Below are 47,127 nucleotides of genomic sequence, written 5' to 3' on the forward strand. Positions count from 1 at the left end.
AAGCGCATCCTTACCGAGCTGCCGGCGGCGACCACCGTGGAGCAGATCGAGGCGCTACTCCCGGCCCAGCCCCGCTAGCCCCTGATAAGCCGTTCAGCGATCTGCTGAGATGGGAACCACGTCGATGCTCGATCGCTTACGGCGCGCTGCGCATCGCGGTGAGGCGGGACTCACTATCCCCAGCTGCGCTTCGTGAGGAAAGAGATCCACGTACTGAGCACCAGCTGGCGCGCAGCTCCCGGTGGCTTCGGATGCGGTCGAAGAGGTTCCACCAGAGCCCATTCTCGTCCGCCTGCCCCGGCGTTGGAAGCGCGCCCCCAGGGACCGTATATTCCTCAGTTTTGCCCCCACACGCCGACCGACACCCTTGCCGCATAACGCTGAAGCGGTCTGTCCTTAGCGACACCGCCGGAAACCACCCACCCCTGAGCACCCTGCGCCATGCAACGAGATCCTGGAATTGATCATGTGCGGATACTGCTGACCGTCTTGGTGATACTTCACCATATCGCGATCGTCTACGGTGGCGCCGGAGACTGGTACTGGATTCAAGCGGATGAGGCCAAGCTGCATCTCATTGCGTTTAATACCGTCAACCAGTCCTTCTTCATGGGTTTCTTCTTTCTGATCTCTGGCTACTTCTCTCAGGCGTCGATCGAAGGCAAGGGCCCTAAGCGATTTCTTCGAGATCGCCTAATCCGGCTGGGCATTCCCTTGGCTGTCTACTTTCTGTTTATTTCCCCCTTTACGATTGCCCTGGCGAGCACAGAAGGCTACGAGACCATCTTTGCGGATCAGGCTAAACTGATGCGGGCATTGGTGTTCGAACCCGGCCCTATGTGGTTCGTAATGGCCCTTCTGCTGTTCTCGCTGCCCCTATGCGCCCTGCACGCCTGGCGGCCGAAGCTAATCGTTGGCATAAGCAAGACACCCAGTGCGCCGGCTCTGGCCGCCATTCTCCTGCTTGTCGGACTGCTCACATTCCTCTTGCGACAGATTACGCCTGTGGGTGAAACCTACTTTTGGTTCCAGCTCGGCTACTTCCCGATGTACGTCGTACTGTTTGCCCTTGGTGTCCACGCACACTCCAAGAGGCTGCTTAGTCGTGTAAGCGCAAAATCCCTCACGTGCTGGCTGCCCATATCCATTGCGTTGGTGCTTGCACTCCCGGTGTTGCTCGCGCTTGGCCCGGATCGAGAGGCCTTCCTTGGCGGGATGAACCCGTATGCGCTGATGTACGCCCTCTGGGAGCCGTTTACCGCAACGGGCATCATCCTTAGCCTGCTTTATCTGCTTGTGGTTAGGCTCAACCAACCGAACACCGTCATGGCTTTCCTGTCGCCTCTTGTGTACAGCATCTACATCATCCATCCACCCGTTGTCGTAGCGGTGAGTCGGCTCCTGTCGACCTCTGATCTTGGGTACCCGGTAACCATGTTGGGCAACGCTACACTTAGCGTGTGCCTCTGTGTCCTCTTTTCCTGGCTACTGCTCAAGGTTCCCTACGTGGCCCGAGTGCTTTAGCAATCCATCGCGACTACTCGTAGCGGAGCAAGTCTGCGGGAACCCGCTGCAAGATCTTACGCACCGGTACCCACACGGAAAGCACCACGGCAACGAGAACCGAAGTCACCACCAGGGCAGAGATGCTGACCAGCGCCGAGAGGCCCGTGTTGAGCAAGCCCCCAAGGCTAAAGCCGATAAACGCCCCTACCGCCACGCCCGGCACGAGCCCCCACAACATCTGAAAGATCCCAGAAGCCAAGCTTTCCTTGTAGACAGCGGCGTCCGTTGCTCCCAGCGCTTGCTTGACGCCGATCTGCTGCGTCTTGCGAATGATCGCATTCGACAGAACGCCAAAAATCCCACACGCTGCAAGCAACCCAGCTACACCTCCGAGAATGAGGAAAACCTCACTCACGAAACCCACCTTGGCCGTATTCTGCTGGATCAGCTCTCGGTAAGAGCGAATGGAAAACGGCGCGATCTCCGGATCCAGCCGGTTCACGACGGCGCGCATACTCTTCACCACGGTCGCCTTTGACGAAACGTTCTCGAGCGCTACGAAGAGACCCTCACGCGTTTGTTGCGAGTAGGGTCGAAACACCGTGGCGGAGCGTGCGATTGACGAAAACGGCTCGCCTTGAATCGTGTGCTCCACCACGCCAACGATCGTCACCCAATTGACCTGATCACCGTCCACATCCACGATGCGCAACCTGGAGCCGATAGGATCCTCGTCCGGCAAGTACTGCTCTACAAAGGAGGTTGTGACGATGGCTGTGCGGCCGTCGACCTGCTTATCGGAGCTGTTGAAATAGCGCCCCGAACGCAAGTCAACGCCGATGTTGCTCAGGGACTCGGGCGTCACGGAGACATAGTTGATCCGCGGGTAGCTATTGCTCTGGTCGTAGACACGGCCCTCGATTGCCATGGAGGTACGCCACGTGTAGACACCGGGCAACTCCGACATGACAGCCACCTTGCCGATACCCTCCGCGTACTCCAGCTCCTGTTGCAGCCGATTCACAAAATTGATCCGCTTTTCACCGTCGAGGTAAGTGTTGTCGGGCAGTCGAATCCTTGCCGTATAGAACTGATCGGTCTCTGCACCGTAGTTCGCCTGCGTCGCCTTCCAGGTTCCCACCACCATGATTCCGGACGCGATCAACAGCGCCGAAGACAGCAGAATCTGACTCACCACAAAGAGCTTAGCGAGCACCCCCTCCCGCTTACCTAGGGCCCCACGGGTCCCGTCCTTCAAGGCGTCGCCCACGTTGGTCGTGGTGGATTTGAGGGCCGGCAACAGGCCGGTCACAAGAATCGTTCCGACCACAAAGCTAGTGAGTATGCTCACCGTGTAGGCGTCCACGCCCATCTGCCACCAGAACGCTGGCTTACCCTCGACGAAGCTCGCAGTGGCGCGCTCAGCCCCTTCCAATCCCAAGGCTACGATCGCCAGCGCGAGCACGCCCGCTACCGCCGTGATGGTGATGCTCTCCCACATGAACTGCATCACCAACCGTCTCTGCGGTGCACCAATGGCGATACGGATGGCTATCTCCTTCGAGCGTTCAAGTGCGCGCGCAAAGAGGAGGTTCCCGGCATTGACGGCCGCCAACACCAACAGGAATACGCCGGCCACCTGCAAGGCCTTGAGAAACGGACCCGCGTCTTGTCCGAGGATCGACATGGGAAGCGAAGTGAAGTACGCACCAACGCCCTCGTTGGTGTTCGGGTACCTGTCAGCCAGTCGCTCCATGATGACATTGAGCTGTCGCGTTGCCTGCCCAGCATCGGTGCCGGGCACCAGTCGCGCGAGCAGATTGGCGCTGTTCCCCTGCCCTCGCGCAACGCGAGTGTCCGCCTGCATCGGCACCCATATATCCGCGGCGCTTGGGAAGTAGTAGCCCTCGGGCATAACACCCACAATGCGTGTCTGACGGCTGTTTAGCGTAATTACCTCATCGATCACGCGTTCGCTGCCGCCAAAGCGAGATTGCCAAAGATCGTGGCTGATCACAGCAACCGCCTCTGCCCCGCGTTGGTCTTCCGCCTGCGTAAAGCGCCGACCAAGCACCGGTTCCACGCGCGTGAATTCGAATATCTGCGGCTCCGCCCGAATCATCGTGAACTGCTGAGCGCCGTCTCGACCGGATACGTTGCCGATGGTCTCATCGTAGAGCGTAAACTCGCGAAACCCCTCCAGAGCGTTTCGGATTTCCATGGCATCGAGGATGTCCAGGTCGCCACCCTGGTTCCATACACCGTTGATCGTCCGATCGAAGACGACGATCTCATCGCCGTCTTCAAACGGTAAGGCCTTGTAGGCGAGTGCGTTCAGAAACGAGAACAGGAACACGCTCATGGCGATGCCCGCTGTCACCACGGACACGATCAGCAGAGAGAACTTCGGTTGCTTTAACAGCAACCGTAACGCGTACTTGAAATCGCTAAGCGAAAGCATGCGCTACACCTCTTCAACCAAGCTGACCAATTCTTCCCTTGGCTCGCGCTGTGCGACATCCTGCTCTAACTTGCCATCCAAGATCCTGATGATTCGATTGGCGAACTGCTCGGAGCGAGGATCGTGAGTCACCATGCAAATGGTGGCGCCGTCCTTGTTCAATTGCGTGAGCAGATCCATCACGATCGCAGCGTTGCCGGAGTCCAGGTTTCCGGTCGGTTCATCCGCGAGCAGCACTGCAGGTTTTCCGGCTACGGCTCGGGCTATCGCCACCCGTTGCTGCTGCCCCCCAGACAGTTGCGAGGGGAAGTGCCCTTTGCGATGGTCCATCTCGACCCTCTTCAACGCGCTCGCCACCATGTCTCGCCGTTCTGCGCGCTTTAGCTGTGTGCGATACGTCAGCGGCAGTTCCACGTTCTCCTCGACGCTGAGATCACTAATTAAGTTGAATGACTGAAAAATGAAGCCAATTTCCTTGTTTCGAATAGCGGCGCGCTCGGCCTTTTTCAGGGTCTCTGTGTCGTGCCCCGCTAGGTGATACTTCCCGGAGCTCAGCGTATCGAGCAGACCGAGGATCGAAAGCAACGTGGACTTTCCGCTGCCCGACGGCCCAGCGATCGAGACGAAATCCCCCTCCTCAATGGAGAACGACACGTCGCTCAGCGCGTGAGTTTCAAGCTCGTCGGTGTAAAAGACCTTCTTTACGTTTTCGAGGCGAATGATCGATGCTTTGCTCACGCCTAACTCCCTAATGTACTCGGACTTTCGAATGCATTTCCCAGCGCGTGGAGTCGGACACAACGATTTCGTCCCCTTCACGCAAACCCTCAAGTACCTCGATCGTGTTGACCGAAGAAACGCCCCACTGCACTTTCGTTTTCTCAACGAAGTTACGGTCCGGAGTCAACAAGAACGCAAACGAGTCTGATTTCCGCTGCGAGTAGATTGGCTTATCGACGTAGAGGGTACGATCGACGCTAGCCACGGTGATCACCCCATCGACAGCAAGCTCAGGCCGCGCGTCACTTGACAGCGGCGTGTTCAGGAAAACGTCCACTTGGACATTGCCGTTGACCACTGCAGGATCGATCCGTGACACCGTGCCGTACATTTTGCTGTTCCGCGTATCCACCTCGACCGGCTGCCCGATCACCACCTCTCGAACCTGAAGCTCCGGGACCTGGAGCTCTGCGATTAGATCGTCTTGCCGAGCGAGCACGGCGATGTTGTCGCCGATATTCACCCGTTGCCCATTCTCGATCTCTACGTTCTGCACAACGCTATCAATCGTCGCCCGGATTGTGAGGTCATCGACTTGGTCCTGAATACGCTCTGCAATCTTCTTGGTCTTCTCGATCCGCGCCTCCAACGCCTGCTGCTTTACCTGCATGTTGTCCCGCATCTTAGCCAGGCGCTTCTCCTCGAATTCCCATCGTTGCTTGGTTTGAATCGTATCCAGACGGGCCTGCTGATACTCGACCTCCGCAACCAGCCCTTCCGTAATCTTGCGCAGCGTTACCCGGCTTTCGTACTCAACGCGACTCTTCTCGTAGTCGAGCTTGGCCTCGAGCACGACCGATTCCAGCTCGAGCAGTTCCGTCTCGTCCTCTGCCCGACTCGCACGCAACTCTGCTGCAAGGGCCTCGAGTTCCCAGCGCATCTCGTCAAGGCGATAGGAGAGTTCAACGTTCTCCAACTGCGCGATGATCTCGCCCTCGGCAACGATTCGACCAGGCTTAACGTACAGCTTGCTGACACGTCCCTGCACGTTAGCCGCCAGCCAATTCACCTCCGCGGGCCGCAAAACGCCGCTACCGCGGATGCGAACGTCGATCGGTCCTTTTCTGACCTTTCCGAACGTCAAATTATCTGATTGGACCACGTAGTCCCCGCGTTCCAAGAGTCCCAAGTAGAACCCGACGAGCACGCAAAGTCCCAACGCAGCCGCCGCCACCACGAGGGGCTTTTGTGAACGCTGCTTCTTCTCTCGCTTGATATCCATCGTTAAGGCACCGACTAATTCCCAATTGGAGCTCGCGTTTTCAACACGATAGGATTGGCCACAAGCTGCACGCAATACACTTGGAGTGCCCGGCAGTTGCCCCAGTCACTTCACCCGCCCTGCTACCCAGCGAGCAACATCGGAACACTACGTAGCCAAACGACCTGCTAAACCTCTAAAAGGTCTCGTAGTGCCCGGTCTTCAACAAAGACCGATTCGTTAAGCGAAAGTAGATTCCCGATAGCGACATGACGGCGTTAGTAAGCCACCAAGGGTTACCGTCTTCTTTCCTCCCGTATGGACTTACGCATCCACCCCCAATTTTTGGCGTGAAGAATACGTTTAACGAGACAGAGTCAGCCGTTATCGCACTCGCGGAGTGATACGCCCTGTTAGGAATGGAAACCGCCTCCCCAGGATTCAATGTAACATCGTAGTAGTTCGCCGGATCGATCCAGGGACAGGCCCTGATGTTATCTGGCGACAAGATGTCTTGACTCGAAGGCAACTTCACGTAGGTCTCCTGTGAAATTTCGTCCGACACCTCGGGCTTGAAGATGATTATTCTCTTTTTTCCGTGGAGCTGCATGAGCACATTGTCAAAGTAGTCACAGTGCAGTCCGCCTGGCGACATGCCCAGCCACAAAAAATTCAATTGATGGCGGTGGAGCTTTTCCAAGGGCCCAGCAACGAGCTTGCTGTTGTGAACGCGCTTGGAATTGAGGACGCCATACAACGGGCCCTTGTCTTCCGAGGCAAGGTACTTCTCGTTTCCTACCACGCTTTCAATTCGGGACTGAAACTCAGCCATTGGCAGGCTATCGTACGCAAACTCCTTGCCGTTGAACTTCGAATGTGTGCTTACGGGCACATCCCCGTGATTCTCAGCAAGGTATTCCAGGGACCAATCAAAAACACGGTTATCGAACAGGTCTTTTCCAACGACGGATCTAATTTCGCCGCGACGAAAGTTGTCCGGCAATTCTTCGACCGATTCTGCTCTTAATAGTGTGGCCATTAGTGCTCACCCCCTGATATCAAGTAGGAGAAAATGTCGCGCTCGCATCTCACATGCTCGTTCACGATTGAACCTCGATCTCTTGCTGAGGCAGCAGGGCCGTCCTCACCGTGTCCGCCAAGAAGACCGCATGCTCGCCTCGCATAACGGAGTAGTGGGTTGCAGGCACCACATCGATAGACAACCCCCCGGCCGCGTACTTCCCCCAGGCCTTAAGCGGCGTAGGACGCTGGTCAGAGAACTCTTGCGCGGCGGCGATTAGGTTCACCTCTCCGTGGTACGGCTGCGGCGTATAGGTTGACCACGCTTCAAAGCCTCGCTGGTAAACCCCCCACTTTTGCGCTGCCTCTTCCAGTGGGAAGCCATCCGGAAGCAGACGATGAGCGATGAGCTTCTGCACTCCTTGTGCCAGATCCGCACCCTCGGGAAGCTCATTCAAGGTCTGGAGGTCAGACGCGACCAGATCCACCTCGCCGCTAGAGAGGGCAAGGTCGCTCAAGAACTCGACCAGTAGCTGCTGACCATCGGGGCGGTCACCCTTCATGTCCGCGCTGCAGGGAAAGCTGTCTATCAGGGTGAGGTTGGCAACCTCAACGCTTAGCGCTCTTAGGTGACTGGCCATCTCGAATGCGAGGACACCGCCGAAGGACCAACCCACGAGGGCGATCGGGCCGCGGGCATCTCGCCCTCGTATCGCCTCGGCATACTGCTCTGCCAGGTCTTCGACCGATGGGTTCGGCTGAGACTCTCTCTCGGAAAGCTGCAGTCCGTAGACAGGGTGCGACGGTCCGAGGGCGTTGGCGAACTCCCGGTAGGGCGTCACGACACCCGATATGGCGTGAACGCAATAGACAGTGGGTCCGTGCCCCTCAGCTTGAAGCGGAACCAGCAGATCCGAGCGGTTGGGCTTTGGTCGCCACCTTGGCGCCTTTACCAGGATCCTATTCGGTGCCGCCTGCACAAACTGGCGGAACTTATGGAGGAATGATGCTGACTTCTCCCGTGACGGCGTTTCGGGAAGACGGAAGTACTCTGCTTGCGTGTCGAATACCTGATCCGATTCCCGCACCAGCTTGGACAAATGCTGAAGCGTAGCGTCCTCGAACAGCTCTGTCAGTTTGATTTCCACGCCAAAGGCCTTGCGAATTTCCGCCTTGAGCGTGAGCGCCAGCATCGAGTGGCCCCCATGCTCAAAGAAGTCCTCCGCCAGGCTCGTGGGCTGATAGTTGAGCACCTCAGACCAGATCTTGGCGAGCTGCCGATCCATCTCCTCGACGATGGGCACCTGGGGTACGTGGGCTCGCGGCGCCGTGTCGGGCGCTGGCAAGTTCGATGCTTCCACCTTGCCATTGGAGTTTTTAGGCAAGGTATCAAGCACCATCACCGCGGTGGGCAGCATGTAGGCGGGCAAGCGCGATTTGAGGGCGATCAGCACATGGTCCTCGCAGACCGCCTGCTTGGGCTTACCCGTGACGTACGCAACCAGCGCCTGTGTGCCGTTCGCGTCGCTTACGGTAACGAACGCCTCTTCCACGTGGGGCGACTCGAGTATCGCCGCCGCGATCTCTCCAAGCTCAATGCGATAGCCGCGGAGATTCACCTGATCGTCGAGCCTGCCTTGGAAATCCAGCTCTCCATCGCGATAGCGGGCCCGATCACCGGTCTTGTAGAGACGCTGCTCACGATCGAATGGACTGGCAACGAATGCCTGTGCGGTCTGTTCCGAAGCGTTCCTGTAGCCCCTCGCCAGACTCGCACCTCCCAAGTAGATCTCGCCAACCACTCCCTCTGGAACTGGGTTCAGGCCGTCATCGAGCAGATACGCCTGCACGCCAGGAAGCGGCTTGCCAATTGACGGAAGCGCCGCACGCCCGTCTAAGTGACCAAGCTCGGGCACCTTGGCGTAGGTCGACGCGACCGTGTTTTCCGTTGGGCCGTACATGTTGTACACGCTGAAGGGAAGCCCCGGTGGCGGATACTTCTTCAGCGCCGCCCCGCCGGTCTTTACCCTGGTGAGCGCGATCTCCTTCGGCCACGGCAAGGACAGACATACCTCCAGCATTGCCGTTGGAATAAATGCCACGGTGACTTGTTGCTTGGCCAGAGTGTCAATCAAGTGCTCGGGCAACTTCGCAACGTTAGCGGCAATCACCTGCACGCTGGCCCCGGCGGTCAAATACGGCCAAACCTCGAACACCATCGCATCGAAGGATGGCCCAGCGAGCTGCGAGGCCTTGTCTTGGGCGCTGATTTCCAACACGGACTGCATCGCGTGATTCAAGTTGGCAACATTGCCGTGCGTCACCTCCACGCACTTGGGAACCCCCGTCGACCCTGAGGTGGAGTTGACGTAGGCCACGCTCCCCGCGAGCCTCGACACGTCGGGCTTCACCGTAGGCGCCGATGTAAGTGCCTCACCGAGCGAGTCCAGCAGCACAAGCTCACACGCACCCTGTATTTCCTTCGGCAAGTGATCAAGCACATCGCTAATCGTGATCACCTTCTTCACCGCTGCGGTCTTCAAGATGTGAGCCAAACGGGAAGTCGGGTGCTCCAAGTCGAGATTGATAAAGGCCGCTCCCGCCTTCCAGATGGCGAGTTCACTGCTAATCATCGACACCGAGCGCGGAAGCGCTACGGCGATAACGTCATCGCTCTGTACTCCACGAGACACAAGGTAGTTGGCCAGTCGGTTAGCCTCTTGATCCAGCTCCCCATAGCTCAGGGTGGCCGTGCCGTCATTCAGCGCCGGCGCATTCGGATTGGACACCGCGTGTTGCTCGAACGCCGTGCAGGCATCCGTGAGATCCCCCTCAACCAGCGCGCCCTGGCTCCAGTCTCGCTCGATGACCTCGCGCTCCTGAGCCGATACGAGCTGCACATCTGACAGCTCGCAATCGATATTCGCCACGAGCTGACGCAGCACACTTTCAAAGTGCGCTGTCATCCGAACGACTGTCGTTCGATCGAACAAGTCAACGTTGTACTCGAAGGTGGCCTCGATACAGTCGCCCACTTCTTGCATCGCAAGCGTCAAGTCCATCTTCGACGTCTTGTTTTCAACACCAACCGGCTCCAATTCCATACCGGCAAGTTTGACGCCCTCTTCCTGCGCTTGTTGCAACACGAAGGCTACCTGGAATATCGGTGATCGATGCCATCGGGTTTCCTCACTCACCTGCTCGACGATTTGCTCAAAGGGCAGGTCCTGGTGCTCGTAAGCACCAAGCGCCATCTCCCGAACCCGTTCCAGCAGCGCCCTGAAGGTTGGATTGCCGGACAGATCCGTTCGCATCGGCAGCATGTTGACGAAGAACCCAATCAGATTCTCCAAGTCTTCGAGTTTTCGATTGGCGGTTGGCGTCCCCACCACCACATCTGTCTGACCGCTGTACTTGGAGAGGAACACGTTGAACGCCCCAAGCAGGAGCATGAACAGGGTGACGTGGTTTTCGTTCGCGATGGCCCTCAGCCGCTTGCGCAGGTTCTTGTCAATGGAGAAATTGACAACGTCACCTTTCAGGCTCTGGTTCGGTCGCCGCGCTCGATCGAGCGGCAAGCTGATCTCCGCGGGGGCATCGGTGAGCGCAGTTTCCCAGTACTTTCTGAGTGCGATAAGTGCGCCAAAGCGCAGCCACCGGGTCTGCCACTGCGCAAAGTCAGCGTATTGGTACGCCAGCGGCTTTAGCGAGGCCGCCCTACCCTCGCAGAAGGCACCGTAGAACTCGGACAGCTCCCTGTACAAAATCTCGATGGACAATCCATCGGTGATGATGTGATGCATGTTCATTAGCAGCACATGCGTGTGCTCGCTGGTCTCTACCAGGTTAACCCTGAACAGAGGTCCTTTGAGGAGATCGAAAGGCTGATTGGCGTGCTCATCGAGCAAAAGTTGGACGTGTTCGTCCTTCTGATCCTCCGGTACTGCGCGCAGGCTTGTCTGCACGATATGTACGGTACTTGGCGGGGAGATTTCCTGGTAGTACAGGAAATTCTCATCAAGTCCGAAAACCGTGCGTAGGATCTCGTGACGAGCGATCAGCTGATCGAACGCGAACTGCAGCGCCCGAAGATTGAGCTCGCCCTCGATCTTGTGGGCAATGGGCACGTTGTACGTTGACGTTTGCGGATCGAGCAGTTCAAGAAACAGCAGGCGCTGCTGAGGGAATGACGTGTCAGCTCGATGAGGGCCGTCTTCCCGCTCGCTACGCGTCTTCAGCGGTGGGACCTTCGTGCCTTTTCCTCCCCACTTGTTCGCGTCAATGCTTCGGGCAAGTGCCGCAACCGTGGGTTCGTCAAATATCGCCTTGAGCGGCATATCGACCTTCAACACTTTGTTTATTCGTGTCGTGGTCCGAGCCACCAACAGGGAATGCCCGCCCAAGGAGAAGAAATTGTCCTCGATGCCGATACGCTCCATCTTTAGCATCGAGCACCAAATACCCGAGATGATCTCCTCGGTGGGGGAGAGCGGCATCGACTGCGATTCGGTTCGAGACACATCCGGCGCCTCTAGGGCGTCGTAGTCGATCTTGCCGTTTGCCGTCACCGGGAGCTTGGACACAATGTGATAGGTCGTCGGCAGCGCAAAGGCCGGCAAACGATCCCGCAAGAAATCCCTGACCTCTGGTACGGAGATCCGCTGACCTTCCGTCGGCTCGATGAATGCAATCAGCTGAGCATTACTTTTGTCACCGCCCAGTGGCTCGCACGGCACGACGGCAGCGCGTCCAACACCCATAAATTCGAATAGGTTGGCCTCGACCTCCGCCAATTCGATCCGGAATCCGCGTATGTTGACTTGCCTATCTACGCGACCGATGAAGTCGATGTCTCCGTTCGTAAGCAATTTCGCCTGATCACCGGTCCTGTACAGGCGCAGCGGCTGCGCTTCTCCCGGTATCGCAACATCCACGAAGGCGTGAGCGGTTTGCGCGGGATTGTTGCGATAGCCTCGCGCGATTCCCGGCCCGCCCACATAGAGCTCTCCAACGACGCCCGCAGAGACAAGCTTCTGGTGCGAATCCAGAACGAATGCCCGGTGATTTTGAATCGGCCGTCCTATCGTCGGCTTGATGCCGATAGAGATGAAGGGCGACACTTCCTTGCACGTGCTGACCACGGTGCTCTCTGCTGGGCCATATAGGTTGTATAGCTTGCAAGGCAGGGCTTTCGGAGGCTTGCGATGGAGCGTATCACCGCCCGTCAGGAGCACGCGCAAGGCCGCGCACTTGGGCCAGGCTTCATCGAACATAGACTCCATTAGCGGCGTGGGGATTACACCAATGGAGATCTTCTGCTCATCCAACCAGCGCACCAACGCCGATGGGTCGACGCGGGTGTCCTGGTCCACGAAATGGATACTCGCCCCCGAGCACAGATATGGCAACGTATCGAGCACGAACGCGTCGAAGGACACGCCCAGGATCTGCGAGGCCCTATCGCTCGGCGTGACCTTAAAGGCGTTGCGGTGCCAACTAATCAGGTTCGCCAGGCCGTCGTGCGTGATTTCCACCCCCTTGGGTTTGCCGCTTGAGCCAGACGTGTAGACCACATAGGCGAGATCACTTCCGGCCAGCGTGCCCGTGGGATGCATCATTTCGCCAGACGCGCCAGACGCTTCATCTACGTAAAGACAGCGCTCGCGCACTGCCGGTGGCACGCTTTCGCGGTCCTTTTGGCGACCCAACACAATGCTGGCTCCGGCGTCCTGGACCATGTAGCCCAAGCGGTCCTGTGGATAGCGAATGTCGAGCATCAGGAACGCCGCTCCGCAGTCCAGGACGGCGGCCATACTGGCGATGAGCTCGTTCGATCGGTCCATGCACACGGCAACCACATCGCCCTTGCCCACGCCGGCACTCAACAGCTGGTGGCTGATACGACGAACCCGAGCGTGCAGCTGGTCGTAGCTCATTTCCCCGTCTGCATCCACGGCGGCCACTGCGCTACCGCGGCGCTGCAGTTGTGCCCTGAGCTGGTCCCGGATGCTGGCCTCGGGCAACGCGACCTCCGGTCCGCGACTCCACTCGTCTACGATCTTCTTATGCTCGACCTCTCCCTGAACTTCGAGCTGCGACAACGGCGTATCGAGCTGGCGAAGGCCATGACTCAGTAGGCGGATGTAGTGCTGAATAAAGAACTCGATAGTCGCCCCCTCGAAGAGATCGGTGGCGTACTCAACGGTGAGACTCAAACAAGGCCCCTTAGCGCCCACCTCCATACTCAGATCGAACTTCGAGGTGCTCACTTCAACGCCGACCGGCTCCATCTCGTCGGGCATCATCCCCTCGCCCTGTTGGCTATAGGAGAACATCGTGTTGATCAGGGGTACGGCCGTGGAGTGCCGCTTTACATCGATCTGCTCGACCAGGTAATCAAAGGGCAGTTCCTGGTGCGCGAATGCTGCGAGTGTGGACTCGCGAACCCGTTCGACCAGCTCACCGAACGAGGGATCTCCAGACAGATCCGATCGCAGGGCAAGCGTGTTCACGAAAAAGCCGATAAGGGGCTTCAACTCTTCGCGGTTGCGATTGGACACGGGGGTCCCAACCACCACGTCCTCGCTGTTCGTGTACCGGAACATCAGCGCTTTGAACGCTGCCAGGCACAGCATAAAAACCGTACTGCCTGTCTGCCGCGCCACCGTATGAATGCGCTCCGAAAGCTCCGCTGGGAGAGCAACGTGCTTACTCGCACCCGCTTGCGTCCTTTCAAGATGACGCGGGTAATCAACGGGCAGGTTCAGCGTATTCGGTGCGCCTTCAAGGTAGCCCTTCCAGAAGCCCACCTGCTCATCCTTCTTGTCTCCCGCTAACGAGCCCTTCATCCATTCCGAGTAGTCGACGTACTGCAGCGCCATCGGTTCCAAGGAAACGGTCTCGCCCTTGGTAAGGGCGTCGTAGAAGGCGGACACCTCGCTCAGCAAGACTTCAAAGGAGTTGGCATCCCCCACGATGTGGTGCAAGACGATCAGCACCACATGCTCTTCCTCGCCAAGCTGCACGGCTGTCACCCGCAGCAGCGGACCCTCACGTAGATCGAAGGGCTGCTGCGCTTCCCTGTTGATCACCTGTTGCAAGCTAGACTCTCTTTCTGCGCTCTCCTCCGTCGTGATCTCAACGCGACGCACGGAAATCGGCAGAGACTCCCGAACGATCTGCACGGGCTCCTCATCTATCTCATCAAACACCGTGCGAAGGATCTCATGCCGTTCGACCACCGCGTTGAAACTGGACTCTAGGAGATCGATGTCCAGGGCCGTGGTTATCCGAAACGCGCACGGCATGTTGTAGGCGGCGTTGCCCGGATCTAGGTTGTCGATTAGCCAGAGTCTCTTTTGCGCATCGGACTGAGCGTAGTGGGGGCGCTTCTTCGCTTTGGAGATGACGCGCTTCGGGGTCACATCAAGTCCCTTACTCGCCAAGGACAATGCGTATAGCTGCTCAACTTCTGCCTTCATCATCTTCCCTGCCCTATTGCCAAGTTTTCAGTGATCGTATTAGGGAAGCGAATTCCCTAAACGCCTAATGATTGTCTCCGCGATGGCCTATCAAGCCGTTTGACTTTCCAGTAGCGCCGTGACTTCCCCAGGAGATAGCTCTGCTACCAGCTCATAAAGCTGCGCCACCTCATCGAGATCAGCTCTGCTGCCCACGTGAGCGCTCAGGGCATCCAGGTTTCCTTGGATACTCGGATCGGAGAAGAACTCCCGCAGGCTGATCTCTAGCCTGAACACCCTCTCGATTCGGGACACGATCTTGATCGCCATCAGCGACTGACCACCAAGATTGAAGAAGTTGTCGTGCAGGCCAACATCGCTCACGCCAAGAAGGTCTTCCCAAATCGAAGCGACAGCCCGTTCCGCGGGCGACTCGGGCATCGCTAGAACAGCAGAGGTATTCTCCCCCCGGATTGATAGCAGCGCGGCCCTGTCAATCTTTCCGTTCGGTGTCAGGGGAAGCTCATCCAGGACGCAATAGTCGTGGGGCGCCATGTACGCTGGAAGCGTGTGGATCAAGCGCTGCTTCGCAGCGTCAATAATTACGCAGGGGGCTACGTGCACACCCTCTGCTCTTTGCAGAAATGCTCGCAGCGCCGGTGCTGCTGACTGGGGGTCCTCGAGTAGGACCAGGGCAGCGGACACATGCGATGATTGCGTTAGCTGAAACTCAATTTCGCCCAGCTCGATCCGATAGCCGCGATACTTCACCTGATGGTCTTCTCGACCGATGTAGGTAAGTTCACCATCGCTGCGGTAGCACACCTGGTCGCCGGTGCGGTACAGGCGTGCGCCTGGATCCTCGCTCCAGGGATGGGGCACAAACCTCTCCTTGTTGAGCGATTCGCGATTGAAGTAGCCATCGCCAACGCCAACCCCGCCCAGATATAGCTCACCAATCACACCGTAGGGCACAAGCTGACCTTGCTTGTCACACACATAGTGCGTGTAGCCGGGAAGCGCCCGACCGATCGACACCGGCTCGCCCACGGTGGCAGGGTCGCAGACGTTTTTTACCGTCGCATAGACCGTGGTTTCTGTTGGCCCGTAGCAGTTCCAGATCGTGAGGGGCTTCTCCCTGAACAGTTGCACCAGGTCCTCACCAAGCGCTTCTCCAACGGACACGCCTACCACTTCATGGCGAATCGTCCACCCGGTAGCAAAAAGCTGACGCCAGCGCGACGGCGTGGCCTGCATCACCTCGATGCGTTGGTTTGCAATGAGCTTGAGTTGGCCCTCGGCATCCATGCGCACATCGTCATCAGCGATGACGCAGCAACCACCCGTCGCCAGGCAGGCGCCCCATTCGACCAACGTGATGTCGAAAGACACGCTTGCCAACTGCAGCCACGTTTTTCTCGTCGAGATGCCCAACGCTTGGACAAAGCCACACAGGAAGTTGACCGCCCCAGCGTGAGAGATTTGAACGCCTTTCGGCTTCCCTGTGGACCCGGAGGTGTAGATGATGTAGACCGGCGCCACGCTATCGCGTGCCTCTGCCGGGCCATGGAAATCCACGTCAGCTGCGGGGTACGCCGTTAGCTCCAAATCGGTAAGTAGGGCCACGGTAGGGACCTTCTCGAACACCGCGTGCATGCTAGCGTGGGTGATCGCCCCCTCGATGTCACTGTCCTCGATGATGCTTCTCACCCTATCGATCGGATAGGTATGGTCGATAGGGACAAACGTGGCGCCCACCTTCATCACCGCGTACATCGTCGCAAACACGGCAGGAGAGCTTGGCAGGCAAACACCAATGCGCGCGTGCGGACCGAGTCCCTCGGCGACCAGACGATTGGCGATCGCGTTCGCCCAGTTCTCGAACTCCCGGTAGGTGCAACGCCACTCACCAAAGATGAATGCCGTCGCCTCGGGCGATCGACTCACCTGCGCTTGTATGAGCGCATGAACGGTTTCCGGCACCTCCCCGAGTAGCATAGGAGGACGATTCATGTCGTTCAGCAAGTAGGATTCGTCCTCCCGTGACAGCATTTTCAGCTCACCGAGTGGCTGCGAACTATCCGCCGTCATAAGCCGAAGGAGCAGGTTTTCTACATGTCGGGCCATCATCTCGATCGTCCGAGACTCAAACAGCTGCGCTCTGTACTCGTATTCAAAGCAGAGCCCATCGGCGTCGTCCGTAACGAAGAGGCTCAGCTCATACTTCGCGTGTCCCGTAGCACACCGTTTTCTCTTCAAAGATGAGCGTTGCTGCAACGACGTGGCAGACGCGGGAACATCCATCCCAAGCATTATTTGGAACAGCGGCGTGTACTGATTGCTGCGTCCGGGATTCAGGCGCTCAACAACCTCCTCAAAGGAGACATCCTGGTGCGCTAGCGCACCTAAGTTCGCTCGCCTAACCGCATCAAGAAAATCTCCCACACGCTGACCGTGGTGACAGTCCACACGCAGCGCAACGGTGTTCACAAAGAAGCCGATGAGATCCTCAAAGTGGCGCCGCGGTCGATTGGCCACAGGGCTCCCCATAACGATGTCGTCGGTCTGGGAGTAGCGCGACAGGGCCAGGGAAAACGCTGCTTGGATCATCATGGAGAGGGTCATGCCCTGCGATGAGGCGAACTCCTTTAGTCGCTTAGATCGCTCGGCGGAAACTGCACGTCGCACATAGGCGGCCGTGTAGTCCGGCTGCGCACCGCGAGGCACCGCCAGGCGCAAGTTGTGCACCGGTGGCGAGTTGCTTAGCTGATCTTCCCAATAGTTGAGTTGTCGTCGCCGCTGGGACTCCGTCAATCGCCCCTCTTGCCAGCGCGCATAGTCGCGATACTGGCTGATCGGACGGACCGCTGCTGCCTTCGCATCACTAGCGCATGTCATCTCGCGCATCAGGTGCTCATGCAGGAGGTTCAAAGACCAGCTATCGGCGGCGATATGATGGAGCACGATCAGCAGGTAGCGCGGGCGACCGTCGCAGGACACGAGCGTTGCCCTCAACATGAAATCGCACGACAGGTCGAACGGGCTCTGCTTCGGCTCGTTCAGGGCATCGGCGATCTCGCGCTCCGTGACCTGGGCCAGAGACCGGTGCGAGAGGACGAATTCATCCGCCGATAGGAGTTTCCCGACGGCGGTCCCGTCGGGCTGTTGGACGATGACCGTCCTTAAGGCCTGGTGGCGTTCCACGGTGTCGCGCAGGACCTGCTCCAGGCGCCCGACATCGACAGTCCCTTCCAGCTCGTAGAGCAGGGGCAGATGGTAGTGAAGGCTAGACCCCTCGAGCTGCTCCGTAAGCCACAGCTGCCGCTGCTCATTCGACAACGCTACCGCGCCCTTCGCGCCGCTCCGGGGGGCGTCGATTGGGCCTTCGAGAACGCTTCGGGTCTTCGCGTTCTCCACCACGCTGGCCAAGGCCGCGACCGTCGATGCGTCGAAGAACTCGCTGATGTTGATGTCGACGGAGAACAGCTCACAGACATCGCCGACGAGAGACATGGCCAACAGCGAGTCGCCGCCGAGTTCGAAGAAGTCCTCGTCCGCACCGATGTCGCTGCGACCGAGACGCCGAGACCACAGGCCTGACAGTCGGCGTTGAGTACCAGTCGCAGGCCCCTGCCCCGTCCCCGTACTGACCTTGCCTATAGGCGACGGCAGAGCGTCAACGTCGAGCTTTCCATGGTGGTTCAGCGGCATCTTCTCGACGCGCACCAGGGCAGTAGGCACCATATAGGAGGGAACGCGCTCTGAGAGGAACGCCGCCAGCAGCGCGCCGACGCTCGCCTCGAGGGCAGCCTTGACCGGCGCTGCCGTACCTGCAGGTCCTGCGTCATCGTCAGGCAACAGCGACAAGCACTCTGCGTCAACGACAACGTTCGCATAGTCCCATACGTAATACGCGACAAGCTGCGTATGTCCCGCCGATTTCCGCGGCACGACGGCGACCGAGCGAACGGCCGCATGCTCACTAAGATGCGCCTCTACCTCCAGAAGCTCAACGCGGTGCCCGCGGATCTTCACCTGGCGATCCGTGCGCCCAACAAAGTCAATTGAGCCATCGGGCCTGCGTCGCCCGTAATCGCCGGTGCGGTAGCTCCTCGCCCCGTCGGACTGTTCGGAGAAGCGCAACGATGTCTGCTCTTCGTCTCCCCAGTAGCCCAAAGCAACATACGGACTCTGGATAACGATCTCCCCCACATCGCCTACACCAACTTCAGTCCCAGTATCGTCTCGCAGCGATACTTCGGTGCCTGGCACTGGCCGGCCGATGTTGGCTGCCCCCTGTGGATCTAGCTCTGCAACCTTTGAAATGCACTGCATAGCAAGGGTGGACTCAGACGGACCGTATCCGTTGATAAACACGCAGTTCTCACTAAGCCTGCGCTTTGCGAGGCTCAGCACGGCGCTATCGACCAGCTCTCCACCCATGACAACAGCGCGCAGGTTGCCTGCGAGCTCGGGGATGCGCTCGACCGCGTCGTTCGAGAACAGGTACTTAAATACGGAGGGCGTCGAGTGATATATCGTTACGGCATGCGCCGCGACGAATTCGAGCTGCTGCTGAAGGTTGTGCTGCTTCAGATCTAGCACGCTCAGCGTGGCGCCCGTCAGCAGCGCCGCAAAAATGTCCATTACTGAGGCATCGCAACCGAACGATGATAAAGCAAGCACCTCGTCATCCGGTGTGAGCGAGAGCGCCTCGACATATCGGCGATGGAAGTACAGGAGGTTTTCCTGACTCTGCAACACCCCTTTTGGTACCCCCGTCGTACCGGATGTGTACAAGATATAGGCGTTTCGCTCCGTGATAGGACCTGTGAAGGGAGTCTCCATCGGATCCAACTCGTTCGTATTGATTGATACGATAGGCTCCGGCGAGTCCATAAACGTGAGGGCGGTCGCCTCTTGCTCAAACAGCACAATGCCCACCTTGGCGTTGTCTGCGATGCGCCGTTGACGCTCTGGTGGATAGGTCGCGTCGATGGGGACATAGATCTTGTTTGCCTTCAGGCACGCCAGCATGGCGATGATCATGTCAATTCCGGCGGCGGATACGATCCCGACGATGCGCTGATCCTTCTGGGACAATACGCCGGCTAAGTGATCGGAACGCTTGTCGAGCTCTGCATAGCTGATCGTGTCCGATGTCGTGCGCACGGCCGCTTTACGGGGGAACTTGGCGGCGGCGGCGCGGAAGACTGCGGCCACGGAGTCATGCGCATGTGCTGTGGCAAGCGTGCCTTCCGCACGGTCTGTAGGCCCTGATGTGAGCTCGTGACACGAGAGAGCCAACTGCGGCGAGGTGACGAGATCTTTGAGCAGCGTGGTGTACTGGTGCAGTAACTTCGCTGCGGTTAGTTTATCAACGACATCGATAGCAAACTGCAAACTCACTACAACGCCGTAAGGCTTTAGATCCACTTGCCAAACCATATCGAACTTCGCGTCCGACTGCGCGTGGTCGATGCCCTCGATCTCGATCCCAGGCAGTCGTAGATGGCGCTCAGTAGAATCCACCAACACGAACATGGTTTGCAGGAGCGACCCACTGCGCTGCGATGGGTGGTCTGTCGCAGACTCTTGGATTACGCGTTCGAAGGGGAGGGACTGATGCGCTAGGGCCGCCACCACACCGCGGCCCACGTCCCGAGCCAAGGTAATGAAGTCCTCGCCGTCGTCGATCTTGCTCCGCAGCACGACGGTGTTGGCGAAGAAGCCCACGATGGCCTCGAAGGATTCGCGCGTACGATTGTTAGCGGGCGTCGCGATGAGGACATCGCGCTCTCCCGTGGCAAGGCTAAGAAGCGCCTTTAGGGCCGCGAGGTAGATGGTAAAGCGGGTTGTGTTCTCGCCAACGCCAATGCGTGTGAGCTCGTCGTCAACAGCCAATGGAATCAACTGGGAAACCGTGTCGCACTGACGTTGCGCACCTTCGCCGCCAGCGTGCGAGGCTCGTCCAATTGGCAGCTTCTTGGGCAAATCCTCCAGTGTTCGCCGCCAATAGGCGAGACTTTCACCTAGGCGCCCGCTCATCGCACTGCTCGCTTCCCATCGCGCGTAGTCCGAGTACTGATGGGTGACGGCAGGAAGTTCCGGTGCTCGCCCCGATACCCGCGCTGAGTAGAGCTCACTGATCTCACGATCAACGATATCCAGAGACGTTTGGTCGGTGGCGATATGGTGGATGACGATTTGTAGAAAATGTACGTGCTCTTCAGTACGCACTAGGTTGGCGCGGAAGACGGGCCCGCAGCTGAGCTTAAACGGCCTATCTGCCTCTCTTTGGAGCAGTGCCCGGAGCTGGTCTTCGCGATCGCTGGGGCGTGCTGAGATCAGATCGTGGAAACAGCACTCATGGTGCTCGCCCCCCGACACGGACATCGACGGTTCCCCCTCGTGCTGAGGATAGAAGGCTCTTAGCACCTGATGACGTTCGACCACGCTGGCCAGACTCTCGAACAGCGCATCTCGGTCGAGGCTCCCGCGCAACATGAAGATCTGCGAGACGTTGTAAGCACCGGAGCCAGGCGTGAGCTGGTCAATGAACCACATTCGTCGCTGGGAGGAGGACAGCTGAGCGTACGCGCCCTGCGCCCCATCCGCCGAGAGCTCCTCACCGGCCACCACCGAGATTCCCTTACCCTCCAGGGCACGTTCGAATAGGGCTTCCTGCTCCGTCGTCAGGGTCTTAAGCACCATGAGTGTCACCTCCGGCTGTGACCAGCACAGCGTCTTCATGCCGGCGTGCCGTGAGCTCTTGAGCGATTTCGTCCGCAGATAGTGCAGCGATACGCTCGTAGGTCTCGACCATCAGGGTCAGACGTTCGACCCCACCGGCTGCCTCAGCGAGAGCGACCGTCAGACCTCCGATGGTGGGATGGGCGAACACTGCCGCCAGTGGCACATCGATTTGCAACTTCTCCATCAGGCTCGAGATGACGCTCACCGCCAGAAGCGAGTGGCCCCCCAGGGCAAAGAAGTCATCCATCACGCCGATAGGCCTCGACGTGCCCAGCACTGATTGCCAAACCTTCAGTACGAAGCGTTCAGCCGCCGTCCGCGGCGCAAGTTGACCTTCATTCCCTTCGATAAGGGGAAGCGGTAAGGCACTCCTATCGATCTTGCCGTTTGCCGTTAAGGGGAACTCGGTCAAGAGCACGATTCGGTTCGGCAGCATGTAGCTGGGCAAGCGTTCGGAGAGGTAGCCCTTGAGCTGGTCGCACAGTTCACTTGCATCGCGTAGCGCCAAGTCAATGACCTTCACGTACGCCACCAGGGCGTATTGGGCCTCTTCTTCTCCCCCCTCTTCCTTCTCACCGGCTACACCCGATACCTCCCCGAGGCGAACCTTCTGCACAACCACCGTGTCAATCCAATCCACCTGCTCCAGGTGAGACTGGATCTCTCCCACCTCTATTCGGAAGCCGTTGAACTTGATTTGATCGTCGAAGCGCCCCAGGTACTCCAACTGGCCGTCACGGTTCCAGCGGACGCGGTCGCCCGTCCGGTAGAGGCGCTGCACCGGCAGCCGGCCCACAGGCAGGTGCACGAACTTCTCCCGCGTCAACTGCCGCCTATTGAAGTACCCCTGCGCAAGGCCTGCACCTGCTAGCAACAGCTCCCCTGACGCACCAGGCGGTGCCAGTTGATTGAACACATCCACCACGTAGGCCTGAGAGAACTTGACGGGCCGACCAATCGGCACGGTCCCCTCCACCGCTTCGGTAAAGCTAGCGTGCGTGGAGTAGGTGGTGTCCTCGGACGGCCCGTATAGATTGCAGACCCGCGTGACGCCCTCCACGGCGAGTAGGTCACCCAGGAGCTTTCGCGGCAGGGGTTCGCCCGCGAGATTAACCGTTGATACCGATGTAGGGACGGCCTGGCGTTCTACCAATGCTCGTCCTACGGACGGCACCGTGTTGATGAGCGAGAGGTCGTTCCATGTTCCCGTCATGAGCGCTAAGGGGCTGTCTACGATACGCGTCGCCCCGCCATGGCTGATAGGGACAAAGAGTTCGAACACAGAGAGATCGAAGGTCAGCTGTGTACTGGCCAGAACGCCTGATAGCTCTTGCGCCGAGTACGTCTCGCCAGCCCACGCAATCATGGCAGCCGCATTTCCATGCGTGATCGCTACGGCCTTCGGCGTACCGGTCGATCCCGATGTATAGATGAAATAGGCCAGATCATCCGGCGAACTGCAGTACTGCGTAGGCGCAGCTGGGGTGCGAGAATCCAGCAATTCCTCTAAACATAGAGCCTTCCGTTGGGCAGCGCCCTCCACGCTGGACGCGAGCTCCTGTGAGAAAACAACGAATCGAGCGTCACTGTCCTCCAGCACCATCTCAATGCGCGAGCGTGTGGCATCAAGGCTTAACGGCACGTAGACGGCGCCACACTTGAGGATGCCCAATAGACACGCCAGCATGTTGCTGTCCCGTGACAGCAGCACCGCTACGCGATCGCCGTGTTGCAGGCCCCTATCGCGCAACGCCGCCGCCAAGAGGTCCGCACGCCGCTGCAAGCGCAGATAGGTCAGCTCGCTCTTAGCATCGCGAACTGCAACGTCATTCGGGCTCAGTTCCGCCTGGCGATCAAACAGGCTGACGAGCGTGTGCGTGGATGTGTAAGCTCCCGCGGCGGGATTGAGCTGAGCCGTCAGCGCATGCTCTTCTGCCGGCGCGAGCATGGTAAGTGAAGACAGTTCTTCATGATCCGCCTCGACCAATTCCCGTAGGAGCGCGCATAGGTGCGCTCCCATGCGGGTGATCGTCTGGGCGTCGAAAATCTCTGCAAGATACTCGAAGTCGAAGGTGAGTCCGTGGCCATCGACAATGTTCAGGCTCAGGTCGTACTTGGTCTTCGTCGTTTCCGATTCAATCGGCGAGAACTCCAGCCCGTCAAGCGAAGGCCCGGGGCTATCGCCAGCAATCTCCATGTTGATCAGGATCTGAAACAGGGGCGTCAGCTGCGTGCCGCGCTTCGGGTTGAGCTTCTCGACAAGCAGCTCAAAGGGTAACTCCTGGTTATCCAATGCCTCGATATTCAGGTGTTTGACCTGTTCGAGATAGTCGACAATCCGCGCGTCGGGATCGATATGAACCCGCAGCACCAACATGTTGACGAAGCAACCGATCAACGCATCGAGTTCCCGATGAGCCCGATTGGCGACTGGCGTGCCCACGACGACCTCGCGTTCACCGCTGTACTTCGAGAGCACAAGCGAGAACGCTGCGTGAATGAGCATGAAGGGAGTGAGCTGATGGGCCCGTGCATATGCATGGACGGATGCGGTCAACTCCGGATCCAAACTGACCCGATGGCTCGCACCGCAGAACTCCCTGAGTTCGCTGCGGGGGCGATCAAGCGGGAGGTTGTGCACGGTCGGAAGATCCGCTAGCTGCTGCTCCCAGTAGCGAGATTGGGCCTGGAGAGAACCACTCGCCATCCAGTCTCGCTGCCATAGCGCGAAGTCCGCGTACTGAATCACAGGGGTCTGTATCCCGCTCACCGTACCCCGCACCTGCGCGTTGTACTCCGACGCAAACTCTTGCTGAACGATGGACCATGACCATCCGTCCACCGCAATGTGGTGCATGTTCACCAACAGGGCGTAGTCCCTATCGCCAAGGACGACCACTTCCGCAACGATCGGAAGCTGCCCCTGAAGATCGAAGCGCTGCTCCCATTGCTCGTTGACGCGTTGCTGAAGCGCGTCCCGTTGCAGCGGCTCAGGCGTCGAGCTGAGATCTGTGATGGCCAGGGAGAACACTCGGGCGTCTTCGATGCGCTGCTCGACAAGCTCACCGGGCACTGCGGATTGAGGCTTGTCTACCCGCTGATAGGTGGTGCGCAGCACCTCATGGCGATCGACCATGCGCCTGAAAGCGCCTTGCGCGGCCGCGATGTTCAGGCTTCCGGTAATCCGAAACGCCGCAGGCATATTGTACTTTGTGCTGTCCTCCTCCAGCTGATCGACGAACCACAATCGTAGCTGGGTGAAAGACAGCGGTAGGGGCACGCTTTCGCTTCGGTCCCGTACCTGAAGCAGCGGCGCGCGCCGTTCGCCGCGCCGAGAGCCCAGCGCGTGTGCCATAGCACCTAGCGTACTGTGGCGAAAGACATCTACTACCTGAAAATCGACGTCGAACTCACCACGTACCTCACCCACGAGCCGCATGGACAAGAGGGAATGCCCACCCAGCATGAAAAAGTCGCAGTCCAGTCCGATGCTCCCCACGTCTTGCCCAAGAATGCGCGCCCATAGCTCAGCCAATCGCTTTTCTACGTCGCTTCGCGGTGCAACCCATTCGGTCCGCGAGGTATCAATTCGCTCAAAGGGCAGGCGAGACCTGTCCACCTTGCCGCTCGCGAGTAGCGGCACGCGATCCAGCGCCACCCAATGCGTCGGCATCATGTAGCTGGGTAAGGATCCCTCAATCCGGGCATGGAAGTGCTTCTTCAGATCACCGATCTCACTCAAGGCATCACCGGCGATGAATGCGATTAGCTCCCGTCGCTGATGATCTGGAGCCAAGCCCCTGGAGAAATCACCAACGACAACGGCAACCCCAGTCACCTCCGGCGCCTGCAACAAGCAATGCTCGATCTCACCTGGCTCGATTCGAATCCCGTTGAGCTGCACCTGTTCGTCAGCACGCCCCAGAAAGTGAAGCTTGCCATCGCGGGTCAGCTTGACCCGATCTCCCGTTGCATAAACTGTGTCCGCACTGCCCGGGCACAGGGGATTTCGCACGAACCTCTCATCCGTCAGCTCTGGCTTGTTAAGATATCCCTTCGCGACACACGCCCCTCCCAGGTACAACTGACCGACGGCGCCGAAGGGAAGCAACTGACCATCTTGGTTCAAGATAAGGCCGTAGCGCCCGGGCATGACCTGACCGAGGGTCACCTCACCGTCCAGAGTGCCTGAGACCGCGGTGATCACCCCCTCCGTCGGCCCGTAGGCGTTGACCAGCTGACACTCGAATCGATGCGTCTTCCAGTAGGCGGCGAGTGCCGGCGGTATCGCCTCGCCACCTACGATCACCATACGCAGTGAGCTGTCGGCAACAAGCTGGTGGGCGGCAGCATCCGATCCGGCGTCTTCCCGCACTGCCTGATGCAAAACTGCCGGCGGCAAATCCGCCACCGTGACCTGCTCGGACTGGAGAAACTCGAGGACATCTCGAGCGCCCTGCGTAAGCCTTGCCTTGTCGTAGATGACGCCTGTTGCGCCGCCAAGAAGGGTTCCGATCAGCTGCTCCAAAGAGGCATCGAAACTGATCGAGGAGAACGCCAGGGTTCTATCGACTTCCTTAATCCCGTATCGACTAATGCAGCCATCAATGTGCATCGCCAGCGCACGATGGTCGACAACAACGCCCTTAGGCGCACCGGTCGACCCCGAGGTGTAGAGAATGTATGCGTTATCGCTGAGCTTCGGAGCAGCGAACTCAACGGTCTCGCTGCTCTCGCGCGCGCCAGCCCCCGCCTCACACAGGGAAGCGACGGTCTCGCGCCCGATCGCGAGCTTTGTTGATATTTCCCCATCATCGTCGCCGAGCAGCAGCAGCTGCGCCCCCGCGTCGCGAAGCATTTGCTCTATTCGCGCTGCCGGGAGATCGCTGGCGATCGGCAGATACGTGGCGCCCGAATTGAAGATGCCGAGTACGGCTACGGCCCAGTCAATCGACGGGCTCGCCGTTACCGCCACTACATCGCCGACATCTACTCCGATCCTTCGAAGTTGGACGGCAAGGCTTGTGGCCCGGTGCGAGAGCTCACCATAGGTGATGCTACGACGACCCTCGACGAGGGCAGGCTTATCAAGCTGTCGTGACGCCACTGCAGCAAACTGCCTTGGCACCGCCTGCGGCTCGGGAACCGCGGGACCAGTCAGGTGCGAGAGAATTTCCTGCCTTTCCTGGTCATCGATCATCTGGATATCGGCGAGCGTTTGCGGATTCTCCAGCATTGCTTTCAGGATGTTCAGATAGTGTCTGGCCATCGCGGCCACGGTGCTCTGATCAAAGAGGTCGCTGTTGTATTCGAAGCTGAGCCTCAACAGCTGCCCGTCATCCTTGGCGTCAAGGCTCAAATCGAACTGCGCCGTCGCCCCCTTCTCGCCGACCCCCTCGTAGGGGCTCACATCGATATCGGCAAACTTCCCTATGCTCTGTTGCTGTACGTTTAGGCCAAACATGATTTGGCAAAGGGGCGAGTACTGTGCGCTGCGCCGTGGGTTGAGGTGTTCAACCACCCGCTCAAAGGGAACGTCCTGATGAGACTGGGCATCAAGCACAGTCTCACGAACGCTCCGCAAGAAGTCCTCAAGCGTTGAATCGCCATTGCAGGAGAGCCGGAGAACGAGCGTATTAACGAACAGGCCGATGAGCTTCTCTAGCTCTTTGCTGTTGCGGTTCGCAACTGGCGTCCCAAGTACCACGTCGCCGTCGTTTGCATAGCGTGCGAGCAGCAGGGAGAAGGCACCGTACAGCAGCATATACAGGGTGACGCTTTTGTCGACGGCGAGCGTGCGCAGCTTTTCACATGTCTGTGCATCAACAACCACTTCGAGGTTGGCGCCGTTGACGGTCTGCACATCTGGCCGGGGTCGGTCCAAGGGAAGTCCGTGCACCTGTGGCAGCTCGTCGAGCTGTCGCTCCCAGTACGCGAGCTGCACAGTCGCAGTATCCTCGTCGAGCATGCGGTGCTGCCAGTACGAGTAGTCAGCGTACTGAACTTCCGGCAATGGCAGCGCCATCGCCCCGTCCCGCCGATATGCTTCATAGGCTTCTACGAACTCAGACCACAAGATGTCCAAGGACATACCATCGGCAGCGATGTGGTGAATGTTGCTGACAAGCACCACCTGGTCCTGCGCAAGGCGCAGCGCGCTGACGCGGAAGGGTGCCTCGTCGCTCAGACGAAAGGGTCTCGACGCATTATCGGCAACGATCTCACCCACGCGCGCCTCGAGGGCATCGCCTGCCAAATGCTGAAGATCGACACGATGAAGTCGGAACCCGTCACCCGGGCGTACCTCCTGATAGCACTCACCTGAAGACCCATCATCGATGATGCGACTGCGGAGTATCTCGTGCCGCTCGACGATGTGGCGAAAGCACGATTCCGCGACCTCCTCATCGAAGGGACCCGAAAGCGTGAAGGCCTGCGGAATCTGATACTGAAGACTCTCGCCCCGCAGACGATCGATAAACCAAAGCCTGCGTTGTGCAAAAGAGAGCGGTGCCCGTGCACTTTGATCTTCCCGCTTCAATATCGGCAAGGAGACCGTGGGCTCGCCACAAGCCGATGCCCGTGCGTCGTCGATGAGCCGGGACAGGCTGGCGATCGTCGGCGCCTGGAATACACTCGCCAGTGGCAACTCGACGCCGAGAGCCTTAGCGATGCGCGATAGCATCTTGGTGATCAGTAGGGAGTGCCCACCCAGGCGGAAGAAGTCCGCGTGCACGTCGAGGCATCGCTGGTCGAGGAGCCCACACCAGATTCCCGCTAGGATCTCTTCGGTCGCCGTACTGGGTTGTGCGCCGACCTCACCCTCGAGCTGTTGGAGCGGCTGTGCGTAGAGCTTTTGCACATCCACCTTGCCGCTGGTATTCAGGGGCATCTCATCGATGACGACGCACTGCGATGGCACCATATAGGCGGGGCAGTGCTGCCCAATCCAATTCACTAGCTCAAAACCGTCGACGCGCGCGGACTTCCTGACGGCCACATAGGCCACCAGCTGCTCTATTTCCAGATCGTCACGCAACAGCACACAGGCTTTTCGGACCTGGGCGTGACGAAGGAGCACCGCTTCGATTTCTCGAGTTTCGATGCGGTAGCCGCGCAACTTGACTTGCCCATCAATCCTCCCTTTGTACTCGATACCGAGATCGGCCCGAAGGCGCCCGTAGTCCCCAGTCCTATAGAACACAGGGGCGTTTGATGCCGATGGCGCCACAACAAACTTCTCCCGGGTGAGGGCTGGACTGTCTCGATACCCTTCGGCCAAGGTTGGTCCGCTGACGACGAGCTCACCCACCACGCCCAGGGGCTGAAGCTCATAGTGTTCATCGACCACCGCCACTCGGACCCCCGGATTCGGCCAGCCGATGGGTACCTGGTGAAGGGCGTCGAGCTCAACGCCAAGAGCAGACAGCTCCGAGGTGGTGACGCTCACGGTGGTCTCTGTGGGACCATAGGTATTCAGCAGGCGAACGCTGCTCTTAAAGCGGCGCAGCCACGCCTTCACCAGCGGGAGCGGTGCCGCTTCGCCACCGATGACCACCAAACGAACCGCCGATGGCAACGCCAGCTGCTCATCTTCCTCCAGGGAGCTGACCACCTCACCCCAATAAGCCGTCGGCAAATTGATCGCCGTCAGGGACAGCTCCGCGACTCGTGTCAAAAATGTGCTAACGGTACTGACCATCGCCTGATCACGAACGACAAGCGCGGCCCCGCTCAGCAAGCAAGGGAAGATCTCTTCGCAGCTGGTATCGAAGCTGACCGAAGCGAACTGCAATACGCGGTCCTGCGGCGTAAAGCCGAAGGTTTGAGCCGCCCCTTGGGCGTAGTGCGATATCGCGCCATGCGACACCACCACCCCCTTGGGCTGCCCCGTCGTGCCCGAGGTGTAAATCGTATAGGCAGTGTCTTGCAGAGTGACCGAAGCCTTTGCAGGCCCTACTGGCGCAGCTGCCTCAGCCCCCCCTGTATGATCGCTCGGGGACGGATCACCAACGCATAGGACCCGCCCGGGCAGTGCCTCCTGCTTCCACAGACGTTGCCCCTGTTGGCAGGACAAGATCGTCTCGATGGCCGCATCATCGAGAATGAACTTGACCCTAGACGCGGGTAGCTTGCGGTCAAGTGGCACGTAGGAGGCCCCGGCGATCCATACCGCGAGCACACTGACCACGTATTCCATGGACTGCTCAAAGAACAGGCCCACCCGCTCGTGCGGCTGCACCCCCTGCCTCTCGAGCTCCACGGCTAAACCGTGTGCTCGCTGGCACAGCTGCGCATAGGTCAATGATGCCGACGATGCAGCATCGACCAGCGCCGTCCGTTCGGGATAGTCCTTAGCTCTTCGCGTGATGATGTCGACCAGGGGTCGTTGCTGCAGGTTGCTGATCGGTGGTCCATCGCTGACCGCAGAGATCTGCTCGCGCCTGGCAATCCCAAGGAGTGGCAGCTCATCCACGGGCAAATCCGGCCTTACGACGATCTGCTCCAGCAGGTGTTGGTAAGCAGTTGCGAAACTCTCAATGGTTGAGGGATTGAACAGTCCTGCACAATATTCAAACGTCAACAGCAGCTTGTTATCGATCTTTGTCACGGCCAGATTCAGATCAATTTTCGCCGAGCTATTGTCTCCGTTGAGCAAGGAAACGCTCTGTTTGACCTTGTCCGATGGCCACGGCGTGTTCTGAAAATCGAACCCCGCCTGGAACAAGGCGTTCATGCTCGGGTCTCTTTCCGGGTTCACCGCCTCCACAATGGAGGTAATGGACACGCCGTCGTTTTCCAGATCCGTGAAGCACTCCCGGGTGACCTGCTTGAGCACGGAAACGAACGACCCCCGCTGATCGAAGCGTGCCCGCATGGGCAGTACCTTCGAGAATTGCCCCAGCAAACTCCATGACTCTTCGTGCTTGCGATTGGCAGTGGCGACGCCGAGGACGATGTCGTACTGTCCGGATAGGCGCGCCAGGAGCACGTAAAAGCTGCTAAGCATGGTCATAAAGAACGTGGCGCCGTGGGTCTTGCCAAGGTTCTCGAGCCTGCCTGCAAGAGTCTTCGTCACCGCCAGCTCGTAGGTCGCACCGGCGGTGGAAGAGCGCTTCTCGCGCGAGTAGTCCGCTGGCAGCGTGAGGGCAACGGGTGCACCGTCAAGTCGACTCAGCCAGTAGTCAATCTGCTGCTGCTTCTGCTGCTCCGTGAGCGCCGTCCGCTCGCCCTTGACGAAGTCCCTGTATCTGTATTTCAACGGCTCGAAGGGCACGCAGCTTCCTTCGGCATGCCTCACGTAGCGGTCCGCGAAATCTCGCAGGAACACCCCAGTGGACCAACCATCGAAGATCACGTGATGGACGGTCAGCATCAGCACGCTCAACGCATCGTGCACATGCACCAACTCCACGCGAAACAGGGGCCCGTTCTTGAGATCGAAGGGCTGCCGGGCTCGCTGATCGCTGTAGTTGAGTACCTCATCCCTCCAGTCCGCCCCTTCCGGTACCTTCAGGGTCGTCACCTTGATGGCAACCTTCTGCTTGTCCTTGACTTTCTGCAGCACCTCGCCGCCACTGCTGACAATCTGCGTGCGCAACACTTCCTGTCGATCGACTATGTCCTGGATACTCTTCCGGACCGCGCCCTCATCCACCTGCAAATGGATGATGTAGTTCAGCGGGATATTGAAGGCTGTATTGGTGACGTCTAATGACTGCTGAAACCACAGCGATCGCTGCTCGTCGGATAGTGGGTAGAGGGCCTTCTCCACCGACTTGGCCTTGAGGAGCGTGGCAAGCGCTTTGCGTTTTTGCTCGGGTGTCATTTCACTCACCCGGCCAAGTGCCCCTACTTCACCCATGACAACCTCCACTCGTTGCCGCCCACTGGAACGTTCAATACGCTATCCCGCCAAGCGCTCGATTAAGCGATCCCAAGAGTTGATCGCGATGGGTACGTAGGAAGAAGTGATCACCCTCCACCATGTTCAAGCGGAACGAAACCGCGGAAAAATTCCTCCAGGCTTCCAGCCGCTCCTTATCTACCCGCGCATCCCGCTCCCCACCGAATACGGTGATCGGAAAGCGCGCCAAGTACCCCAGGTCACAGCGGTACGTTTCACAGGCCGCAAAGTCTGCGCGCAGAATGGGAAACGCATAGCGGATCATCTCCTTGCTAGCGAGCACCTCTCGCGGCATGCCGTTCAGCCTAATCAAGGACCGCAGGAAGTCCGCATTGCCAAGCTCGTGAATTGGGTTGAGTTCCGCCAAATGAGGCGCACGCGCAGCAGACACGAAGAGGTGTTGAGGCTCCAGCCCGTGCGTTTCGCTGAGCATGCGAGCAAGCTCGAAGCTCACCAATGCCCCCATGCTGTAGCCAAAAAACACGAAGGGCCGATCAAGCAACGGGAGAATGTTCGGAATGATGTGCTCGACGAGCCCTTCAATGGTGTGGAATAACGGTTCCTCCGCCCTTGCCTCTCGCCCCGGGTAGGCGACGGCTATCAGCTCCGTGTTCGATGGGATCGCCCCCACCCACTGGCGAAACAACGAGGGCCCAGTACCGGCAAAGGGAAAGCAAAACAAACGTGCATCGGGCTCGTGGCACGAATTCAGGGTCATGCACCACGCCGAGTCGCTTGGCTTTCGCAGATAGGCAACTTGATTCATCCGTTCATCCCAAAGTGTTCACTGGCTTGCGTCTCCATTCACCACCTCTCTGCAGCCGTGGCGAGCCCTACCGTTGCTTAGGTGTGACCTCCATCTCTCAGGAGCCTCAAACGCCACCTCGGTCGATAAGGACCATTTCATCGGCCGAACCCGCCCCTGGCGAGGTCTGACGTGGCGTCTGACCTACCAATAGGTTTCAATCGTCTGATGAGGGCTTCGCTTGGCACCAGAGCGCGAACCCTGCTGCCCGATGCGCTAACCCCTAGCGACTAACAGGGCTGCTCCGCGATCTGTCCAATCTCAACATGGGTCTGCGCAGCAGCGCGACGCTCCCGTCGACTGTCTCTCCCGCCACTCGCGGTGGAGCTGGAAGGAGACAGACTCCGGTCTTCCACGATCACACCATCCTCAAAGCGAACAATACGGTCAGCAACATCGAAGTAGTGGTTATCGTGGCTGATGACAATGACCGTCTTTCCACGGGATTTGAGGTCCGGAAGGATCTCTGAGTAAAACACTCCTCTGAATACCGGATCCTGGTCCGCCGCCCATTCATCAAAGAGGTATACATTCCTGTCCTCCAAAAACGACACGAGTAACGCCAGCCGCTTGCGCTGCCCTTGAGAGAGCTCGACGGTGGAGAACTGGTCGCCCTCCAGCTTGACCTTGTCATCGAGCTGGAGCTCCCTGAGGTACATGGCAACCTTCTGTGCCAACCCCTTGTCGACCAGTCCGTGAAGCACACGGAAAAGGAAATAGTCGGAGAACACCACGGCGAAGTTCTGCCGATAGGCATCGCGATTGGCATCCGTTACTTCTTCACCGTTGAGTCGGATCTGACCGCTGTCCTGCGTATACAGCCCCGCCAGGATACGCGCAAAGCTACTCTTCCCACTACCGTTTCCACCGATGATGAACACTAGTTCGCCGGCCTGAAAATCCACGCTGATTGGCCCAAGAGAAAATTCGATCTCCTCGTTTTCCGCGCGGTAGTGATATGCCAGGTCCCTGATCGAGAGAGACTTGAACGTGTCAACGCTTTGAACATCATCGTCCTGTACGTCCGATGTGGACGTCGCGGATAGAGACAAGCCAAGCGATTCGATCTTTTTCAGAGACACGCTTGCGCGCTGGAAGGACGGCATGAAGTTGACGATGAAGGCAATAGGACTATTCATGAACACGGTCATCAGAACGAAGCCCGTAAGCACCTCCGCACTCTCGTTGGTAAACATCGGGATCAAGAAGAGTATGGTGCCGTACACAGCGAAGTAGAAAACCTGTCCGTATGCTGCGGCGATCGCAAATATCTTGTGCCATCGATGGGAGAGGTCCTGCATTGCCTCCGCTGTGGGTATTAAGCGCTCATTTACAAAACTGCTGCGCCGCTTGCTATTGAGCTTCAGCTCTTTATTGCCTTCGATAAGCGCCTGGTAGTAATAGACTAGCTCATCCCACTTATCTCGCCCCTGCGCGAGTGGAGGTCGCGTCTTGGCCGTGATCAGCTCGTGCACCACTACGCCCGCCACAAAAATGGCGAGGATGATCAGCATCAAGGGCCAAGAGAGCCATGCAAGGTAGCTAAAGCACGCGGTGATGATTGCTGCGTTGATCAGCAGCAACGGCACCTCAGCCAACGTGTCAGACACCGCAAGAATGTCCTCGGTCAAAGCTGCCATCAACTTCGAGCGGGTATGAATCTCAACGTCTCGAAGGGGAGCCTTTAAGATCTGATCGCATAGATTTAGGCGCATCTCCTTTACGGCCTGGGTGGCGAGCCGTAGCAGCAAGAGCCTCGAGCTTAGGTTCGCCACCAGCACCGCGGCGATGGTGCCGACGAACAACCATGCGAGACCCTCCGCAGGACTGTCCAGACCGGCGAGGCGCTGATTAACCAGGGCCACGAGCACGGCGCTGGCAGCCCCGCTGACGATGCCCGTGAGCACGGCCAGGAAGATCGTCATTGGCGAGTATCGGACCATGAACAGCAGTAGCTTCATGCGAAGTACCTCCTTTGGCTTAGGGCGCTCATACGCTGCCCGCCGGTTCCTTGTCGTCCTCAATGGCGCAAAGCAGCTCCTCAACTTCCTCGTTGCTCATCTCATCGATATTGACTAGGAGCTTTTGCGCGTAGTCGTCGGCCGCTTCGGTCTCTGGATCTGCTGAGGTCTCCGACGCCTCGTCGCTAGCCGATCCCGTGTGCAGCAGCTGATCTCGATAGTCCCTAGCAAGGTCCCGTATGCTCCTCCCCTTGAGCAACGCAAGGGTGTTCACCGTGACATCGATCATGCTCTCGATGCGGTTCTTCAGTTCCAGGGCGACGATGGAATCCAGGCCAACGGCGCTCAAGGGCACGTCGACATCCAGGTTCTCCGCATCGAGCTGGAGGGACTGACAGACGGCGCGATGCAGTGTCGTGCGTACCTCCCTTAGCTGCGACTCGGCATCGAGAGAGGCGATGTGATCGGCCGTAAGCTGACTGCGACCAGCCTGACCGACGTCCTGGTTCTTCGGCACCAGGTCAGCCACGAAGGGAGCGCGGCCTGCGGCGGGGAAGGCGCGACTCCACAGCACCCAGTTCATGGCGATAGCACCGATGGCTCCCTGCTGCCGGGAGATGATCAGCGCTTCCAGTAGGTCCATGCACTTCTCGGCCGGGAGCATGCCCATGCCACGCTCCTCCAGGCGAGCCTGGTTGTGGGCATCGGCCGCCATCCCGATATCCGCCCAAGGTCCCCAATGGATACTCAGCCCCGCCAAGCCCAGGCGCTTGCGGTGTTCAGCCAATCCGTCGAGGAACCCATTAGCGGCGGCGTAATTGCCCTGGCCCGCAGAGCCGATCAGCGATGCCAAGGAGGAGAACATGACAAAGAAATCAAGCTCCTCAGCGCACGTTTGCTCGTGTAGGTGCCAGGCGCCATCCACCTTGGCTGGCATCACCGCACGAATGCACTGCTCGTCCTGATTGACCAGCAGGGCATTCTCCAAAATCCCCGCGGCGTGAATCAGGCCACGCAGGGTTGGCATTGACGCACGTATCCGCTGAAGCATTTCTTGCACGTCCGTTGTCTGCGCCATATCAACGGACATGGCGACACACTCCACTCCCTGTTCACGAAGTCTTGCAATAACCTCCTGGGCTTGGGGCGAAGGCTCTCGGCGTCCAACCAACACGATGTGGCGCGCCCCGCTCTGGGCCATACGCTCGGCAATAGCCAAGCCCAGTGCGCCTAGACCGCCAGTAATGAGATAGGTAGCGTTGTCGTGAAAGGCCGTAGCGATGTCAGTGCCACTCTTGGAGGTCTCTGGCAAATCGATCACGATGGCCTGACTGCCGGCGGGCGCCGCGTCGGGCCAGTCCTGCAGGGCGATCACGGTACTCGCCAAAGGCCGGAACGTGCCGTCCGCCAGGTACCTCACCACATCGTTGAGCAGGGCGCCCAGGACTTGCTTGCCCGTCTCGATCAGATGGCCCTCGTCGACCACGAACAGGCCGATGTTGCCCGTTCGCAAGCCCGTCTGATTGCCGCCAGAATCGGTTAGATCGAGACAGCGACCGAAGCCGCTGAAGGAAGGCCGGAAGTGGCCAAGGTCAAAGCCCGCACAGCAGTTCACCATGACATCCATACCGCCGACGGACATGTGCTCGCACAGGGACTGGAACAGTGAAGGTTTCGCCGATGGGAATACCGCGCGAACACCCAGCTCCCGCACAGCCCGCTCAGACTGGGCCGAAAGCACCGACGCCCCCACGTCTGCACCGAGCCAAACGGCTACCTGAGCCGCGGCGAAACCGCGCGCCGTATCGGCACCGTGGATGAACACCCGCTCGCCTGCCTTGAGGGATACCAGATCCTTAAGGCCGAAAAGCGCGCTCACATAGGGCCTGCAGCTTGCGGCTGCCACCTCATCGCCAAGACTCTGCGGCAACACCGCGGCTTGCCCTGCGGGTAACGTGATGTAGCTTGCGAGGCAGTGCGTGCCCAGGACAGCAACCTGATCTCCGACGCGTAGATCGTCGACGCCAAGACCGGTGCGCACCACTCGTCCAACGGCCTGCTGGCCGGAGACACCTTGTTCGCGCGAGTCAATGGCAGACGATTCGCCACTGCCTGCCTCGACGCCCACCTTCGCCACCTCGATTTCGATTTCGCCCGCTCGCAGGGAGCGACGTTCCGGTGGCACCCACTCGGCGGTGCCCTGGTCGGCAATCGCCTCGACGGCCCCCCCGACTGGTGCGGCCTCTTGCTCATCGCTGCCCTGCGGGCGTTCAGCAGCATCATGGTGAAACACCAGTCGGGCGAGGTAGCGTTGCTCCTCCCGCAAGGCGATTTGCGTTTCCCCACCATCAACCCAGATTTCCTCAACCAGCGCTTCCAGCTCACCAGCGGTGGGTGGGCTACTCAGATCGACGCGACTGCAACTCAGCTCAGGATGCTCCATGGCTATTGTTTTGCCGAGCCCCCAAACGGGTGCTTGCGCCACCTCCAATCCCGAGGTCTCCCCAGAGAGTGCCTGGGACCCGGCGGTGATCAGCCACAGGCGCGGCGAGACACTCAAGCGTGATGAGGCAATTCCCTGGATCAGGTGAATCGTACTGACTACTCCAAGACCAACGCTGTGCTCGAGAGTCTTCACCGTCGTGGAATCGTCGAGCGGCGCAACGTCGAGGTTCCAAAGATGGATAACGCCATTGCAGCCCGTGCTCCGCCCCTGCGGGAACACCGTGTCAAAGACTCTCTGAATGTCATCCAGCGACGTAGTGGACACGCGGAACTCGCGCTCATCCACTTGGGCGAACCCGTCGCCCTTGCGCACGACAACGCAGCGGTGCCCCCTGTCCTCTATTGACTGCTGTAGCTGGCGACCCACGCCCGCCTCGTCGGAGAAGATCAGCCATGGCGAAGCTGGATCAAAGCTCCCTCCCCCGGTGGCAGTGACCTCTCTCGGGGTGAGCTGCCAGTCAATGTCGTACAACCAATCGACCGGATCGCTCGGAATTCTGAGCAGATCTTGCGACTCGTCGCGAACCTCGTTGAAGGTCAACCCCTCTACCACGAGGCAAACTTCACCCGCCGCATTGAGCAACATGACGTCGATGCCCGGCAGGGGATGGCCTGGTAAGACCGGTTTCCAGGTCTTCGCATAGGCATACTGAAGGTCTTCAGTCGGTGCGATCAGGCGTACCGCCTGAATGTGAGCTTTTTCGATCGCGTTCGCCTTGTAGCCCAGGCACAGGCGCCCGATCTGCTCCGCGGCCTCAAAGACGAGTGGATGAAGGTGATAGGTACCCCACGCCTCGTTGCCCAGTTCATCGAGGCGCAGCTTCGCCAGCACGTGTTGATCGCCGATCCAAATGGTCTTCGCGACCTGCATGCTCTGAGCGTAGTCGATCCCCTTCTCCCCAAGGTTCCGGTAGATCTCCGCAGCATCGAAGACCTCTCTAGAGCTATCCTCCAGCTCCTTCAGTGACATCGGGGCTATCTCGACGGCGCAGGGCTTCGCCGCCGTTGCCTTGAGAATGGGGCGCCAGGCAGCCTCTTCCCCTACCTCCTTACCGTCGACGTCAGCAGGCTTTGCCTGGACCTCAAGGGATACGTTGCCCTGCTCGTCAGGTTGGGCCAGCACCTGCAGCTCCGGAAAGTCTTCGCCACGGTCAAACTCCATGGGGCGACCGAAGCTGAGCTCCACCAGGTTCGTGGCCTGCGAATCATCACTGGCGCCGTCGCCACACGAGGCTGCCAGCGCAAGCTCGACAGCAATGCCGGAAGGAAGTTGCACCGCGTCGCCTACGATCAGTCCGTTTAGGAACGGAATCGACTGCTCGTCGAGAAAGCAGCGCCACGCCGACTGCGCCACGGGCAAACGCGCAGTGAGCAGCGGGTGAGCATTCATGCGCTTGAGCACCTTCTGGTAGGCCGACGATAGCCAGTAGCGCTGGCGATCCCAGCTGTACCTGGGCAGAGATAGCTTTTTCGGTGCTGCTGCGCCTCGCACGGCGGGCGACGCGCCCTGCCAGTTCACCTCGCAACCGAGCGTGTGTAGCTCGCCCAGGGTGCTCAGCAGATTCAGCTGCTCATCGCTCTCCTTCAGCAGGCTCTGCAACACGCTGCCCCGCGCGTCCAGTGCTTTCAATGTGCTCGATATCGCGCCGTTCAGCACGGGGCTCGGGCCTACCTCGAGGAATACGTGGAACTCATCTGCGACCAGGGTCTCTAGGGCAGCGGTAAAGTGAACCTTCTCCCGCATATTGTCGCCCCAGTAGGCGGCATCAAGGCCGCCATCGTCGACACACCAGCGCCCCGTTACCGTGGACACCATCGGAATGTCACAGGCCCCAGGGGCAATGTCGCCAAGCGCCGCAATCAGCTGCTGCTTGAAAGGCTCCATCTGCGCGCTGTGGAAGGCGTAGTTGACAGGTAGCGGGAACGCAACGATGCCGTGCGCCTGAAACTCCTCCAGTAGCTCGTCGAGGGCCTCCGTCTCTCCGGACAAGACGATGGCGTCTGGGGAATTCACCGCTGCGATGCTCACCCGCCCCTCATAGGGCGCGATGCGCGGAAGAACCTCATCCATAGAGGTGTTGATACTCGCCATGCGCCCGTTCCCGGTCGATGCCTGCATCAATTTCGCGCGATGAGCAATCAGGGTCACCGCGTCCTCAAGAGACAAGGCACCCGACGCACACGCCGCGGCCACCTCACCAACGCTGTGACCTACTAGCGCATCCGCCCTGATTCCCCAACTCTCATACAGTCGCACCAATCCGAGTTGAAGCGCGAAGATCGCGGGCTGCGCGTAGATCGTTTGATCCAGCATGGAGGCGTTCTCATCATCCATCAGCACGTCGACCAGCGACCACTGCATCAGCGGGCTCAATAGGGCATCAATGCGATCGATAACGTCGGCAAATAGGACTTCGTGACGGTAGAGCTCACGCCCCATCTTCCACCACTGCGAGCCCTGCCCCGAGAACACGAAGGCCAGCTTCGGTGCCTGTTTGCTCGCGGCGAAGGCGTGATTGACCTGGTATGCGTAACGGGCGTTGGCGTGATAGTTGCTTTGTGCGTAGCCCTCGAGGGCGTCGGCGAGCTCGTTCGCATCTCTACCCACCACCGTCAGACTGTGCTCCAGCCGGCTACGTCTCTGGGTCAACGTGCGGTAGAGCGCTGTAAGGCTGGCTCCGTCCTGCGGATTGTCCCGCAAGTACGACGCCAGTCTGTGCGCGCTCTCCTTCAGTGAGACCGTACTGCGCGCGCTGATGGGAAGTAGCCAGGGGCGTACGGGCGATGAGCCCGAATCCGCTTGCCGCGCATCTTGCTGCTGCGCGTCCGAGTCGTCTGCGCTTGGCTCGCCGGACCGTGGTGCCTGAATCTGCTCGAGCACCATATGCACGTTGGTCCCCCCAACGCCAAAGCCATTCACGCCGACGTAGCACGGGCGATCTCGCTTGGGCAGTTCTTCGAGCTCTGTTTGCACCCTCAGTCGCAGCGAATCGAAGGGAATCTGCGGGTTCGGCGTTTCAAAATGCAGGCTCGGCGGCACTATGCCGTGCTTAAGGATCATTGCCGCCTTGATCAGGCTGGCAACGCCGGCGGCGGACTCGCAGTGACCTATATTGGTCTTCACCGATCCGATGGCGCAGTGCGTGTTGGGCTCGGCGCCGATGTTCACCACGGCACCGAGCGCCTTCACCTCGATGGGATCACCAACGGACGTCCCTGTGCCGTGCGCCTCCACATAGTCCAGTTGACCCGGCTCGATACCCGCGTCCTCGCACGCGGCGAGCACCACACGTTGCTGCGCTTCACCGTTCGGTGCCGCGATACCGCTACCCTTCCCGTCCTGGTTCGACGCCGAGCCCTTGATCAAGGCATAAATCGTGTCCTCATCAGCGAGAGCCTTCGACAGGGGCTTGAGCAGAACGAGGCCAGCACCGTCAGCACGCACATAGCCGTTCGCCCGCGCATCGAAAGCCTTGCAGCGGCCATCTGGTGACATCATCCCGGCCTTGGTCAAACACATGGTGACCACCGGAGAGAGGAGGATGTTCACGCCCCCAGCCAAGGCCTGCTCACACTCGCCCTGACGAATGCTTACGCAAGCTTGGTGCAGGGCGCTCAACGACGACGAACATGCAGTATCCACGGCCACAGCCGGACCGCGTAGATTCAGGAAGTTCGAAATCCGACTTGGTGCCATGGTGAGCGCACAACCCAAGCCAGCATATGCATCCGTTAGCGTCTCGTCCGTGAACTGGACCTGGGCGTAATCGCTTGAGGAGATTCCCACGAAGACACCGGTGCGAGAATCCGACACCTGTTCTGCGGTCATTCCCGCATCCTCGAGCGCTTCCCAACCCACCTCCAACATCAGGCGGTGTTGCGGATCCATGCGAATCGCCTCGCGCACCGCAAGTTGGAAGAAGTTACGGTCCATGAGCTCGATATCTTCGAGAAAGCCACCCCGTCGCGTGTTCATCTTGCCCACGGCCAGCGGGTTCTCGTCGTAGACCTGGTCGATTGGCCAGCGCGTGTCAGGCACCTCAGTAACCGCATCGACGCCTTTACACATCAGATCCCAAAACTCATCGAGCCCTTTAGCGCCTGGGAATCGGCAGCCGATGCCAACGATAGCGATGGGCTCGTCGCGAACCTCTTGGCCTCCGTCGAGACTGAATTGAAGTTGATCTGTGCTTAGGCCAGCGAAGGAACTCGCCTCGATATTGGAGCCCGCAAGCGTCTCGGCAAAATCTCCCAGGGTTTTAAAATCCGTTACCCAAGACCTTGGCAAGGGGCGCGAGAAGCGCGCCTCCGCCCGCTCGATAAAGGCCATCTGCTCAGCCCTTGGGAGTGCGAGATCCTCCAGAACACAATCGCCACCTAACGCTTCTGGCGCTTTGCCCGTGGCTTGTGCCAACGCATTGATGAGCCAGCCTTCCACTGCGGTCAGCGCTGAATCGCGAGAAGCCGCTTGTCCAATCCGCTGCGCAGAGCCTTCAGCAGGAATGCGCTGAGCCTCTCCCTTAGGGGTACTGTCCCATCGCCGACACGCGGACAGCTGTCCGGCCAGGAACATGGCGCGGCACTTACGACGTTGAATCTTCCCGCTCGAAGTCTTCGGAATTCCCCGTCGCATCAGTACGACGGCGCTAGGCTGCACCTCGTAGGCCTCATAGATCTCCTGGCGGATCCGATCGATGATGGCATCCAGCTCTTCCTCGCGAAGACGTGCGTGACGATCCACCTCCTGCACGACCACTAGGGACTCTTCATCGTCTATATCAACCGCGAAGGCGGCACCGGATGACGGCTTCAATGCGGGATGGCTGGACTCCACGATCCGCTCAATATCCGGGCCATGTAGATTACGCCCGCGAATCAATATGAGGTCTTTCAGTCGTCCACAGATAAAGAGCTCACCATCCAGCATAAAGCCCAGATCACCGGTGCGTAGGGCGTAATGCCCATGCGCCTGTCGCGCGCCCTGCTGCGAAGTCGCCTGGAAGGTCTCCACGGTCTCCGGCTTACGCTGCCAGTAACCACTCGCGACACTCGGGCCGCGCACCCACACTTCGCCAACGCGCTTCTCCCCAAGCTCCTCCCGGGTCTCCGGATCCACGATCTTCACGTCCTGCCCAGCCAACACCTGACCCGAACCGACCAACGTGATGCCGTTCGGCGCGTTGAGCGGCACAGGGACGGCTTCGTTCTTCTCGAGGGTCTGGCTATCCACCGCACATACTTGCGGCTCCCCAGCTCGACCGCCGCCCGTCACCATCAGCGTGGCTTCGGCGAGCCCATAGGCCGGATACACGGCGGCGCGATCAAAACCGCACTTCGCAAACTTCGACACAAAGCTATCGATGGTCCGAGCTCTGATCGGCTCCGCCGCATTCATCGCATAGCGCCAGCGGCTGAGATCAAGCTCCTTACACTGCTCCGTCCCGATTGAACGCACGCAAAGCTCGTAGGCGAAGTTCGGTGCCGCGCTGATCTCCCCTGCTGTCTGCGATATCAGCTCCAGCCAACGCACCGGCTTCTCGACGAAAGACGCTGGCGCCATTAGCGCGCAGCTCCCCCCCACATAGATGGGAGACAACACGCCAGCAATAAGACCGAGATCGTGAAATATTGGGAGCCAGGAGACAAAACGGCTATCAGCGCCCGACGCCATTGAGTCACGCAAAAGATTGAGCTGATGAATCAAATTGCCGTGGCTAACCATGACCCCTTTCGGCGTCCCGGTGGAACCAGAGCTGTATTGCAGCAACGCCAAATCCTCATCAGACAGATGCGGCTTGGACCACTGACCTTGGTCTGCTAAGTCAACGTCGTCGAACAAGAGCCAGGCGAGATCGCGGTCTGGCGCGGCGTGGTGCTGCTCAGTTTCTATTAGTTCTCGGACCGACGCCTCTGACAGCGCCAGGCGCGCGCCTGAGTCCTGAACGATTCCATTTAAGCGCTCCGACCCGAGCCCTGCGCGCGGCACGGGCGATGGCACTGCTACCACGCCGGCATAAAGGCAGGCCATAAAGGCAGAGGTGAACTCCAGGCCAGGTCGAAACAGCAAAAGAACGCGATCGCCTACGCTCGCCCGTGTCTGGATTCTCTGCGCGAGCGCACGGGCGTTGCGATCTAGGTCCTTCCACGATAGCTCTGCGACTTCCTTCCGTGGGCGGTACTTCGTAAAGGTGAAAACCCGCTTTTCCCCCAGGGCATCTGCGTGAGCTTGACAGACGTCGATCAAGTTTCCGTTCGTTGAACTCATTTAAGTACCTATGCTGTACCGCTGCTGCGGACCTCGGTCCGCTGCAGTCGAACTGTTATCACCGGACTGCCTTTGAAACTCAGGCCCTGTGCGGCTCTTCGCTCACCGCGGCGCAGATAAGGGGCGGCCACCGGGAGGCGGCGTGCTGACTCTTTGTGTATCCAGCTGATGATTCGGAAATCCGGTGCAATGCCCACGCAGAGCAGTGATCTCTCGGCGACCACAGCAGCACCATCTTCTTTCGAACGGAAATTCAAGCGGGCGCAGCCGGGCGGTCTCGACCGCTCCATGGCGGTGAGTCTCGACACTCGGGCGCCAAACCGCCGCACAGAGGCGGCGCCGGTGGCGAACAGCCACAGGCAGTCGCTCCCTAGGCCCCTTGCGCAAGCCATTGCGACTTGGAGTATCGATAGCCCCGGCCAGCGCTGTGACCCACGCCCTTTGCCAGGAGTTACCACGCGCAGGCGCCAGGCGCGGTGCGACTCCCAAACGCTGCATTCCCGCCAGCAGCTCGGGGCGCAGTCGCGCGATGGGCCAGTAGGCTCCTTGTCCGCACGGCTGCGGGGCGAGACTTCAATCAACATCGATCTACCCCTCCTACTGCCGAGGCGAGAGTGGCCTGCGCGTTTGACGCTAGGGGCGACGGGGTGGTGCGCGACGACCTTCTGCCTTCTCCAAACCAAACGCTCTTCGGTTGCATCCATTCGTTCGTCGCTTGCAACGCACTACTGCCCCAGGAATCTAGTGGCTACCTAATTTTCACGTTCGCTTACACGTAAGCTGGCGCAAAAGAAGCTTCGTTAGTCACCTCTTACGCTAGTTAACCTATATTGGCATTACGTCAAACGCAACGACAGGAATTTGGCTGCAACGGCACCTCGCCGGGGTCTGCTCCAGAAGGCCGCTCTTCAAGAACTGGCGGGAATAGACGACGAGTCATCGAATCAAGTCCAAAGGCGAAACACCGATTCCGTCACCTGAATCGGCCCCAATTTGTTATTCGTTTTATTAGCTTTGTGGGCGTCCAAATTCGAGGGAACTGGCGGACGCGGTTTCCGTTTAGAATCGACACGTTCCAAATCGCAAACGAGTGTTTTTCGCTAACACTGACGCCCCAAGGCGCGACCTCAGCCGTTGAGATCGGTACCAGTGAATCGCCGGTCTATGACTTACGGGCGAGAGGACGCGACAACAGTGCCCTGAAACGGAAATAGGCGCCGCCTCGACCACGCCCTTGTCGCCCGCATTTGGCATCAATTAGCGATCAAGATCGATAGGTGCTTCGACAAACGAAACTTCGCCTGAAGTGACTGCGGATTCACGCATTGAGAGCGCAACGACGGACCTAGGGAGCAGGTCACGCGACGAGGAAAGGACTTTTACATAACAATTTTAGTCGCAACAGTCCGATAAAGGGTACGAAACTGACCGCCGATTCCGTCGTTGTAAGACGTATAAGGCAAATTGGCCAGGCCGCGAGCGCCCTTGCGACTCGCTCTGACGCCCGGCGAGAGCACTCTAGTGTGCTGCCCCAGAAGTTCGTTGAAAAATACGCGGGTACTTTTCGCCCCTGAGTACGTTGCTCCTCCTCCCGTGGGGCCTGCCACGCTCGTCCTCGCGCCGCACCCAGGAACGAAAAGCCCTGTGCGTATTTTTCAACGAACTTCTGGGACAGCACACTAGCCGGCTTTAGGTATGCAATCGGATAGGTTCGCTCATCAAGCAAGTGAACCAAGACCCGCGATATTCCTAGCGGGTGACGAGTGACTTTGCCGCATCCGCCGCCGGCGGGACGCTCACGCAAGCGTGGGGCTTAGGCAGGGCGTCAAGGCGCCGGTATCGCTGGATGGCAGGGTGCAATGGGCTCCGAGGCGTTGTAGCAGCCTTGATTTGCCGCTGCTGCTCGGGCCCATGATCGCGAGCACCTCGCCGTGTGCGACCGACAGATCCAGGCCGCGTAGGGCTGCGTTACTCAGTCGAAGCACTTCTCCCAGCGGGGTTCGATCAGCGGCGTGTTAGTGGTCATCGCTCGGCAGAGTCAAGTCCAGGTAGGCATCGCCACCGTCGGGCTTCCAGGGGAGGTTGAGCGGCGGGTGCGCTGTCGGGGAGCGGGGGCTCCCGTCTCGTGCGGGCCGAGTGCTTCGCGCGATTGGCACGGGTGCAGAGCGGGCGTTGCTTGCCCGGCCTTGTCGAACCACCTGACGCCACACGGCGCGATGACGGTGAGCGCGGCAGGCGGAGGCGACAGTTGTACGTTCGACGACGCCCTTCGAGTGAGGATGTCTGGCTGTATCGTCCGCTACGACCGCCAGTTCCTGCGCCCCATCTTCGCCGCCCAGGAGCTCACGTCCGAGCGCTTTCCGGCGAGGATACCTATCGCTCCCGCCGAAGCGCCCCCCGCGGCCCCCAACGTCACAACACCGACCTCCCCAACTCCCCCACGTGCCTCGGAATCCGATCTCGTGGCGGGCTCAACGACCCCTAGCACCCTGAACCTGATCGTGGGATCGTGATGACAGCGGCCCCACAGTTCGTGGCGCACGATGCACGCAAGTCCCGTTCGGCGATCGTGCAATACACTCACCTGTCTGTGACGATGATCGGTTGATCATCGGCGAAGCCAGTCATTCAGCCGCATCGCCGACTCGGCTGCACGCCGGCCATCAATGACGTCATGAAATGGTCGCAGACGCGCCCATCCCAAGTCCTCAGCTAGCTCTAGAAGTCGTAGCGCGCGACGAATTCGATCCGCACACCGTCGCCGTCAGACTCGTTGACTGTTTCTATGGTGTTGTAGATTCCTTCAATTCCGAAGGTGACGTTCTCATTGGCCGTATAAAAGAGATTCGCGCTGAAGCGCTCTCCGCTAGCGTAGGACAGGGGGGTGGATCCTTCAGGAGAATCAAGATCAAAAATGCTCGCTGTGACTGTGGACCGCCAACGATCTGCCCAAAAGTGTTGGTACCCTAGAAAGGCGCCAAGTATCCCAGTGGCGTCAACCGCTCCCGTGTCTGAGACAATCCCATCCAACTCACCAACAAACGAGGAGAAGTAGTGTACGAACCCCTCTCCATACTGGGTGGCGAAGGAGACGTTGTTGCGGTCAGACCCCGTAAATGGTGTGTTGATGCGACCGGAAACATGGACCCCGCCTGTGAAATCCGAGTCATTGTCCGACCTCAATTGAAGGCCGAGCGCCGAGATCCGCAGATAGCCCCAATCGCGCTGAATCTTGGAGAAGGCAACGACGTTCGGTATCTGCTCTGACGCGATCAAGTCGGTGCTACCCCCTAAATCGGCTGCAGGATTCTCAATGCCCAGCCCCCAGTTTGACTCTTCGCGTTCACCGCTAACGTAATAGATTCCTGGATTTCTTAGCACCGGCGCAGCCAATGGTCCGCCGGGATCAGCGGTTTCGGGAAAGGAAAATACGTCCACAAACCCAGACCAGAACTGACCTATCTTCCACGGCCCCCATTCAGCGGCTGCATGGCGCAGCCGCAGGTCGAAGTCGTTCGTAAACTCGTCGCCGTCGCCAAAGAAATCAAATTCAACAAACGTGCGAAATTCACCGTATTCAGTCGGGGCCCGATAGTCGAAGTTGACTCGACTGTGTCGGACGTGGATCGCCGATTGTTGCTCACGATCGTCAACACTGCCGTTCAGCGGGATCGTTGGCGGCGTACCGATCTGCTGGAATCCCAGATTGTCCGTATCGAAATTGGCGCTAACCTGGACTGCGCCCCCAATGCGAAATGCACCATTGGTTCCCGGGACTCCGATTGACCTATCGAATTGCCCGGTCGTGACGAAAGCATCGTCTGGAAAACGGCCGAGCGGTTGACGCGTAGCAAGAGAGCCGCGTGGGTCGAGACGGGCCTGCCTCGCGGGCTGCGCCGGGGTGTCGGTCTCGGAAGACGGGAGCGAAACGGGCTCGTCTAGGACCCTTACATCACTTACATCGTTGGATTGTTGCTCTGATGCTTGGGCTTCAATGAGTTCGTTGACGAGATCTCTCAGCGCCCTGACTTCTTTTCGGAGAGCCTCAACTTCGTCGTCCTGAGTCTGTGCGAGCACCGTAGGCACGCTCATGGTTGCCGCTGCCACGCCAGTCCATAGCCATATTAGCCATCGGACTCTCCGCACTGCTTTGCCTCCCCAGTTGCTCCTCCTCCTCGCCGCTGCTCACCGACGAGAAGTCTGATCTTTCTCGAGCTAATCACGCCTGCGCCAGTTGGAGAAGATTCATAGGCGCGCAGGGGATGCGCATCAGGCCAAATGCAGGGTGGCGGCATCTGCGAGCGCGGAACGCTAGTCGGGGCGCTAACGTCAACGAGCTCAAACCCCTCCAGGACGAGACCCCCCCCTGTCAGGATAGTTGCCCGGTGATTTGATTCTTACTTTTCTGAGCGGGGGGCGGAAGAGAGAGCATTCGATGCCCCGCTATTCCGAGCAGATCCGTGAGCAAGCTGTGCGCAAGATGATGCCGCCGAACGCGAA

At 59.1% G+C, this 47,127-nt stretch carries 13 protein-coding genes; 1 reads left to right on the forward strand and 12 read right to left on the reverse strand.

Annotated features, from left to right (window positions below; translation table 11 throughout):
- Positions 1-441: 441 nt before the first annotated feature.
- The gene (locus tag AAGA68_22855; protein ID MEM9387912.1) at positions 442-1,524 is read left to right on the forward strand and encodes an acyltransferase; all 1,083 of its coding nucleotides are present in this window, start codon (positions 442-444) and stop codon (positions 1,522-1,524) included.
- 13 nt (positions 1,525-1,537) lie between these two features.
- On the opposite strand, the gene AAGA68_22860 is transcribed toward AAGA68_22855, so the two are convergent.
- The 12 genes from AAGA68_22860 to AAGA68_22915 all read right to left on the reverse strand — a co-directional run bounded on the left by AAGA68_22860 (position 1,538) and on the right by AAGA68_22915 (position 46,719).
- The gene (locus AAGA68_22860; GenBank protein ID MEM9387913.1) at positions 1,538-3,967 is read right to left on the reverse strand and encodes an ABC transporter permease; all 2,430 of its coding nucleotides are present in this window, start codon (positions 3,965-3,967) and stop codon (positions 1,538-1,540) included.
- Positions 3,968-3,970: 3 nt separating this feature from the next.
- Positions 3,971-4,705 carry an ABC transporter ATP-binding protein gene (locus AAGA68_22865; GenBank protein MEM9387914.1) on the reverse strand — a complete coding sequence of 245 codons (735 nt, stop codon included), beginning with the start codon at positions 4,703-4,705 and terminating at the stop codon, positions 3,971-3,973.
- Positions 4,706-4,715: 10 nt separating this feature from the next.
- Entirely contained in the window at positions 4,716-6,044 is a 1,329-nt protein-coding gene (locus tag AAGA68_22870) for an HlyD family efflux transporter periplasmic adaptor subunit (GenBank protein ID MEM9387915.1), read from the reverse strand.
- 100 nt (positions 6,045-6,144) lie between these two features.
- Positions 6,145-6,987, reverse strand: a complete 843-nt coding sequence (locus AAGA68_22875; GenBank protein ID MEM9387916.1) for a cupin-like domain-containing protein — start codon at positions 6,985-6,987, stop codon at positions 6,145-6,147.
- Between the two features lie 61 nt (positions 6,988-7,048).
- A complete protein-coding gene (locus AAGA68_22880; protein ID MEM9387917.1) occupies positions 7,049-14,452 on the reverse strand; it encodes an amino acid adenylation domain-containing protein in 7,404 nt (2,467 codons plus the stop codon).
- 87 nt (positions 14,453-14,539) lie between these two features.
- Positions 14,540-21,142, reverse strand: coding sequence for an amino acid adenylation domain-containing protein (locus AAGA68_22885; protein ID MEM9387918.1), 6,603 nt, complete (start codon positions 21,140-21,142; stop codon positions 14,540-14,542).
- Entirely contained in the window at positions 21,132-31,049 is a 9,918-nt protein-coding gene (locus AAGA68_22890; protein MEM9387919.1) for an amino acid adenylation domain-containing protein, read from the reverse strand. Before AAGA68_22890 ends, AAGA68_22885 begins: the two co-directional genes overlap by 11 nt.
- A gap of 34 nt (positions 31,050-31,083) precedes the next feature.
- Positions 31,084-31,809, reverse strand: a complete 726-nt coding sequence (locus AAGA68_22895) for a thioesterase domain-containing protein (GenBank protein ID MEM9387920.1) — start codon at positions 31,807-31,809, stop codon at positions 31,084-31,086.
- Between the two features lie 317 nt (positions 31,810-32,126).
- Positions 32,127-33,857, reverse strand: a complete 1,731-nt coding sequence (locus AAGA68_22900; GenBank protein ID MEM9387921.1) for a cyclic peptide export ABC transporter — start codon at positions 33,855-33,857, stop codon at positions 32,127-32,129.
- A 28-nt stretch (positions 33,858-33,885) separates the two neighbouring features.
- On the reverse strand, positions 33,886-42,627 hold the full coding sequence (locus AAGA68_22905) for an SDR family NAD(P)-dependent oxidoreductase (GenBank protein ID MEM9387922.1): 8,742 nt from the start codon (positions 42,625-42,627) through the stop codon (positions 33,886-33,888).
- Between the two features lie 1,796 nt (positions 42,628-44,423).
- Complete coding sequence (locus tag AAGA68_22910; protein MEM9387923.1) at positions 44,424-44,612, reverse strand: ATP-binding cassette domain-containing protein; 189 nt, start codon at positions 44,610-44,612, stop codon at positions 44,424-44,426.
- 733 nt (positions 44,613-45,345) lie between these two features.
- Positions 45,346-46,719, reverse strand: coding sequence for a DcaP family trimeric outer membrane transporter (locus AAGA68_22915; GenBank protein MEM9387924.1), 1,374 nt, complete (start codon positions 46,717-46,719; stop codon positions 45,346-45,348).
- Between the last annotated feature and the right edge of the window lie 408 nt (positions 46,720-47,127).

The organism is Pseudomonadota bacterium (genome assembly GCA_039193195.1).
Taxonomy (GTDB): domain Bacteria; phylum Pseudomonadota; class Gammaproteobacteria; order Steroidobacterales; family JBCBZW01; genus JBCBZW01.

Coding starts and splice junctions, on each gene's coding strand:
- AAGA68_22855 (MEM9387912.1), top strand. CDS start 442: ATGCAACGAGATCCTGGAATTGATCATGTGCGGATACTGCTGACCGTC.
- AAGA68_22860 (MEM9387913.1), bottom strand. CDS start 3,967: ATGCTTTCGCTTAGCGATTTCAAGTACGCGTTACGGTTGCTGTTAAAG.
- AAGA68_22875 (MEM9387916.1), bottom strand. CDS start 6,987: ATGGCCACACTATTAAGAGCAGAATCGGTCGAAGAATTGCCGGACAAC.
- AAGA68_22880 (MEM9387917.1), bottom strand. CDS start 14,452: ATGATGAAGGCAGAAGTTGAGCAGCTATACGCATTGTCCTTGGCGAGT.
- AAGA68_22885 (MEM9387918.1), bottom strand. CDS start 21,142: ATGGTGCTTAAGACCCTGACGACGGAGCAGGAAGCCCTATTCGAACGT.
- AAGA68_22890 (MEM9387919.1), bottom strand. CDS start 31,049: ATGGGTGAAGTAGGGGCACTTGGCCGGGTGAGTGAAATGACACCCGAG.
- AAGA68_22895 (MEM9387920.1), bottom strand. CDS start 31,809: ATGACCCTGAATTCGTGCCACGAGCCCGATGCACGTTTGTTTTGCTTT.
- AAGA68_22900 (MEM9387921.1), bottom strand. CDS start 33,857: ATGAAGCTACTGCTGTTCATGGTCCGATACTCGCCAATGACGATCTTC.
- AAGA68_22905 (MEM9387922.1), bottom strand. CDS start 42,627: ATGAGTTCAACGAACGGAAACTTGATCGACGTCTGTCAAGCTCACGCA.
- AAGA68_22915 (MEM9387924.1), bottom strand. CDS start 46,719: ATGAGCGTGCCTACGGTGCTCGCACAGACTCAGGACGACGAAGTTGAG.